Here is a 57,671-nt window from a genome sequence, read left to right on the forward strand (position 1 = left end):
TCTATCTTATTTTCTTCATCTAAAAGAAATACAATATTAATATCGGGTTCTTTATCCATTTTTACTGTGCAGTGATAAAAATGATACCCCTCTCCCGCAGTGCTTGCATCTTCTACCGTAAAACCTTCAAGATTAGGAATTTCATAATCTCCCCATTTATTATCAATCATTGTAATGTTATGATTAATAATTGCAATAAAATCATCTTTATCTATTTGAATTTTCCCGTCTTCAATAGGAACTCCATGTTTTTGATAGTAAGAAATTGAATTTTTGTAATAGCTATTCATAAACATTCCACATGCAAAAACTATAATAACAAGACCGGCTATTAATGCTCTAAATCTTTTATCACTTTTATTTTTGCTTTTTTGAGTTTCCTTTTTAGCATTACTTTCATTAATAAATTGATTTTCTCTTAATTTATTTAAATCTACTTCTCCACTTTCACCGCTTAAATCAATAGACTTACTTAAAGCTTCTTTTTCTATATTTCTCTCTTGTCTTACTTTATTTAAGTCAAGTTCCCCACTTTGAGCATTTAAATCAGTATTTTTTTCAACAATATTTTGTTCTTCATTCTCTTTACTTAATTTATTAATTTTACTACTTTTATTATTCTTTACAGTAAAAATTGCACTTACAACCATAAGTAATGCTCCAATCCATAAAAGAATATAAAAGTCAAAAAACTCCATTATATTAACAAAAAAAATAGGGCCTTTTTTATAATATATATCTATATAAATTAATTCAATAAAATATTTACCCATAAATTGAGCTAAAACTAACAATAAACCAACAATAAACGCCGGTGCAGATAATATTTTCTTTGCCATTTCCCTTTTCTCCCTTATTAATTTTATGTTTATATTTTAACATATTTTTTTATTATCCTCCATTTTTTTATATATTCTAAAGCTACTATATTGTAATTAAATTATTGACTAAAATGCATGAACTATTAAAAAATTATAAAAATAAAATAATTAAAAATAACTACTAAAATCAAATTTTAAAACATATAAAATATTCTTAAAATAATAAAATAAAATGCAAAAAACAAAAAATCAATTATAAAAAACTATATTAGAAATTATTAGAAAAAATTTAAAATATAATACATTTTATAAAATAAATCATAAAAAATATAGTCACAAAAATAAAAAAAAGGGGGCAAAATGCCCCTTTTTTAATTAATCTATTCAAATTCAATCTCTTCTTTTGAATTATCTTCAATTTTTTCATCTGTTAAAAGATTTTCTCTATACTTATCAGCCTCAATAGCCTCTTTTGTAAAAGAGTTGTTTTTCCAAAATGCAAGAACCGCCGAAACAATGGTAGTTATACCTGTTACAACTGTGTAAATTGTGTTTTCGTCAATATTTAACTCAGTAAGTCCAAATATACCACAAGCTCCATTTATTAAACTTACAAATAAAAAAAGCGTCCTTGCAATAGTTCCGCTTGAAACATTTTTTAAATCAATATTTTTCATTATTACCTCCTGTTATATTTTATAATTCATATTAAACTTTAAAACTATCTTTAAACCTCTCCATACGCTGTCATGATGATAATAGGTGAAGTTTAGTAAATCTTAGTTATATATCTTTATCTCTTCACCATGCCCCACTCCCTAACATAAAACCCATTCAAAGTAGTTATTTTCATTTCACTATTCTGTCCAACACCCTAAAATAAAAAGCATTAAAAATATAAATTTAATTTTGCTACCATATCCCACCCCTTATATAAAACCATTAAACACAAAACCTAAATTTCACTATGATGTTCCACCCTACTAAATAAAACTCATTCAAAATAATTATTCTTATTTCACAACAATGTCCCACCCCACTAAATAAAACCAATAATTAAGTTGGGGTGGCGGTAGCATCGGTTCATAAGAAAATCGGGTAGATTTTCCATGAAATCCCGATGCGTCTAAGCCTTCACGGCGATTGAGTGAAAGCATTTTGTCCAGTATTTTTTGCTTTGGAAAAATACTGGTCGCTCTTTAGAGCGAAACCCTAAAACGCCACGCCCAGTAGCGTCCTTTTATGTAAATATTTGGGCGAGCAAATATTTGGTGGGGTTCTTAAGGGGTAACACCCCTTAATATCGGGTTGTTAAGGGCAGACAGCCCTTAAATATGGGGTTAGGGGCAACGCCCCTTATAAACTATACATTTATATGAACGGCATTACCCATATTATCTGTTCCATAGTAACTATATGCTGCCCCCAAAGAATATGCTTTTGATTTTATTTTTGCCTTATCAACTCCGGCAATATAAATATCCGCTGCTTTTCCGTACATATGTTTAGAATTGCTTACTCCTCCAACATTGGCATTATGTTTACTACATCTAAGCCCTGATGTAATTGTTATAGGCTTGCCAAAATATTCTCTTAATTCTTCTAAAATATCAATAAGCTTTGAACTCATCTCTGCGGGGTATCCATTACAATACTTACCTCCGCATTGACATTTAAACTCTGATTTTTTGAAATACTTAACTTTATTCCAATTTACTTTTGAAGATGAAGAACTTGAAGAAGATGTATTCTTCAAAGCCTTAATAGTATTACTTCCTGCAATACCATCCTGAGATAAACCTTTCTTCTTTTGAAATGACTTAATTGCCGAAACGGTCGCATTTCCAATTATTCCATCTACTGTAAGTTTTGCTCCATTTTTATTAAGTAAGGTTTGTAAATTTTTTATATCTGAAATTAATGCACTATCAGTCTTACTTCCGTAAATCCCATCTTGTGTCAGCCCTTTAAACTTTTGATAACTTTTTACTGCAGAAGTCGTCTTACTTCCGACTTTTCCGTCAACACTTCCGGTATAAAATCCATAATAGTATTTTAAATTAGATTGATAATTTTTTATGCTTAACACTAATGTCCCTCCTTATTTTCAAGTTTTATTATTCTTAATTCATGTTCATCAAGTATCTTGTCTTGTTTTTCGTTATGATCCCAAAGTCTTTTTCTCTTCATTGCCATTTCTTCTCTACTTTCTTTAAATTCATTTTTTAAATCTTTTAAAACATCATTTAAGTGATTTAAAGAAGTTTCTATTTTTGTAACCGCTCCTGCAAATCTGCTTATATTGATTATCACGGTTATAATCAGTCCTATAAGAGCAATAATTATTGTTATTTGTGATTCTGTCATCTCATAAAATCACTCCTTTTTAAATTTTCATAATAAAAAAAATTCTCTAAGGGGTTTCACCCCTTATACCCCACCAAATATTTGCTCGCCCAAATATTTGGATAAAAGGGCGCCACTGGGCGTGGAGCCATAACGCACTCGGATTTCATGAAAAATCTACCCGATTTTTCTATAAACGAGTGCTACCGCCCCCCTAACTTATTATTAACTAAAGCAGGATTTTATCACACTCTCATTAAGTTGGGGTGTGGGTAGTGGTCGTTTCAAAAATCTCGGGTAGAGATTTTTAGAAAATCCGACCACGTTATAAGCCTTCACGGCGTTTGAGTGAAAGCCTTTTTCCCATATTTTTGGGCTTCGGCAAAAATATGGTGGGGTTCTTAAGGGGTAACACCCCTTAAATAAGGGTTGTTAAGGGAGAATCCCTTAAAGCGTTACCTCCTCCCAACCAGCAGGATAACCACTCGGTGTCCAAACGTTATTGTCTATCTTTGAACGATAAACCTTGCCATTTTCTATGCAACACTCGTCTTTCATATACATACCGCTTGTTCCAAGAGGTGCAACATATGGTTTTGCTTTTAACGGGTCTTTTGTGTGACATAAACTCCACTGTGCTCTTAAATTTTCGGGGTGGTCTTTGTAAACTGTGCTGTCATAAGGTTGTAATAACTGCCATACTTGTCCGTTATCTTTTACTACCTGCCCCTTTGTCCAGTTTAAATACTGATGTAATTCGGGGTTAAAATCAGGTATACTATATTCTTTGTCAATTATTTGTGTTCCGTCCATTTCCGGTGCTTTTTCTTGAAATAAAGTAGCTGAATTTAATCCTACCTCTCTCATTTTACTTAGTACATATTCCTTAGACTCCATAGCTGTTTACCCCCTCTCTTATTGCTTTTGCCAGCTCATCATAAGTTACATAATCGTTTCCGCTTGGCTCTGGCTCAGGCTCATTTTGTTCTTCTTCCCATTGTTTTTTCTTTTCTTCGTCAAGTGTTAAAATTCCGTTTTCATACTTATATAAAAAGCATGGTAAATCATTAAAATCTTCAACACTTAAATCAGTTTCAATACTGTTTTCTACATCTCCGATAACAGCAAAAGAAATAATATATTTATTTTCATCTAAACTTATTTTCATTTAACGTACCCCCCATATTTCTCTAACGTAATATTCTGTTCCACCGCCAATAGATTGTTCTGTTCTAATAATATTATTATGAATTGGAATATCTGTATTAAGTTGAGTATCTGATTGTTTAGTAAATCTTCCTGTATATATCGTAACTGCGTTTGCGTTATATGTTGTTTTTGGAACTGAGTCGTAACACAATACACTTTGTGTCGACATTTGGTTTTGTTCTAAAACTGGATATATACCAGCACCGAAAGGACCTCCCGAAGTATCTGAACTTATATTAAACACTAAATATCTATAATTATTCATACTTTCATTTAATGTAATAACACCTGTTTTTATTGCCCCTTCAAATAGTAAAGTTCTTGTAATTTTTTTTAGCTCTGTGATATTATTTTGAATATTTAAAACTTCTTCTTTTACACTTGTAATAGTATCATTGATATTTTTCCCTTGTGCAGCACTTAATGCTTTATCTATTTCCGTACTTGTAAGATTATTAATAATTTCTGTATTATTAGCTCCATTTTCAATTCCATTTAATTTAATTTTATCAACAGAACTCATAAGCCCGTCTTTTTCAGTGGTTACAACTTCATAAGTTGTATCGGTAAAAACTGCACCAGCAGGCACTGCTGTTTCTACTGTTAAATTATTTACTTTATCAGCATTATTAGCATTTTCTGCAATATCAACAACACCATCACCGTTAGTATCATATACACTTTTTAACATATCACCGCTTCCTGCAGTAACAAGATGTTCATCAATATAGTTTTGTAACTGACCTTCAATTTGTATTAAGTTTTCTTCAAGGTCGCTTTGTTCAACTTTATCATTAAACTTTTCTACAACGGTTTTATCAAGTGTTTCAAGATTATCAAGTTTTGCTATGTAATCATCATCAACAAGACTTTTCCCTACTTCTTTATCAACCTTTAAATCAAGACTTGCTTCTACATCAGAAAATCTATTATCAAGATGTTCGTCTACTATTTCTTCAAGATGAGTATAATCAAAACTTCCCGTATCTCCTTTATCTCCTTTTTCTCCCTTTAATACGGGAGTATCAACAATTAATTCAATTGCCATATTTTTTCTCCTTTCTAAATGTTATAAGTATTTTTGTTTACAACTTCGCCTATTTCTAAATTTCCTATATCCGTTGAATAACTATCTCCTGTTTTATAAATAAACTTCACATCATATTCCACATCATCGCCTTCTCTAAATCTTGTCATGTCTTCCTGAGAAAAAGGAACGAGAAAACCTCGCTCCTTTTCAAAATAACTTACTTCACCCGGATATTCTTTTATTAACTGTTTTACACCTCTTCCAAAAGAAAAAAGCACCTTAGATATAATGCTTAAATCTAAAATGCTCTCTTCACTTACTTTAAAAAATAAATATCCGCTGTTTGAATATTTTATCTGCATAATTCCTCCTTATTATGCTTGGGATTTTCTGAATTGAAATTCTTCTTTGTTTAAATCCAAATTTCCTTTTCCTAAATACCAATCCTTTAACCCTGAAGCAATACTTAATTTTTTACTAAGCAGAGTATCTAAAGCTTTGTTTCTTGTATTCATTGTGTTATATGCAAGTTCTGCAAGTTTAGAGTTTTTGGTGTTGTAGGCTTGTGCAATTTGATTGTCAAAATTCATTTTTGCCTGTTCTGCCGTTGTTCTTGCCTGTGATATTCTGTTTTGTGCGGTTGTAAAGTTTGCACTTTTACTGCTTTCGGAAAAACCGCTTCCGCCAAGACCGGAACTTGCCTGTTTTTCTGCATTGTATCCATAGGGATTAATGCTTTTTAAGTAATCAGCATTTGCAGCTCTTGCATCACGGAATGCATCTTTGTCTGCTTGTACTTTCTTTTGCTGATATTCTTTTACTTGTTGATTAGTATCATTCGTTATGTTTGTTTTTGCCGAATTATAATAATTATTTACAGCATCATTAGTATTTTTATAATACTTATTCGCATACGAACTTAAACCACTATATGGATTGCTTGCCATAATTTACCTCCTTTTTATATTAACTTTTTACTATACTGCTTGATGAAGTTTTTAAATACGAACTCTTAACTTTGTATATGCTTGAAGGTTTTATATATACCCCTTTTACCTTTGATATATTAGAAGAGCTTACTTTTATATATACTTTAGGTCCCCCATTAAAAGTAAGAGTTCCGCTTTTAGATAAAGAATTACTATTACCAAGAAGTGTAGAACCGCTGTAAGTTTTTAAATAACAAGTAAATGTTATAGTCTTATCTTCCCCTAAAATATCTTCAAGTTTAGTTAATTCACTACTTGTAAAAGATACGGTATTCCCGCTTTTATAATTACTTACGCTCTTTGTAAATGTCTTGCATTTTATAACTAATGTATCACTAAAAGAAGAATTATATTTTGTATAACTCGCCTTAATCCCCTTATATTCATTTACTATACTTAAAGAGTTTAACTTTGATATTCTCTTTATTGTAGGAAGTGTAAAGTTTTTTGAACTTATTGTAGCTGTTCCAATTGCAACACCACTATAATGTTTAGCACTTACACTAAAATCACCTGCACCTGATGAACTATGCTTTATGGTAAAATCAGCCTGTGTTAATAAACACGGATTTTTATAAGTATCAAAATTAGTTTTAGAATTTGTTTTCTTTACTCCGTCTACTGTTATATAGCTTATATGATCGTAAAAGTTCCAATGTCTATAACTGTCATTTCCTCTAAGCCATAATTCACAGTGTATTACAGTTTTATTTGCTTCTTTATCCTGACTTTTTACTTCCCATTCCAAAGATATATAAACATCATCGTTGTTTGAATATTTTCCCGTTACTTTTCCGCTACTTGCCATATCTCACCTCTAATACACAAATACTATTGAGCCAATGGGAAGATTAGCTCCATAATTTGAAGTAGTAGGAACTGTTTTTGAAAATACTATTTTAGGTGATGTATTAACTGCTTCCGATGTACTTTCACCTACATATATTTTAGCAATAGTATTATCCACCCTATTTGTTATACTCTCCATATCGGTTTTTATCTTTTCTATGTTCGTTGTGTTCGTGTCAATATTTTCTATAATTTCATCATTTACTTTAGGAAGCAAAACCGAGTTTAAATACTCTTTTATGTCTACACCGGCTTTATCAAAAGTCTGTCTCAATTCTTCACCTGAAATCATCGGTGTATCTCCAAGAGGCTCTATATTTCTTACATCTTCATCAAATCCAATCAGTTTATCCATCAACCATTCACCTACCTTTTAATATAGTTTCCTTTGTAACCTTCCAATGTGAAAGAGAAAAAGCCGAAAGGTCTCGATTCTTTTTTGTCAATTGTTTCGCCTTTTAGTTTTATTTGAAGTTCGTTAAATTTCTTTTGCTTCGTTTTTATTACTCCATAGTTGTTATCTTGATCTATTAAAAAACTTAATGTCCTAAAATCTAAATCTATAAATGAAAAACCGGCATTTTTATATGTTGTTATATACTTATATTCTTTGCTTTTGTTGGTTCTTATGTATATTCCAACACTGGAATTTCCCATTACTTTAAACTTTGCTATTCCACCTCTTTTGGAAGTTGTCTTTAAATGATTTATGTCAGAAAAGTTATCGGATTTTAATAAAATATAATTTTCCATATTTTCTTCATTATCCTGATATAATGTTTCATCAAATACGCATATATGCCCTCCGTCAGTTGCAAAATAAAGTTTATTGTCAAAAGATTTTAGATATATACCCTTATATTCGTTTCTTTGTTCATCAAATACTCTAAGCCCTTCAAAATAAAACCACTCATACTCATAACCTTTATTTACTTCAAAAGTTTTTCTGCTGTCTGCAAGATACATATTTCCGTTTATAAGAATACATAAATACCCTTTGTATATATCCATAGACGCATCAAGGTATTTATCTTCATTTGTCATTTTAGGATTAACAAGGCTGGACCTTTCGCATACAAAGTCTGCGGCATAAATATCGCTGTTTAAATCGGAATATTTAAGCCCATACATTCCTTCTTTCGTTAAAAAACATACATCATCTTTAAAGTTTATACTGCATCCAAAACTTCCAAAACTGCTTTTACCCTGCTTTACGGGATAAGTTTTATAGTATTTTGTTTCCGATTTACCTTGAATATTTGTTATTGTTATCTGCTCAGTGTCTGGCTTATGATAAAATAAATTATTGCCGCCTTCTTTTGAGTCCTTAAATACCCAAAGAACATTACCTGCAACCGTAATGGAAGTTATATTTTCGTTGTCGCTGCCGTCTTGATAATAGTTAAGGTCTGAAATATATTCAGGGTCGTTTAATTCGCTGTAAAAAAGACCGTTTTTATATGTTTTACTACCACTAAAAAATACTCTGTTATCAAAAACCGCATTAATTTTACAATTATTTATTCTGTCAATATATCCGTCCACTTCTTTATAAAACATTATCACTACATTATCCTGACCGAGAGTTGCAGCCATTGGCGGGGCTACATTAAATGTTATTGTTCCTTTTTTTATGTCAATTCCGTTTTCTGCTAATTTAAACGTATCGGTCTTTGTTGTTACTTCTCCGGTCTCTGAATTTTTAACATCATATGTAAGACTGGTTCCGTTTTTTAAGTCAATATAAGTATCATTTATCCATGCCTTTAGATATTTAATATCGCTATTTGTAAGGTCTGTAGTATCAAGAACATAAACCTTTGTTTTATTATCTCCGCTAAAAGAATTTTTTCTAAAACCCGTTAGAACATTTACGCCTTGATAACTTTCTCCCCCTCCGTCCGGAAGTCTTGAAATTGAAGTTGTAGGAATGAAAGGAATATCAAAACTACTTTCAGAATTTTCACTGTCAATTTTAAGAACCTGTTCGTTTATCCTTTCTTTATTACCTACTTCAATAAGGTTTTCTCCGTCAAATCTGTAATAAATTAAACCGTCATTTATGTATAATTTTTCGTTATACATAAAACTCATTGACTTACATTCGTTCATTTTATCCGAAAGTAAAACAGTGTTTTCTAAATTTATTTGACTAGGAAATTCTTTATATAGATATAAAAATTTTCCTATATGCACTAATGCAAGATTATCCGAAAGAGTGGTATAAATATGTATACCGTAGATTCTCTTGTTTAACTCGTTATCTATTAAAGAAGAAAAATCAGCGATTAACTTATAACCTTCTCTTGTAACCACACACTGAGAATCATCAAGATAATCTTTCCACATATTGACCATCATTGGAGAGCGGTTATCACTAACATTTCTTGCCTCTCTTGAAAAATCCACGCCTTTTATGTTCTTATAGGTTCTTTTTATGGTTTCCGATTTAGCCATTATAAACCTCCGCCGTAGATTTTTACGGGTCTTACTATTCCCATCACACCGTTTTTCGTTATGTCAAGAGCCGATATAACTTTTGCTGCTTTTTGGTCAAAGGCTGTATAATCTGCTCCGACATCTGTTTTTAAAACATCGCTTGCAACATGATAACAAAGAACAATAACCGAATTTACATCAAGGTCAAGTTCCGTTTCGTCAAGTTTATCATTTGGTATATCGCTTAAATCTTCACAGTAAGGCTTGTACTGTGCTTCAATAAGCCCTTCGTAATTATTTTTAATATATAACTTTTTATTTAAGAAATAATAATCTATATCTTTATAATCTGACTTTATTACCCTTATTCCAAGAAACTTGGCACAAAGTGAACCAAGAGAATAAGGCTTATATTCATCTCTTGACATTTCATTATCAATTTCAACTTCGATTTTCTTTGTCTTTATATTTTCGCTTTGATTAAATAACATTTGATAATGAATGTTTATAAGAGGAATAAGTCTTTTGTTTATATCTTCATCATCGGAAGTATACAAATCATTTGTAGAGTATTCTTCAATTATCGCAAGAATATATCTTTTTATCTCTTTTATACTTCTTATACTCATTATTTACCTCCTTTCTCTCTAAGGGGCTTTGCCCCTTAAAAACCCCACGACTTTTTTACACGCCTAAAAAAGTCGAATAAAAGGGCGCCACTCGCCGTGGAGGCTTATAACGTGGTCGGATTTTCTAAAAATCTCTGCCCGAGATTTTTGAAACGACCACTACCGCCACCCTACCTTATTATTGGTCAGGGTAGTATTTAACCATATTCTCATTAATTTTGGTTTGGGGTTATAGTTAAATGGGAGGGGTAGCATTCCAGCTCTAAAAATACGGGTAGTATTTTTAGTAAGCTTTGGAATGCGTTTAAGCCTTCACGGCGTTTGAGTGAAAGCCTTTTTTCCATATTTTTGGGCTTCGGCAAAAATATGGTCGGGTTGTTAAGGGTTGAAAACCCTTAAGACAGGGTTGTTAAGGGAGTATCCCTTAAGTAAAGTCTTATGGAAGTTCAATTACTCCTACAGAAACTGTGCCTGTTACAGTAACTTTAACTTTTCCTTTGTTTACTTTTACGTCTTTGTATTTACCGCTTTCGATTACAAGTGTTCTCATTTCTCCGTTTGGAATATCAAACTCAAATTCTGCCGCTTCTACTCCTTGAATACCATTGCCACTGTGTACTTTTACTTTCGCACCTTCTGATGAAGCCGAAAAAATCATAAGTGTTTTATCATCGCATCCGTCAAAATCAATTAACGCTCCGTCTGTTGTGTCAATTGCTGTTAACTCAGGATATTCTCCAGGAGTGTTTCTTTTTATTTTTACTCTTTCAATATTTGTTACTGACATATTTTATTCTCCCTTCTTACTCTGCTTCGTGAGCTTTTATTGTATATAATTCTTTTGGTCTTACTGTTTTTGTTCCATAAACAAGTAACCCTTTTACAGCGTCCATAAATCTCTTTTCAGGTCTGAATGGTTCAACATTATCAATTTGTTTTCCTGCTGCAATGGCTCTGTTTGTTCTTATCATTAAGTAATCGTCTTTTCCGTCGTTGTATAAGTTGTTACTCATTTTTACGTAAGCATTTTTGTATTTACCAAGAATACCTTCTTCGATTAGTTTGTCGTTTCTTGTTTTTAATTCAATAATCTTGTTTTCAAAGATATCATAAGCCCATGGAGTTAGCTCGATTACTACTCTTTGTGTCATAGGAACTCCGTTATCTCTTAACCATACAAGACCTTTGTCTACTAATTTTTTCATATCATCTTCTGTTGATACAGCTGTTGATGCTGAAAATTTACCTGCATTTTTTGCTTCTAAGGCAATGTCGTATTCATATGCTTCAGTTAGCCCTGCTGTTGCTTCAGCTCTAAGAGATGACATTAAACCCTTTCTTGATTGTGCTTTGTCAATGTCATCAACTCCAAAGTTGAAATATTTTGCCTTGTCGATGTCTAGATAAATGCTTGTATCTTTTACATCTTCAGGATCGTGAATGTCGCTTCCGTCATAATCTCCGATTGTTGGTCTTGCAACTCCAAGAATTTTTACCTTTCCTGCTTGTTTAATGTCTCCGTCAAAATCATGACAACAGTCTTTGTCTAGTACTGCCATTTTTTCCAAATCTCTTAGTATGTTTGCACTCCATACTGTCGCTTTAAAATTGTTATAACTCATATTTTCCTCTCTTTCTTTTATTAAAAAAGAAGTAACTTATGTTACTTCCCTCATTTTTCGATATTTCGATAAATATTTTCCCTTTCCCTCCCTTTATTTCTCTTTATCCTGTATTTATCAAATATATCTTAATTGTTTTTAATAATTTATGTTTTAAATTTTTACTTTTCTTAAACTTAACACCTCATACCTTCATCCCACGCCTAACCTCGTTTATAGAAAAGTAACTTTAATATAATAAAATTTACCCTCAACTAAAAACCATGAAACACAAAACCTGCATTTCATCCCCACACCAACCCCCCTATATAAATCCCATTCAAAATGAAACTTTCCATTTCATCACCATGTCCCACTCCCTACATAAAACACATTCAAAGTATAAATTTGATTTTATTACAATGTCCCATCCTTTAACATAAACATCATTTAACGTAAAACTTAAATTTCACCATGATGTCCCACCCCCTATATAAAAAACAATAAAACTCATACTTTCCATTTCATCACCATGTCCCACACACTTACATAAAACCCATTCAAAGTATAAATTTGATTTTATTACATTGTCCCACCCTTTAACATAAACATCATTTAACGTAAAACCTAAATTTCACCATGATGTCCCACTCCCTACCATAAAACTCATAACTAAACCGTTCGGGACGGCGGTAGCATCGGTTCATGAGAAAATCGGGTAGATTTTCCATGAAATTCCGATGCGTCAAAGGCTCCACGCCCAGTGGCGTCCTTTTATCCAAATATTTGGACGAGCAAATATTTGGTCGGGTTGTTAAGGGTTGAAAACCCTTAAATAAAGGGTTTAAGGGGTGAAACCCCTTAACTGTTACCATCTCTCAATAGACCTATTCACAATATCAAGTAACTTCGGATTTCTCTTAAAGTCCTCAACCGTAAAATCGTCCACTTCATCGGCAGTGTAATAATCCTTAATACCTCCGGGCTTTTTATTATCTTTAAGACTTCCCGCAGGAGAATAAGTGTTTTGCTCCTTATTAAGCACACGGCTTTCATAAACATTGTAGACATCCATTAATGGAACATCATCTCTGAAATATTTGGCAAAGTTTATAAAATCATCACTTCTAAGTACGCTTGGATCTTTACCAATATTTCTAAGTTCATTTTCATTTGTTCTAAGGGATAACTCACTTGAAAGCCTGTTTAAAAGAACTTCCGATGTAGTATCCAAATTATTTGAATGTAGAAGTTCATTTAATACTTCGTTCATATCTTCATCTCCTAAAGATATGATTTCATCAGCATAATAATTTCCAAGCTTTGTCTGGCTTAAAGTGTCGTTGTCAGAATGTGTGATCTCTTCATCCATGAAGTTTTCCATATCAGAAAACTCATCAGCTTTTTGTTCATAATCTTCTTCGTAATCTTCATTAGGCTCTTCATCAAAATAAGTATCTTCCTCTTGTTCCCGCTCTTCATCATAATATTCTTTTTCGGTACTTAAGCCCTCATCATACTCAGATGAATCGTAACCATATGAATCGTCATAACTATTATAGTAATCTTCTTGATTTAAATCATCTTGTGAAAATGATTGTCCTTCGTAATTTTCTTCCATATCATTTCCTCCTTTTCTTTTGTCCGGACTTTTACCTTTAACGTAGGTAAGGCGCATAATTTATAGTCTTATGAAGACTTGACACTTTAAGCATTCCCACCCAAAACCACCCATAAAAAAAAAGACACTTTTTTAAGTGCCTTTAAAGTTTTAAGATAAAATGAAATTACCCTCAAAACATTTTATTTATTTTTCCATAATATATAATAACATAACTTTTCAAAGTTTTAATCCCAACATATTCCCATATTTTTAAACTATATTTATAATTATTTTGTTAGGATATTCTTGTTTAAAATTTATTACAAAATATTCAATATTTTTCTTAATTTATATTATATTTTTACTTTAATACTATTGTTTCTAACATAAATTACAATATAATAAAATTTATTACGTATTATTTAATATTAAGATACATAATATTAATCCTACTACATTATCCCAAACTATAAATATCAAACCATAAAAAGCGAAACATTTCATTTTATTACCATGTTCTTTTTCATAACATAAAACCAATAAACATAAGGGGTAGCAGTAGCATCGGTTCATGAGAAAATCGGGTAGATTTTCCATGAAATCCCGATGCGTTATAAGGCTCCACGCCTAGTGACATACTTTTCTATTCAGGTACATTAACTAAAATTAAGTATTATTAAACTAATAAATAAATGGGATAGCGGTAGTGGTCGTTTCAAAAATCTCGGGTAGAGATTTTTAGAAAATCCGATCACGTTATAAGCCTTTTTTCCAATATATCCATTTTATTTCCAATCAAACTTATAACCTAACTACAAAACAAGCCAGGTCGGGGTAGCTTTTGCCCAGTAAAACCCGGGCAGAGTTTTACTAGACGTTAAAAACATTATAAGGAAATTCACTCAGGGGCACATTTTTTATTCAATTAAATTAACTTTTGTAAAACCAATAAATAGTCGGGGTAGCGGTAGTGGTCGTTTCAAAAATCTCGGGTAGAGATTTTTAGAAAATCCGACCACGTTATAAGCCCTCACGGCGCTTGAGTGAAAGCATTTTGTCCAGTATTTTTTGCTTTGGAAAAATACTGGTCGCTCTTCAGAGCGAAACCCTAAATAATTTTGATTTCACCACCAAAATCACCGCCGCTTTTACCGGGCATTTCGGCTTTAAAGTGGAAAGTTCTCGGTTTAACTATTTTCTTTTTAACCATTTCCTGTTGTTCTCTTATGTGATAAGTAATAGCAAGCCCCATAACCAAATCATCATGAGCCCCAGCTGCAGCCTCAGGTCTTCCTTTTTCATTCCTTACAAACGAAAGCATCTCTTCTAAAGTAGCCTTATCAACTATTTTTTCTCCCTCTTCACGCACTATCTTTATTAGATTTGCTATTATTATCGGTCTTGTTATCCTTGTTGTTACAAAACCAAATGAACTTATCATTCTTCCGGTATAAGTATCTTCCCTTTTCCTTACATAAAGTTTAGGATAATCAAGCCTTTCAAGTTCCTTGTTTGGATAGGTTGAAAAGTTCGTTTCAATCCCTACAAGCGCATCATTATAATACTTTCCAAGACAGTAAACCTGCCTTGCATATAAATCTTCATCAAACTTGTTTTTTAAAACAGCAACTTGATTTCCGGTAATATTATCTATTACATGTGCTGTAAAATTATCGCTGCCTTCTCCTGCCGTATCTCCTCCAAGAACATAAAAAGAGCTTTTATCCACATCTTCGTAAATGTTTATAAAGCCCTTTTCATCTTCTATAAATTCTATGTTTTTTATTTCTTTTCCGTCATAATCATATTTAAAATAACCTGTCTTTATGGGTTTTATATTCTTCTTTAACTGCCTTGTTACTGTGGATACATCAAATACACTATCCCCTAAAACACCCCACATTCCAAGACAGTACACATTGTAATAGTATATATCCGTATCCTTGTAGCTTTCGAGTTCCTTTTTGTATTCATCATCTATAAAATGATTGTCTTTATAGGTAGTATGAAGATAGGTTGCTCTTCCGGTATCAATAAGGGAAGTCTTAATCCAGTGGTTTATGTCTATGGGATTTAAACTCATTACTATCTGCTTCTTTGTTTTACCACCCCTTAAACGAACGTTAAGCTGTTTGTAGTCGTCTTCCTCTGCCTCACTGGCTTCTTCTATCCATACATCCGTTAGTTCACCACTTTCAAAGGTTGTTGATTTTATCTTTTCTACATCATCAAGTCCTTTAAATATAATCTGGTTTAAATTCACCTTACAGGTAATTGTAAAATCGCTTTTGTTTATCAAAAATAAATCCCTAAGGTTCCACTTGTTTATTATCTGTTTAAAAAGTGCAAAGGTGGAAGTTCTGTTTGTATTTCCCGTCTTTCTAACAACAAGTATATTGCAAAGATTGTTTTTTAGTATCTTATAAATATATCTTTGGACTACAAAAACGCTCTTTCCACTCCCCGCTCCACCGTAGAATATAAGTAACCTGTCATCATTATCCAAATATGGTATATAAACCTCGTTAAATACCTTTTTAGATATTTCAATACTGTAACACTCATCATTTACTTTTTCTTTAAATGGACTTTCCATATTTTCAAGTTCACTATTTCTGATTTCTTCTTTTAATTTTTCTATACTGTCCTTTCTTTTTTTATCTTTCAAAATAAACATCTCCTCCTTTATTATTAATTTATACAAAAAAGACACCCCTCGGTGTCTTTTTTATTCTTAATCTATTTATCTATTCTATCTCCATTAACTGCAAAGTCTCTTCAAGGTCAACCCCCTTAGGTAACTTCGTTTTATCCATTTCTTCAACAAGTCCTCCAAGCATTGCGTTTAAGAAATCAAGGTTATCTTTTTGTTCTGGTAATTTTCTTATAACAGTTTTATTTAATCCCCTATTATGTCCATCACCATAAACAACCTCTTCCTTTTTAAAAACATACATAACAGTTTTTTCATTATTTTCTATTATTTTTCCTCCTTCATATTCAAGGCGGTTTGCAAAGTATTTTTCAATTTCATCATTGTTTGCATTTTCATTTTCTTTGATATATTTATTTGTGGATGTAACTGCATTTTTATAAGCGAGAGCATAATTATATGATGTTACTTTTATTTTTACTTTATTATAATATTTGACCTCTTCAAATATTGTACCTTCGTCTACAATCTCTTTTTTTCGTTCTCTTTCAATTATTTCATAATCAATGTTTCTGTTTACATACTTTATCCCAAACGTAGGCTTCGGATACATCATCTTCATTATCATTCTATATTCATCAAAATCATAATCATTATTACCATAAGTTAAATAGTCATAACATTTATCCTTCAAATCTACCATTGAATTTGAATTGTATAAATTTGGAATAACAACGCCAATAATAACTATCAATATAAATAAAAATATACTTAAAAAAATTTTCTTTACAGTTCTTGTCATAGCTTACATTCTCCTTTAAAAACATTATATCATTATTTTTATATTAATTATATTTATTTTTTAATATTTACTTATCTCTATATTTTGGAGCAAGATTATTTTTTATGTTGTTATTTAATATATCAGAAAATAATTCTTTTAAAATTTCATACGAATTAGCATTACTTGGATCTATATCATCTAAAATAGATCCTGTACCAAGAGTTAAAAGATTTGTTAAAAGACTAATTAACATTTTATTATTAGCATTTTTTTCACCTATTTCAGTATTTCCTTTTTCATCTATATTATATTCACCATTCATACTCTTTTTATATGTTGAACCATAATCTGCAGTCGCATCAAGAGGAATTCCAACAACAGGAGAAAATATACTTGCTAATGCAGTTATTATATTATTACCAACCCATTCAGGACCATCAAATAAATATTTATCTACTCCAGTTAATTCACTTCTCTTTTTTTCTATTGCCATACTCCTTCCAGAATCAGGAATAATATTTTCATTTCCTCCTGCCAGACTCATTCCTTGAACAATATCATGCCATTTTTCTCCCATACCATTTGTAAAACCATAATACATAAGTTGTAACGGACCTAAATTTTTCATATTGTTATATTTTTCATCTCTTTCTCTCAGTTCCATTCTATAAGCAATATTCTCTAAATACTTAGCTTGTGCCTTTGCACCATACTTTCCAAGTATATAATTTGCAGTATCTTTTTCTTCTTGAGTCATATAATCATAATTTTTTTTATATCTTGTATCTTTTTCAATCCCTCTATTTAAATACCAGCTGTCATCTTCATAAGCTTTCATAGGGTTTGTGTCGTACATAAATCCTGCATTTGTATTATTTGATTCTATACTTTCACCTTTTTTTATAAACATATCTCTATTTGGATCTTCACTACACTCTTTTTCCATTTCTTTGGCTTCATTTTCTTTTGTTTCAATATCTTTATACTCAGGCACAGCTTTTCCTAAATGTTCTTGTGTGAAGTTCCCACTTGTTGGTTGTCCTGGAACACTGTTATTTGAATACAAAAGATCATTAACATTAGCTTCATTTTGTTTCTCTAACTCTTCTGCTTCTTTTGTTTTATTTTGTTTCTTTAGATTTTCTTTTTCTGTTAAATAACTTTTATAATCAGTCATTTGTTGATTAAATTCATCTTTATTAAATTTGCCATTTGGAACATAATAATAGTTCATAATATCACTTGTGTTAACTGGATTTTGCAACTTTGTATTTTTTGATTTCGATTTAGCTTTTAAATGCTCTTGTGTAAAATTCCTACTAGTTGGTTGTCCTGGTATACTTATATGCTCATAACCATATGCTTTTTCTTTATTTGATTTACTGTCCACATTCTGTCTAAACTCTCCTACATAAGCTGTCTTTTGAACTTTTGTTGTATTTTTTTTTGTCGGCTCTACTTTCAAATACTTTTTGGTAAAGTCCTTGCTAGTTGGTTGTCCTGGTATACTGTTATGCTCATAGCCATATGCTTTTTCTTTATTTGATTTACTGTCCACATTCTGTCTAAAATCACCTACATTAACTGTCTTTTGAACTTTTGTTGTATTTTTTGTTGTTGGCTCTACTTTTAAATACTTTTTGGTAAAGTCCTTGCTAGTTGGTTGTCCTGGTATACTTATATGCTCATAACCATATGCTTTTTCTTTATTTGATTTACTGTCCACATTCTGTCTAAAGTCACCTACATTAGCTGTCTTTTGAACTTTTGTTGTATTTTTTGTTGTTGGCTCTACTTTTAAATACTTTTTGGTAAAGTCCTTACTAGTTGGTTGTCCTGGTATACTGTTATGCTCATAGACATAATTATCCATATTCTTTTCTTTGTGCTCTACATTTTTTCTAAAATATCCAACACTTGTACCCCTGCTTCCGTAACCTGGATAAGCTTGATATAAACTATTATTCTTTGTATTTACAGCACTTCTTTGGTCCATTCCATAAGGTTTAATATTACTTGTTACCTGAGATATTCCTTGATCTGTAATACCCCTTTCATTATCTTCACTTTGATTTTTAAAAACATTATTCTTTCTCTTTTGTATGCTGTTCATAAGACTTTCCACGCTTTCTTTCGCTTTTGCGTCTCTTATGTTTTTCGGTGGTGCGCTATAAGGATTTATGCCTTTTATGTAACTTTCTATTTTCCCTTTGTTTATCTTTTCTCTGTTTTCTTCCGATACGTTATATTGATTTTCCTTTAGAAGTTTAGGCTTATTGTTCTTCTTCATATCAATACCGGAATATGGATTTGCCTTTAAGTAAAAATCATCTCCTATTTTCGTATATGATTTATCCCCAAAAGTTCCACCTCTCTGTCCCATATATTTCTTTACATTATAATCAAGGTTTATGTTGCCTTCAGAGGAATTTCTTGAACCGTCACCATTTGCAAACCTGCTTATTGATGACCCTGCTGAGCTTATTGCTCCTTTTATTCCTGTACTGCTGCTATTTTTTGACGAAGAACTTTTTGAAATGTTTTTACCTACACCTGACATAGAACTTAACATTCCACTTATTGCTCCATTTATACCTGTACTTTCTTTTTTATAAGAACCGCTTTTACCTACAGCTCTTCCTCCTGATACATATGTGCTATAATTTATCTTATATTTATCTTTTTTATTACTCATTTTATCCCTCCTTAAATAAAAAAAGACACCCCTCGGTGTCTTTTCTATTCTTCAAAAAATTCACAAGGATTTTCTTTCATGGTTTCATCCAGGTTGTCAATTATTTGCTTATAAATCTGTTCTCTTATTTCATCATCAATAACAAGCTCATAATAAACATTACCTTTTTCATCTGTTTTTTCTATATAATCAATTTTTATTGCATTTTCACCTAACATCTCTCTAGTTTTATAAAACGTCTCACCAAGCCATTCAATAGCCTTTTCTTTACTATCAATACTATTTATTTCACTACCTTCTCGTTCTTTAACATCTTCAATAAAGTCTTCATAATAATAACTTATACTGTAAGGATGAAAATCAATAACAACTTTATGCTCTTTTTCATCTATTATATATGAAGGTATAATTAAATCGTTTATATCATTAAAATCTTCTTCTTTAAACATATATTTTATTATATCTTTGTATTTATCGTATCTTTCATCTTCCTTAAAATCTTTAACATATTCTTCTAACTGTTTGTCGAACTGTCTGTATATTTTATAATCTTTTTTATCATAATATTTACAAGGTTTTTGTTTAACCTCTTCCAATACTTTCCCTGTAATTTGATTATATATATCCTCTTTTTCTTGATTATTTACAACAAGACTAAAATGACTTTCTCCATTTTCATCTACCTCTTCTTTACAGCCTACCTGTACTATCATTAAATTTCCTTCTTTATCTGATATATCAATTCCATAAGTATCCATTATTTCTTGATATGTTCTTAAACTTCCAAAATATTTTAAATTAAAATAATAATTTTCTTTTCTGTATTCATCAAAATCATAATCATATTTGACCCAATAAAACATATCAAGTCCAGAATCTTCATCATTTTTTTCTTCTTTGTGTATATAATCATCAAGCCTGTAAGCATAATAATATGAATTTGTATTAAAGTTTATCGTTACTTTATCTTTACCTATATCAAAAATAGGATGAATTATATGATATCTGCTACTATCATCAAAACTATATTCTAAATAACCAATTGTATTTATTATATCTCTGCACTGTGTTAAATCATCTCTGTCACTATCCTTTATCTCGTCTACATAACCATAAAGCTCCTTAATTATATCTTCATAAAACTTATATTCACTTTTTAATATAAGATAATCACAAGGATTTTCTTCCATAGCCTCACTTAATCCACCAAGAAGGGCAGAATATATTTTATAATCAGTGTTATCATTTTTATATAAAGTTGACTGGATTTCCAATGAATATGTATACTTTGGTTTTTCTATAAATGTTTCATTGATTTTTTTATTTTTATGTTGTTCATATTCTTTTATTAAATATTTATTTAATATATCATTTTTTTCTTTTTTATTTGTTATATTATTGTTTGCTATTTCTTCATTTGCTTTTTCTAAAGCATTTTTATATATAAAACCAAAATCACATTGTGAAATAGTTATTCTTACAGTATTCCCTTTATCATCTTTACTTAATTCTTTTATCTCTGTACTGCATCCTTTTAAAGCTTTTTTACTTCCTTTTTCACTGTCAAAAATTCTATCAAGTATCTCTCTTTCATAATTAAACTGCGGATATTCTTCATAATTAACAATATTATTGTAAAAAAATTCCCCATAAGCTTTTAAATCTGATGTTTTTGCTTTTATTGGACTAAAAATATCAAATTTAGATAAAAATATTATCCCCGCCAATAATATTATAATCACAACAGCAATTATCCCTAATAAATTTAATTTTCTTTTTCCCATGTTCGTTCCCCTAATTTTACTTTATCGGAAACATTATATCACATTTTTTCTTTTATAGACAAAAAAGACACCCCTCGGTGTCTTTTTTAATCTTATTCCAAATATTTACAAGGCTCATCTTTAATTGTACTATCCAAATTGTCAATTATTTCCTTATAGATTTTTTCCCTGTCTTCATCATTTATAACAAGTTCATAATATACATTGCCTTTTTCATCCGTTTTTTCGATATAATCAAATGTCATAACATTATCTCCATCATCTCTCAAAATATCAGTTACCATAGTTTCAAACTTATCATAAGCATATTCTCTTGGTGTTTTTCCCGTTATATCTTCTGTCATCATATCAACACCAAAGGTATACTCATCTCCTTCCATCATACTTAAAACATTATAGTACTCTATAGAATACACGTAAGGGTGAAAATCAACAATAACTTTGTGTTCTTTTTCATTCACTATATATGAAGGAAGTATCAAGTCATCTATTTCATTAAAATCTTCAACCTCCAGCATATGTATTATTATGTCTTTACTTTCTTCATGCACATTTTCTTTTTTTAAGTCATTTACATATTGGTTTAACTGTTTGTCAAACTGGGCATACATTTTATATTTTTCTTTATCATAATAATTATAAGATGACTTTTTTATCTGAGTAAGAAGGTTTCCTGTTATATTATCATAAACCAAATCCTTTTGGTTATCGGTTAACATAACAGTAAAATGGCTTTCTCCGTTTTTATCTACCTCTTCTTTAAATGTCAAAGTCATATTCATATCTTCTTGATATTCTTCATTTGACCATTCATAATTTATCTTAAAATTTGTATAATCTCTGTTGAGCTCACCTTTTCCATATTCTTTAAGTTTATAATAAAAATATGATTGTCTACATTCTTCCAAACTATATTTTTCTTCAAGTTTACCATATGTATCAATACCAACTTCATTACATGACTTTTCATTTTCAATCATATCTTCATAAAATTCATTATAGTCTTTGCTGTATATATTACTGTTAAAATCTACATACATTTCACCCTTTTCATCATCGATTATTTCGAATTTTGGATGAATTATTTCATATATACTGTCACTGTTAAAATTCTGACCTTTGTAATTAATGGTATTTATTATATCTTTGCACTGAACTAAATCGGCTCTGTCACTTTCTTTTATTTCGTCTATGTAGCCGTCAAATATCTTTTCCATATCTTCCTGAAACTTATATTCTCTTTTTAATATAAGATAATCGCATGGATTTTCTGCCATTGCCTCTCTTAACCCGCCAAGAAATGAAGAATAGATTATGTAATTATTGTTTTCATTTTCTAAAGGAAGTAAATAATAATTTCTACCAATGATAAAATTTATTATATACGAGCTTGCTCTTGTATAATTTCGGCTTTCACTCAAATGTACATTATATTCCTTTATAAAAGTTTTTGTTACTTTTTTGTCTTTGTTTTTTTCATATTCTTCTACTAAATATTTATTTAATATATCATTTTTCTCTTTTTTGTTGGTTACTTTATTTTTCTTTATTTCTTCATTTGCTTTTTCTAAAGCATTTTTATATATTAATCCATAGTTACACTGAGTAACCGTTAGTTTTACTCTGTAATCATCTGTATAATTTGTTACTTTTTCTATTTCAACATCTGCTTTGTTCATTGCCTTTTTTACGGAATTGTCTTTATTTATCATCCTGTCTATTATTTCTCTTTCATAGTTAAACTGAGGATAATCTTCATAGTTTTCCAAATCTTCCGTATATGATAAACAATCTTTTCTACATCCCCTCAACCCCAAACCGTAAAAATGGAAACCATTATCAATATAATATGCTATCGCTACAATAACGATAAGCAAAAATATTATCTTTTTTTGCTTTTTTGTAAGTTTTCTTTTTTCTTTTTCCATTTCTTTTCCCCTTTTTTACTTTATCGAAAATATTATATCACATTTACTCTTTTAAACCCAAAAAAGACACCCCTCGGTGTCTTTTTAACATGTTCTATTCTACCCCCATTAATTCCATTGTCTCTTCAAGGTCAACCCCTTCAGGTAGCTTCGTCCTGTCCATTTCTTCAACAAGTCCGCCAAAAACAGCATTTGCCAAATCGTCATTGTTATTTTGATAAGGTAAGAATGTTACGCAATCAACATATCCACCCCTATAACTTCTTTTATGACATTCCATCCTGTAAATATAAATTGATTTTTTTATATTGTTCTTTTTTACGTATTTCCATTCATATTCAAGGCGATTAGCAAAGTATTTTTCAATTTCTTCTTTACTTGCATTTTCATTTTCTTTAATATATTTATTTGTGACTTTTACTGCATTTTTATAGGCAAAAGAATAATCATATGATTTTACTTCAAGCATTACTTTTGTATCATAATTATATTCACTAGCAACTCCCGTTTTGTCATCTTCATATTCCGGATTTTTATATTTAAACTGCCAATCTTTTATATATTTATATGTTGGCTTATTAAATATTACCATCATATCATAGCTTTTATCAGGACACATTAATTCAATTATTTCTCTTTCTTCTATATATGTATCCTCTTCATTAAATAAAATCTCATACCCAAAGCCATCCAAACTCATTTCATAATTTAATTCAGTATCATATATAAAATCTCTTATACAAAACAAAGAAAAAAATATAATTATTATAGTAATAAAAAGTCCAATATTATTTCTTATCTTTTTTATTATCTTTTTTTCTTTCATGTCATTCTCCAAACATAATTATATATATTATATGATATTTTATCAATATAAATATTTATCATCCTTAGCTCTATTAGTTAATATATTTTCAATAATAGAATCATATCCTCTTTCAATTCTTGCTTTTTTTCTATTTAGATGTTTTTCATTTAATTTTTTTCCATTTAATCCTTTTGATAACATTGTGTCTATTTTATCACCATATTTTTTATTAATTTGTTTTTTTATTGCAGAATTTGGAATATCTATCCCTTTAGAAATAATAATATCTTTTCCAGTATCAAAAAGTGCTGTTTTTTCTGCTTTTTTTGCATCTTCTTTGGTCTGTGAACTATTTCTTAAGGAACTAGTATATGAATCTCCATAATCTGATGCTATATCTATTGCATTCCCAAGAACCGGATTAATTGCATTTGCACCTATTGATACAGTTGAATCTCCAGCTGTATGCCATCTTTTCATTAATTTTTTTGTTTCATCAGAACTTTTTTCATATTTTCTATTTATTGCCGTTTCAAATACGGAAGGCTGAAGTAAATTATTATTACCGCCCATTACGCTTCCTGTTTGAAAAATATCTCTGAATTTTCCTGCAACACCTGCTTTGTAACTTTCCCATCTTAATTTAGCAGGGCTTGCTCCGGATAATTCTCTTTTAATATAATCAGTAGCCTCACGTTCAACCAATCTTCCTTTTAAATTTTTCAAATATTCAGCCTGTGCCTTTGCTCCATATTTTCCAAGTATATATTTTGCTGTTGAAATTTCATTTTTCGTCATATAATCATAACCTGTTTTATCTTCTTCATTCCCTGTTCTATTATATTTACTATTCTTTTGGAATGAAGCATAAGGATTATCATCATAATATGAACCTGCATTTGTATCATTAACGGCAATACTATCAGCCTTATTAATATATTTATCTATATCTTTCTTTGAATCATTTGAATATTCATTTTCTACCGTTTTTAATTCATTATTTATATCATCTTGAGTTTTATACTCAGGCACAGCATCTCCTAAATGCTCTTTTGTAAAATTCTTTGTTGTTGGTTGTCCGGGAACACTATTATATTGGTAAGCATATGTTTTTTCTTTATTTGATTGATTGTCCGCATTCTGTCTAAACTCTCCTACATAAGCCGGCTTTTTATTTTGTTCTTTATTCCCTTGTTGTTTTTGTTTTTCTGCTTCTCTTTTTGCAATCTTTGCATTTCTATTTACAGCATAATTATTTAACGCTGTATTAAATTCTGCCAAATCTTCCTTTGATACTCTGCTTCCATAACTTGGATAAGAGCTAAATAAATTATTCTGTGTTTTTCCTGTGTTTCTTTGGTCTACGCCGTAAGGTCTGAAATTTGACATTACCTGTGATGTGATTTTTTTATTCGCTAAATTTGCTGCTTGTTTCTTTTGTTTTTCTGCTTCTTTTGCTGCAAGATTAGTTTGTCTATTTTTAGCAAACTGATTTAACGCTGTACTATAATCTGCCAAATCTTCCTTTGTCACTCTGCTTCCATAACTTGGATAAGAGCTAAGTAAGTTATTTTGTGTTTTGCCTGTGTTTCTTTGGTCTACGCCATAAGGTCTATAATTAGACATTGCCTGTGATATGCCTTTATGATATTCTTCATTTTCTTTCTTTACTTGTTCATTTTTCCTCTTTTGAATATTATTCATAAGACTTTCCACGCTTTCCTTCGCTTTTGCGTCTCTTATGTTTTTCGGCGGTGCGCTATAAGGATTTATGCCTTTTATGTAACTTTCTATTTTCTCCTTGTTTATCTTTTCTCTGTTTTCTTCTGAAATGTTATATTGATTTTCCTTTAAAAGTTTAGGCTTATTGTTCTTCTTCATATCAACACCTGAATATGGATTTGCCTTTAAATAAAAATCATCTCCTATTTTAGTATATGATTTATCCCCAAAAGTTCCTCCTCTCTGTCCCATATATTTCTTTACATTATAATCAAGGTTTGTGTTGCTTTCAGAGGAATTTCTTGAACCGTCACCATTTGCAAACCTGCTTATTGATGACCCTGCTGAGCTTATTGCTCCTTTTATTCCTGTACTGCTGCTATTTTTTGACGAAGAACTTTTTGAAATGTTTTTACCTACACCTGACATAGAACTTAACATTCCACTTATTGCTCCATTTATACCTGTACTTCCTTTTTTATAAGAACCGCTTTTACCTACAGCTCTCCCTCCTGATACATATGTGCTATAATTTATTTTATATTTATCTTTTTTATTACTCATTTTATCCCTCCTTAAATAAATATTTTTTTAACAAAAAAAAGACACCCCTCGGTGTCTTTTTTGTTCTTAATCTATTCTATCCCCATTAACTGCAAAGTCTCCTCAAGGTCAACCCCTTCAGGCAGCTTCGTCCTGTCCATTTCTTCAACAAGTCCGCCAAGCATTGCGTTTAGAAAATCAAGGTTATCTTTTTGCCCCGGAAGCTCTACTATTTCAAAAGCCACATGACCACCTCTGCTACTATCATAAACAACAGCATCCTCTTTTTTATAAACGTACATTACGGTTTTTTCTTTGTTCTTTATAACTTTTCGCCCTTCGTATTCAAGACGGTTGGCAAAGTATTTTTCTATTTCTTCTTTACTTGCGTTTTTATTCTCTTCTATATATTTATTTGTTGCTTTTACTGCATTTTTATAGGCAAGAGCATAATTATATGAAGTCACTTTTATTTTTACTTTGTCATATTCTTTTTCAATCTCTTTTGTACCTAAATATAAATCTTCAATCTTCTTTTTTTCAATTTCTTTCGTTTTCTCAACTATATCATAATCAACTTTTCTGTTTACATACTTTATCCCAAACGTAGGTTTTGGATACATCATCTGCAGAATATTTTTATAATTTTCCCCACTCCCGTCTTCTGCCGTTAAATATTCATAACATTTATTGTTTAAATCTCCTGTTACTGAATAATCGTAAATTTTAACAAAAAAAATTAATGCAATAAGTAATAATATTGGTGTACACATTGCTAGTTCTTTTAATATACTATTTTTTTTCATAAGAATATCCTCTATTTATTTTAACATAAATATAAAATAATAGAATTTATTTTTTTTACTTAAAACAAAAAAGACACCTCTCGGTGTCTTCCTATTCTACTTTATCTTCATTAACTTCATCGTCTCTTCAAGGTCAACTCCCTCCGGAAGCTTTGTTTTATCCATTTCTTCGACCAACCCTCCAAGCATTGCGTTTAGAAAATCTGAATTACTTTCTTGCTCTGGCAATTTACTTATAACAGTTTTATATAAACGACTTTTATCCCCATACTCAATTTCATCTTCCTTTTTATAAACGTACATAACTGTTTTTTCTTCATTGTCAATAACTTTTTTTCCTTCATATTCTATACGTTCTGCAAAATATGTTTCTATTTCTTCTTTACCTGCATTCTCATTTTCTTTTTTATATTTGTTCGTCGCTTTTACAGCATTCTTATAAGCAATGGCATAATTATATGATGTTACTTTTATCTTTACTTTATTGTAATAATTTTTTTCTTCATATATTGTACCTTCGTCTACAATCTCTTTTTTTTCTTCTCTTTCAAGTATTTCATAATCAACGTTTCTGTTTACATACTTTATCCCAAACGTAGGTTTTGGATACATTATTTTCATTATAAAAATATACTCCTTAAAAGGATCATCCTCACCTGTTAAAGTTAAATAATCATAACATTTGTTCTTTAAATCTACCATTGGATTTGAATTATATCTGTTAGGAATATCAACTGTAAATAAAAATAATAATATTAATAAAATTGTATAAATAAGCGAATATTTTAAAGATTTTTTCATAACTTTAATACCTCTTTTTAAAATTATACCATGATTTTTAATTCTATGTATATAGTTATTTTTTATCTCTGTCTTTATCTTTATCTTTATATTTTGGAGCAATATTATCTTTTACATTTTCATTTAACTTATTTGAAAATATTTCTTTGATAATATTTAAATGTTTGATGTCATTTGGCATTACCGTATCAAAAGCACTTCCTGCTCCTTTTGTTAATACATTTGTTAATCCCTTTACCAACATTTTATTCTTGGCATTTTGTTTTCCTGCTTCTATATCGTTCTTTTCATTTTTTGAATATTCTCCTTCCATGCTTTTCCCATATCCCGAACCATATTCTCCTGTCAAGTCAAATAGTCCACCTACAGCAGGATTTACAGCATAACCAAGTGAGCTTATAATATTGTTACCAACCCACTCAGTCCCATCAAATAATCGTTTATCCATTCCGGTTAACTCTTTTTTCTTTTTCTCTATTGCCATACTTTTGCCTGATTTACGAATAACATTTTCATTTCCTCCTGCCAAACTCATTCCCTGAACAATATCTCGGGCATTATTTTCTATACCGTTTGTAAGTCCGTAATACATAATCTGTAATGGACCTAAATTTTTCATATTACTATATTTTTCATCTCTTTTTCTTTCTTCCATTCTGTTTAATATATTACTTAAATATTCTGCCTGTGCCTTTGCTCCGTATTTCCCAAGTATATAATTGGCTGTATCTTTTTCTTCTTGTGTGATATAATCAAATCCCTTTTTATATCTGGTATCTTGTTCTATTCCTCTTTTTAAATACCAGCTGTTATCTATATGAGCCTTTAAAGGATTTGTATCATGTTTGGGTCCCGCAAGTGTATTGTTTGACGCTGTACTTTCTCCTTTTTTTATATATTTTTCTTTGTTTGGGTCTGCATTACATTCTTTTTCCATTTCCTTTGCTTTTTTTTCTTTCGTCTCAAAACTTTCATACTCAGGCACGGACTTTCCTATATTCTCTTTTGTAAAGTTTTGTTTCGTCGGTTGACCGACTACACTATTAACCGAATAACCGTAATTGTCCGTACCGTCTTTACCGTAAATACTTTGAACAAAATCATTTACGTTTGTTAATTTTTCACTTCGCTCTTCTCTTTCCTTCTGTTTCTCTTTTTCTATCTTTTCTTTTATCTTTGCATTCTCATTCACCCTTTTTACCAAACTATTCATATCACTATTTATGTTTTGAATATCCTGACTCGTTACTTTGCTTCCGTAACTTGGATAATCCTTAAACAAAACATTATTTTCTTTATTCAATGCGCTTTGTTGCTCTGTTCCATACGGTTTATAATACTTACTCATAACCTCCTGCACCGCACTTTTTTTACTTTGATTTTGACTCTTGTTTTTCTCTTCCTCAATCGCTTTCATCTTGGCATTTTTCTTTTTCGCAAATTCATTCAACTTCGCACCATATGGCGATATGTCTTCCTTCGTTACCCTGCTTCCGTATGCGGGATACACTGAATACAAACTTTCGTTTTGTTTTTTCACGTTCCTCTGGTCCGCTCCGTACGGCTTGTAATTATTCATGACCTGCTCTATTCCTTTTTTGTAAGATAAAACTTCACCTTCATTTTGATTCTTTAAAAGTCCTCTCTTTCTCTTTTGCAGTCCGTTCATCAGCTTTTCCACGCTCTCTTTCGCCCTTGCGTCCCTTATCCTCTTCGGCGGCGCACTGTACGGATTTATGTTTTTTATGTACCTGTCTATTCTCCCCTTGTTTATCTTTTGCCTTTTCTCTTCCGATATTCCATACTCGTTTTCCTTCAACAACTTCGGTCTTTCGTTCCTTTCCGTTCCCTTTCCCGAATACGGATTGGACTTTAAATAGTATTCATTTCCTATTTTCGCATATCCTTTCTCTCCAAACGTTCCTCCTCTTTCTCCCATATACCTGGTTACGTTGTATCCTCTGTTGCTTTTCGATGAAAATCCAAACCCCTTATCTTTTTCAGAACTATATCCTCTCTCTTTTCCGCTCTGGACCACACCGCTTTTGATTCTATCGGAAATCCCTCCGATTGAATTCATTTTTGACCTTTCGGAAGTTTTTCCCAAAAATGCCGAACTCAACCCTCCTTTGACTGTGCCCGTTCTTTTCCCGACTGCTCTCCCTCCAGATACGTATGTGCCGAAATTTATATTATTTTTATCTTTCTTATTACTCATTTTATTCCTCCTTAAATAAAAAATGACACGAAATGTGTCAAAATTTTAATAGATTATTCTTTTTTTGTAATATTTTAAAATTTATGTTTTAAACCAATAATTTAAAATGCTCCTCGCTTCAAATCCACGAAAAAGTCGAGGGGGTTTATACCCCCTTAAAAGTTATTTAAATGAATCTTGCTCGGAGATAAGTTTAAATTGCTTTCCGGTTGTTTTTCTTTAATGTTTGAATTTATGTTCCCCATACTTCCAAGATTATTCATGTTTTTGTTCATTCCCTTTAAATTTTCGGACTTTAAAAGTACGTCATTTAAAGCAGAAGACGAAGAAGAATCAGAAATTGCGGAATCGTCTTTGTCCATAACGAAAGTATCAATCATCGCTTTCTTTTCCTCGCCCATCTTTTGAATGTTCATGATTTTTTCTTCTTCTTTCTTCCTTTCTTTTACTATGTTCATTAATGCTTCTTTTGGTATAACACTGTCAACAGGAAGATTTTTCGCATACTCTTCAAAGGTTATATGACCACTGTTAAGCATATTTCCAAGAGCTGTTTCTCTTGCGTATTTATCAAAAGGAGTGTTTGGAGAAATATCTATTTTAATGCTTACTTTTAATTTCTCTATTGTCTCTTTATCTATAATTCTGCTTACATATATTTCCTTGTCTTCTCCCTTTTGATCTTTTTCGTTTTCTTCCATGTTCTCTATGTCGTCATCTCTTCCAACAATGAAATTATTTCTCTTTTCTTCTTTTCTAACTTCACTTAAAGGTTTCTTTATTATTATTCTTTTTCCCTCTTTTGGTGTATATACCTGCCACATCTCGAAAATTATACCTGCAACATCTTCAAGAAAATCCTTAAATCTGATTAACTGTTCAGTTAAGTTTTGTTCACTGTTTTGTTGAACCGCCAAAATAGCTTGACCACTGGCTCTTTCCGGGTTAACATCCCCTGTAACAGAATCTCCTGCACCTGCAAGGTCTTTTGTATTTTGTATAAGCTCATCTTGAAGTGACTTACTGTCAGGACTCATGGTAGCAGGGTTTAAGTATCCCGCTACTTTTCTTACATCATCAACTGTTTGATTGTCTGTAAATATTGCGCTGCCTACTTTTGTAATACTGTCAGGGTTACTGATTTTCTTGCTGTCAACAACAAGTTTCGGATAAGCCCCCATCATTACCGCAAGAGACCTTCTTGTAGCTGTCTTGTTAATCTCGATTTGGTTTGGTATAAGGTTTATTACTTCACCCATTCCTCTGGCACTTCCTTTTAATTCCTCCCAAACAAAATGAGCAATAGGATACTTCTTAAGTCCCAAATCTCTCTCTTCTTCAATAACTGCATTTTCGGTGGATTTCTTAAACCAAATGTGACCGTCTTTTTTGAAGAATTTACTTATTACAAGAACCATGTTGTGTAATTCTTCTTTTGCATAATCCCCGGCTTGTTCTTTTGTTTTATTGTCACTCATTATCTTTTGAATGTCATCTTCCGTTAATTTGTTAAGTCCAAGCTCTTTGTTTTTCCTTGCAAGCCTTTTTACACTGGCAACACTCTGTCTTGTTGTGATTAATATGTACTCTTGGTCGTTAATGTCAGAGTTATTTTCATTTTCATAATAAATATTTGTCTTGTTTACAACTTCCGGAACAATCTCATTTTCCTCTACATCATAGTTTAAATAAAGTATACCCTCTGAGTTAATACAGGCATCTTTTAATATATCCCTTGAAATTGCATTAATTTTCTTGTTCTCCCAAAGAATCGAAGTATATTCGTTTAATTTAGAGCAAAGATCCGACATCTTCACTTGAAATCTCGCATCTTCAAAGTTGTTGGGTGAAAATACAACACCATATCCGTTACCGTTTATTACCCCCGTTTTGTATTTAACAATCGGTTTAATTATGTTGTAAGTTATAGGAGATATAACTCCGCTTTCAACACCTTTCCACTGATCTCCGTTGTAAAAACGATAAACCTTGTCCGTCTCTTCATATACGTTTTTCTTACTTAAAAAATCCTTTCCTTTTTCATATAAGGCCCATTCGCCTGTCTTTCTGTAATTTTCATTTTCATACATAATTCATTCTCCTTTATTTTTTATTCTTAGTATTAATCTCTTATTTTTTGTAATTTCAATAAAATGCTAAAATCTATTTTTATACTTTTCTTTGTTCTACATTTTATAATGTTTCAAATTCTCACCACACACCCCTTACATAAAATCAATTTAAATCCTAACCTTACATCTAACAACCATGTCCCCCCCTATTTACAACCACCAACTCAATTGGGTTTAGGTCGGGGTAGCATTCCAGCACTAAAAATACGGGTAGTATTTTTAGTAAGCTTCGGAATGCGTTATAAGCCTTCACGGCGTTTGAGTGAAAGCCTTTTTCCCATATTTTTGGGCTTCGGCAAAAATATGGTCGCTCTTTAGAGCGAAACCCTAAAACGCCACGCCTAGTGGCGCCCTTTTATTCGACTTTTTTAGGCGAGTAAAAAAGTCGTGGGGTTCTTAAGGGGTAAAACCCCTTAAATATGGGTTGTTAAGGGAGTATCCCTTAAATATATCCCCCTAACATAGTTAAATTAGTCGGGGTAGCGGTAGTGGTCGTTTCAAAAATCTCGGGTAGAGATTTTGAAAAATCCTTAACCTTACATTTCACGAAAATATCCCCCACCTCACATAAACAGCTCGGGGTAGCGGTAGCTTTTCTGACAGTAAAACTCGGGCAGAGTTTTACGCAGTCATCGAAAAGCGTTATAAGGCACTTCGCCTAGAAGTGTCCTTTTTACCTCTTATTGTGACTGTTTACTGTTTCAAAGAAACAGCTGAGTTTTTATAAAAACTCAGGAAGCTGAAAGCTTTAAACAACATGAGCGATTTTTTAAAAAAATTGCGAATGGACAAGCAAAAAAAGAGTGGGGTTCTTAAGGGGTAAAACCCCTTAAATAAAGGTTGTTAAGGGAGTATCCCTTAAATATATCCCCCTAACATAGTTAAATTAGTCGGGGTGGCGGTAGTGGTCGTTTCAAAAATCTCGGATAGAGATTTTGAAAAATCCTTAACCTTACATTTCACGAAAATATCCCCCACCTCTCATAAACAGCTCGGGGTAGCGGTAGCTTTTCTGACAGTAAAACTCGGGCAGAGTTTTACGCAGTCATCGAAAAGCGTAAAAGGCTCCACGCCTAGTGGCGCCCTTTTATTCGACTTTTTTAGGCGAGTAAAAAAGTCGTGGGGTTCTTAAGGGGCAAAGCCCCTTATATTAAACTTTCTTCTGCCCTCTGCTTGTACCGTCATAATTTTCAATATTGCTAAGTGCAATATTCATTTTGTTTAAAGCTTCTTTTTCTTCCTTTGTCATCTTTACCTTTCCAGTTTTTAAAAAAGGTTTAATACTGTTTTTCTTTTCTTCTTTCTTTTCACTAACACTTTTTAAACCAAGATTATAAGCAAAAAGCACCATAGCCATGCTAATAAATCCGTAAACAATTAAACATATAATAATTAAATTCATTTTCTTCCTCCTTTTTTGTTATGTTTAAAATCTGTTTCAAAATTTTTCTACATACCTTACCTCCTTAAAATAAAATAAAAAAAGAGCAAAAAGCTCTTTGTAAACAAAATTTAAAATGAGTAATAAAAAAGGAGCATAACGCTCCTAAAATTAAAATGTATTATTAAATTTAATTGCAAAATTAAATCATATTTTAGCTTTAAAACTAATATGATAAATCATAAAATATTTACTATTTCATAAATAAACAAAACTCGCATAAATACTTTAGTAGTCATAAGTATCATTTCACAAAATTGTTAAACATAGTAACAATAAAACACTTAAAAAACCATAACCTAACATTTAACTACCATGACCTACAAACTAACATAAAATCCATTCAAACCCTACACTCCCTTTTCATTACTATGTCCCTATCTCATAAAACAAAAAAACAGGTCGGCTCGGGGTAGCTTTTCTGTCCGTAAAATGCGGGTAGCATTTTGCGAGACATCGAAAAGCGTCAAAGGCTCCACGCCCAGTGGTGCCCTTTTATTCGACTTTTTTAGGCGAGTAAAAAAGTCGTGGGGTTTAAGGGGCAATGCCCCTTTGTATTCACGGCGTATGAGTGAAAGAATTTTGTCCAGTATTTTTTTCTTTGGAAAAATACTGGTCGCTCTTTAGAGCGAAACCCTAAAACTCCACGCCCTGTGGCGCCCTTTTATTCGACTTTTTTAGGCGAGTAAAAAAGTCGTGGAGATCTTAAGGGGTAACACCCCTTAAATATGAGGATGCCCCTTATTTATTATTCTCCTCTTCTTCCATCATTTCTTTTACAATATCAGGTCCCTTCTTTTTCTCTGGTGGCTTTTCTCTTTCAAAAATCATATAATCAGCTTCACTTCCAACAGCCTTTTCCAAATTTCCAAAGAAATAACTATAAAAATAATCATCTATGTTAATCTTGTAATGACATTCTCCGTTTTCATCATAATAGGTTTCATAAGTTATTGTCGTTTTTTTCTTTGGGTCTACTCTGGTTTTTGTAGACCTATCTACATAGTTTCTATATAGATTTTCAGTAAATATTTCTCCCTTTTCTCCTTCCGTAAGATATTTTTCTTCACTTTCAATATCGTTTATGGTTTCTTCAAGGGCTCTATTATAAATTTTTTCATAATCAGGGCTGTCAAATATAAGTTTTATTTTTTTCTTATCCCTATCTATTTTCTCTATACTAAAGCCTACACTCCTAAAAGCAACTTCAATATCTTTCTCTTTATCACCCGTAGGATCTGCAAAAGTAGACATAACCTCCCTTGCTTCTTCGTAATCACTAGGCATATCCCCTTTTACTATATCGTTTTTTACATCTTCAATAAGCCCCTTTAATTCTTCATAATATTTAAACTCATCACTTACTATAAGATAATCACATGGATTTTTTTCTATCTCATATACTAGCCCACCTGTCAAAGCACTGTATAAATCCATATTATCCTTTTGCCTTTTAAGATGTACTACGGTCATATTTGCTCCAATACCTCTGCTTGAAGACTTATCTGACATATTTTTATATACTACATTTTCTGTAATTTTATCTTTTTCCATTACATTTCTGTATTCTTCTTTTAAATTTTTATTTAACAAATCATTCTTTTCTTTTTTATTTTTTATGTTTCTTTCTTTTATCTGCTTATCGGTTTTTTCTTTTGCGTTTTTATATACTTTTCCGTAATTGTATGAATAAATTTTTAAAGTAACTTCACCATTTTCAAAATCTTCTCCAGGCTCATGTTCACTAATATCATGTTTATTTAAAGTTGGCTCTACTGTTATGTTTTCATGTCCTATTTCAAGCCAATTTTCACCAAATAATCTCTTTAAAATCTCCCTTGATTCGTTAAGCTCAGGATATTCTATTTCATCTTCAAAATCCCAGTACATTGCCTTTGCATTTACTTTTATACTTTTACAATAACTTGCGTCTATATCTCCTCCAAAAAATAAATCTTCTATTATACTTGGATTATTTATAACTATAAATGCAATTAATAATATAAAAAGCAATTTAAAAGATGTTTTCATTAAAAAATTTTTCATACGTTTCCCCCGATTATTTTATAGATTAATTATATCATAATAATAATAATTATTTTTTATTATCTTTCTCTTCATTTTCTATATATTCATTTACTTTATTATTAGCATTTACAACTGCAGACCATAAAGTATCTTTACCAATATCTATTCCATACTGTTTAAAAATAGATTTTAAATCCATATAATCAACTTGATTTAAATATGTAAATATATTTTCAGAAATTTTATATTTACTCCAGGCTTCCGCAACATCAGGCATCATTCCCAGTGCTAAACTTTTATTCGCATCATAAAAAGCTTTATCTTGTGCTTCTTTTATTGATATATCTAAATCATAATAATCATAATTTAATGATTGGCTATAAGATTTTCCCCAAGCAATATTATAAGATTCAAGCTTTCCAACTAATGGAAAAGGTTTATTAACTACATCTATACCAAAATCTGTCATAGTATCTGCAATTCCTTCAAAAGCATATATAATTATTTTTTGTTCTTCTGTTCCCTCATGTTTTAAACGTTCCAAAGCTGCACTTTGCCCTCTTTTATAAAAGGGATTAAAATTTGTCCCCATAACACTGCCCGTTTGAAATCCTCCTTCAAAATTCCTATATAAAGATTCTTCAAGGGTTGTTTTTATAAGATAACCATTGCCATATTTGGCTATATTTTTAAGTGTCTCATTTTCTACCCTGTCAGATACAACCAAAGACATGGCATAAGGTATCTTCTTTCTCATTAATATATCATATTTACCGCTTCCCATATGATCACTCATTGCAACATAAAGCATTTTTCTTTCTTCTACTGTCATATTATCCAAAAGATATCTATCAACATCTTTTAAAACAGGATTTTTCTTTAATGCTTCTGTGTTATTAAAATCTAAGTTCTCCGCACCTTTGTCTTTAAGCATAATATTTACAACGCCGGGATCTCCATAATCTTCTTTCAATAATTCCTTTGTTTCCTCGCTGACTTTACGACTTATATAATCAGGTACGGCTGTTCTATCCTCTGCATAATATTTTCTTCTGCTGAAATCCCCGTATCTTGGTGCATCTTTTGTATATTCAATAGAATTATGAAGATTTTCTTGAAATGCACTTTTTTGCATATTTGCTTCCGATTGTATCTTCGGCTTTATAACATGTTCATAATACATATTTGTAGAATTTTCTTTTGTAAAATCCCCCGGTCTTCTTGGGGCACTATTAATCTCGGAATAAGTTTTGGTGCTGTTCATAGGCTTTGCATTATTCAAAACAGGAGCAAACTGTTCATGTCTTTTATTTCTATCTTCAATTCTTTTTGTATAATATTCACTACCCGGACCAAATTTATTTCTATAAATATCCGTTGTTATATCAGAAGTATAATTCCCATAAGGTCTTACATTATTATTTTTCTTTTCTTCCGGCTCTCTTATGGTTTTTGGGTCATAAGATTTTATATAAGTTTTATTATTATTTTGATTTATAAAATCCATTCCCAATTTTTTATTTTGAGTATATGTATTGTGATAAGTCATAAAATCCTTATTTACATTTGAATTTTGAGTATAGACTTTGGATTTTAAATTGTTATCCCCTTTATATACTATGCTGTCAGTATTGACTTTTTTGTCATTATTTGTCGAATTATACATATTACCATTTAAACCGCTTTTTGAATATATAGGAGCACTCTTTTGTTTTAATATTTTAGCACTATTTTGTAATCCTTTATTTATATAATTATAACTTTGTTTATAAATATCTGCTACACTTTTATTTATCGCTTCTTTTTGTTTTTGTTCCTTTTGTTCTTTTTGTTTTTGCATATTATAATAATTTTCAAAACCCATTTGGTTAAATGGTTTAATATTATTATCTTTAAATTGAGTAGTTCCATTATTTAAACCACTATTTTTAAAATCAGAATTTGCATAATCTTTCGTATTAATACTCAAACCAGAATTACCATTACTAATATTTATATTATTAAAAGCACTCTTAACTCCTGATTTAATTGCACCTGCAACATTGTTTGCACTTTTATATGCCTTATTATTTACATTCCCATTATTATTTCTTCTTGCCTTTTCAAGGCTTTCTTTATTTATTGTTTTTATAGAATTACTAATTGTTCCAGCCGATTTTTTTAATATTTCATCAATAAATTTATTTCTCATTTTTTCCCTCCATTTTTATCATTTTTAAATTAATTTGATTTCTATATTTCTAAAATAAACTTCATTTTTATGTATCTTTCAAAAATTTCCCCTCCTTTAAATACTTAATATTTTTAAACTTAACATTAAAAAAAGAGCATAACGCTCCTAAAATTTAATATTACTAAATCTAAATAAAAACTTGCTTTCCATTTCATTACTATGTCCAACTCCTTACATAAAACATCTCAGGGCAGCGGTAGCACTCGTTCATGGAAAAATCGGGTAGATTTTTCATGAAATCCGAGTGCGTTATAAGCCTTCACGGCGTATGAGTGAAAGCATTTTATCCAGTATTTTTTGCTTCGGGAAAATACTGGTCGCTCTTTAGAGCGAAACCCTAAAACCCCACGCCTAGTGGCGCCCTTTTATTCGACTTTTTTAGGCGAGTAAAAAAGTCGTGGGGTTCTTAAGGGGTAACACCCCTTTGTATTCACTGCGCTTGAGTGAAAGCATTTTGACTGTTTACTGTTTCAAAGAAACAAATGAGTTTTATTCTTATAAAACTCATTAAGCTGAAAGCTTTAAACAACATGAGCGATTTTTTAAGAAAAAATTGCGAATGACATAATTATTACTTTTTCTTCGGAAAAATACTGGTCGCTCTTTAGAGCGAAACCACATACTCACATTTCATTACTATGTCCCACATCTCACATAAAACAACAAACCTAATTAGGATTAGGTCGGGGTAGCTTTTCTGTCCGTAAAATGCGGGTAGCATTTTGCGAGACATCGAAAAGCGTAAAAGGCCCCACGCCTAGTGGTGTCTTTTTATCCAAATATTTGGACAAGCAAATATTTGGTCGGGTTGTTAAGGGCAGACAGCCCTTAAGTAAGGGGTTTAAGGGGCAACGCCCCTTTGTATTCACGGCGTATGAGTGAAAGCATTTTATCCAGTATTTTTTGCTTCGGAAAAATACTGGTCGTTCTTTAGAGCGAAACCCTAAAATTTAATTTTAATCCGTCAGCGTAACCTTAATAGTCTTATTTACTTCCTTATCCTCTTCATCTTTAAATACTCCGTATCTCTTTCCCAGTAACTCCGCAGCCTTCATGGCATAACTAAGCTTTGTTGGAATTTGAACTACTTTAGGTGTTTCTGTCTTTTCTTTTACCTGTTTAAATTCCCCGGGCTCAACTTCTTTGTAGTCAACTTTTTCCTCTTTGTAAGTCACGACAACATCTTCCATCTCTTCTCTTCTCATAACCGATGTTAAATATTCCATTACTTCCTTTATATCTGCCACATCATCTGACTTTGTCTTATTTAAAACCTTGTTCATATATTCTTTTATAAGGGGGTTTTTAAGGTTTCTCGATGCGATACTCCCTGCACATTCCTTGCTGTAACCTGCCTTTAATGCTGCATTATATCCGTTTAAAGATATTAAATATTCATCGGCAAAAGCCTTTTGCCTTTTTGTAAGTTCCTTTTTCTTCTCCATTTTTTCCTCCTAATATAAAAACAGAGCCTAAAGCTCTGTTTCCTGAATTATTTTATTTATTTCTTCTTTTTTTGACTTTATGTAATTTATAACATAAATCAAAAAGTAAAAATATAATTTATAATTTATCTCTTTGTCTTTTATCTTAAAAGTTACAAGTGTAAGGCGATAATTGTAGGTACTAACTTTTAACTTATCTGCTATTTCCCTTTTCAAATCTACATTTGATAATTCCTTTATATCATTATCCAGTAATTTTATTATTACCTCATCTGATAACTTGTTTTTTTCATTTACTAAAAATTTTATTATGTCTTCCTTTAAAGAATTATTTATTATGTCTATTAAAGATTCAATAACTTTACTATTTTTAATTTTTTTTCTTATATCTTGATATTTTTTATATAAATTTTCACCATTAACGTATTTTGATTCCATTGTTCTCTTTGAAAAATAAGGATAAGTTTCAAAATGTAAAAAAGTTTTGCCTTCTTCTACTTCCAAATGTATGTTAAATTCTAATTTTTTTTCTTCTTTATCTTCATTGCTGCCATTATCACCCTTTTTTTCCAATATTAAATCACTTTTAAATTTTAAATCACGAAGTGAAATCTGACAGAATTTTTTCCCATTGTAATTACCAAAACAGGCATAAATATTTTCATCATTTTGAATAAAAGTTGGATAATATCCGTTTATCATTTTTAGCAAATATTCAATATAATCTTCAAATTTATTTTCATCGAAAGAAATTATTTTTTTATGTTCTTTATCCACTTCTTCTGTATTCTTTTTACTAAATAAATCAAAAAAATCTTCTTCTAAAGGTGAATCATCCATTTTTTTAAGCTGCCAATAATAAACTCTTTTAAATTTTTTATTTGTCAGTTCATAAAATGACTTATCTGCTGTAAGATAAATATAATATTTATGCTCATAATCACCATAATTTTTATCTATTAAATCTACATATCTGTCTGTCTGCTTGTTTCCCTCTAAGGAATAGACTTTGTTTTCAATGCAGTAAACAGCATATTTACTTCCATCTTTTTTATTTACCGTTATAAATATATCTACCCTATTTTGTTTATTTTTTTTACCTTTATCATCTATTTTATCACTAAAATCATATTCGGTTTTTACCACTATCCCCTCTAAATCCAATTCTTCATTACCCGCTATTTCTTCATAATCTTCATAAGCCTCTTTTGCAATCATATCAAGAAAACGTATATCTTTTTTTATACAGTTTGCAAAAAATCGACTCATAACGATCTCCTTACTTTCGACCCCCAAAATTTTAAATATGTTAGTTTCTAAATTTCTTATCATCACACATTACCTCACTTATTCATTTACTATAATACCATATTAAAAGTATATTTACGTACCAACATACTCCCAAATTTATATTCTAAATTTAACATATTTTTAAAAACCTATCTACGATTTTTTCTTTATTATTTTTGAGGTAAGGAAATATTTCCCAATTATAAATCTAATGCTTATTACCATAATAAAATTTGTTGTTTATTTTAAAATACTAACTTATAATTTAATTAACGATAAAATGAGGAGAAAAAAATGAATACTTTAATAACAAAGCAAAACAACGATTTTATAATGCCTTTTTCATATGAAATTGTTATTCCTGAAAAAGAAAATGATTTTAACTATGAATATAGCATTCAAGATGAAACAAATCCAAATTTTAATGAAAATTTTAATTTAAAAGACAAAACCGAAAATGATTATATTGATAGTGAATTTTTAGAATATATAGATAACCTTACCAAAACAGATTATATACTATCTGCCGCAAGTGGTCTTTTTTCAGGTGGAATAAGTGCCTTTATTTGTAAAGAACTTTCTTTAGATAATGCTCAAACTATGGGAAAAGAAAAAGCAATAGATATCGTTATTAAAATAGCTAAGTTTAATGGCTTTAAAGGTGATAAAGATGATATCGCCGGAGCAATAAGAACTTTAGAAAAAGCTTATCCATTTGCATCTGACAGCCATACTAATATATACGGTGGAGGCAGACAACATCACTTAAGAGATTTTACGCACCACCCTACAATTACCGGACTTATTTTCTCAATTATTGAGCAGTTTTTTTTATACAGCTTTGGAACCTATAAAGACGGTAATTTAATTTTTAACAAAATTACAAACACCAAATATATTGGTAAAAATATATATGAAAAAATATACTATGCAACTATAAAATGGGCATTCCATTTAATAAGTGATATGGCAGGCTCAAAGAATACACCGGGAGAAGGTACAGGAATTCCGGGACCGATTTTATCTTTTCTAAAAGAAGTATCAACTCTGCCTTTAATACATGAAATAAAAATTAAATATAAAGACGATGAAATAGAATTTTCAAAATTTATATCTAAATTATTTAATGGAACATATTTTGAACATAAATCTAAAGACGATATAATTAAATTTGACCTTAGAACTGAAATGGGAATTGCTTTTCAAATATCAAATCAAGCCATACCGGTAATTATTAATGAATGTATAGTAAGAGGATTTTATTTTATAAAAAGACTTTACATACAAATTAAAATAAACAATATTAAATCACTAAAAGATTTAAAAAAATTAGACCCTAAAACTTTTCTGCCTATAAACAACAGAAACTTAACACATATGATTACTATTTCCTCTGGTGTTTTCTTTACGGTTTCAACTGCAACAGCTGCAGTAAAAGCAGCATATAAAGGAAAAAACAATTTTACAAGACATTTCCTTTTAAATATAAATTATGTTGGAGTAGGACGTTTTACTTTTGCACTTCTTAGTGAAGGAATATATATATTAAAAGATCTAAAAGAAACATACAAAATATATAAACAAAGACAAGATGTACTTTTAAAAGAAACGTTTGATTTTAAAATATATGATTACTTTTCATTAAATGAAAAACAAATGCAAATACTCTTTTCTCTAAAAAAACAAAAAGTTCAATATGATATAAATACAACAAAAGATGATGTAGAAAGAAAAATAAAACAAAAATGGCTTCAACTATGGGAAAAAGATATTAATGAAAATTATAAAAATGAATTAGTTTTACTAAACAAAGACGAAACTTATAATCAAATATCAAATGAAGTTGGAAAAAGTATTGATATTGGCTGGCTTTATCTTATTACAATGGAATTATCTTTGTTTATTCCTTATTATCCAATAAAATCAAAAGAAGAAAAATGGAATAAAGTAATAAAATATAAAAGTAATTTTGAAGAAGAAGAATTTTGCAAATGTCAAATGATTATATCTTATGAAGATTACAAAGCAATATTAAAAGAATATAATAAAAATATTGGAAAGTTAGATAATAAAACAAAAAAAATAATCACAGGAGCAGGTATAACAGCAGTACTAGGAATAGCAACAGGAGGAGTTATTTATTACTTTTCACCTCAAATTGCAGTTTTAATAGCTGGATCATCTTTTGCTAATTTATCTGGAGCAGCATTAACAAATGCAAGTTTGGCATTTATCGGTGGTGGTTCTCTTGCCGCAGGAGGTTTAGGAATGGCAGGAGGAACGACAATACTTACAGGAGGCGGTGTATTTATAGGTTCGTTAAGTGGAGGAATAACTACATTTTCTACATTAAACTCAATTTCCTCAAAAGATTTGGTATTAAGCGAATGTGCAAAATTTTTAACTTATTGCAGTCTAATCTTAGTAAAAAAACAAAATAACATCGCTATGGTAAAAAATATACAAAAAAGTATTCAAGATAGTATAAATGAATTATCTAATCAACTAAAAATTAATGAACTAATATATAAGGATGAAACAATAATACACCAAAGTAAAAAGCAAAAAATGTATATAAAATATTTTGATAGATGCAATAAAATTCTATTAAATACTTTGAAAGATTGATATAAAGAAAGCCCTAAGAATATTCTTAAGGCTTTCTATTTATAAAATACTTATTTTTTCTTTTTCATATAAATTATACTTCCACCAATAACGACAACACATACAATAAGTATTACTACCCACATCACCATATTTGAACTATCTCCAGTCCCAGGAGTATTCACATTTGAAGCATTTTGAGAAGAATCATCTGAAGTTCCTTCATCTGGATTCGGGTTATAATTTGGATCAACTGCCCCGCACACACTGCATTTTCCGTCAACATAGTTGTGCGCTGTTTTTTCTATAACACTGCCCTTTTTAACAACTTCTTTACATACACTGCATACTTCATCTCCGGTGTATCCTTCAGCAGTACATGTAGCTTCTTTTTTGTTTTCTAAAGTAAGAGTATGTTTTTCATCTGTGCTATAAGAACAATTCTTACATGACAATTTATGATATGTATTATCAACATAAACAGCTTCTAAATCATGACTTACACCAAAAGAATCACAATCCCATGTTATAAAATCACCACCAGCTTGTTCTACCCAAGCATTCATAGCTCCTACAAGGGAATCATAAGTCTTACCATCTATTGTAACAGGTGTTTCAAGTTTTCCGTCAATAACTTTGCTTGAATTAGCGATAGTTCCGGGATAAGGACCTTGTCCACCTACAATATCCAATTTATCAGAATAACAATATTGTTTTGTCCCCCCATTTTCATATCCAATTAATCCACCTGAATAATCATGTTTATCTTGAGCGGCTTCTTCCATAAATGTAATATTACTTGAATAACAGTTATTTATAACTGAATTAAATTCATTTATATAACCGATCATACCGCCTCTATATTTCCAATCATTAGTGTTTGCAGACAAGGTAATGTTTGAAACTATAATATTGCTGATTCATATCCAATTAATCCACCTGAATAATCATGTTTATCTTGAGCGGCTTCTTCCATAAATGTAATATTACTTGAATAACAGTTATTTATAACTGAATTAAATTCATTTATATAACCGATCATACCGCCTCTATATTTCCAATCATTAGTGTTTGCAGACAAGGTAATGTTTGAAACTATAATATTGCTGATATTAGAATTATATGATAATGATGTACTACTATATAAACTACCACATAATCCTCCAACAAATACAGAACTACTTCCATTTCCTTTAATAATAGAATTATCTACTGTTATATTTGAAACTTCACTTCCTGCAAAAAATCCTGCAACTGTTCCGACACATATAGAATCAGAAGAATTTCCTATTTCAACATTACTATTTTCAAACTTTAGATTTTTTACACATCCTTTTAACACACCACCAAAAAATCCAAAAGCACTATCATTATCACTAACATTTTCAATATTTATATTCATATTACTTATAGTGTGATTATCACCATTAAAACTTCCTTTAAATACTTTTGTATTAGAATCTATATAGCTTTCAGTATAATGTCCGATAGGATCCCAGTTATGTCCGGATAAGTCAATATCATTTTTAAGTGTTATTGTCCATCCTTCATATGTATTACCATTATTTACTTCATACGCTAAAAGTCCAAGTTCTTTGGCACTTGTAATTTCTATTGTCTTAGCATCCTCATCTTTACTTGTATAAGCAGACGCACGAATACTATCATCACTCCAGTTTAAATCATCAGCCTTAACAAAAGAACTGTTTAAATTTAGTCCACCTAAAACAATAAGGCATGAAACCAATACCGCAAAAATCTTCTTAACCAAAACCTCTTCCTCCAACTAAATTTATAAAATTATTTAATTAAAATATTTTGAAATTCAATGCATTGTTATTTTATCAAAAAACACATTATTTTTTCAAGATTTTTTATAATTTCAATTAAATATTTTACATTCTTCATTATATAAGTTTGATTAGATATTTTTATTGTTTAAAAATCGTGTATTTCTTAGTAATTATGTTTTATGTTCTTACATAAATATCATAAAAACATAACCCCATATTTCACTTCTATGTTTATCTATCTTACAAAAAAACATTAAAACACTAATTTTATATTTAATTACAATGTTCCTATTCCTTACATGAAATAATTAAAACAATAACCCCATATTTCACTTCTATGTTCCACTATCTTACATAAAATCATTAAAAAACTACTACTACATTTCACAACCATGTCCCGCCCCACTACACAAAACCAAATAATTAGTTAGGCTCGTGGTAGCTTTTCCGCCAGTAAAACTCGGGTAGAGTTTTACGTAGGCGTCAAAAGCGTTAAGGCACTTCGCCCAGTGATGTCTTTTTATCCAAATATTTTAACAAAACTTGATTAGTTCTTTAAGAAAAAAATTGAATATTCCCCACCTAACAGGAAATCACAAACTAAATAGGTTTAAGGAGGCGGTAGTGGTCGTTTCAAAAATCTCGGGTAGAGATTTTTAGAAAATCCGACCACGTTATAAGCCTTCACGGCGATTGAGTGAAAGCGTTTTTTTCCATATTTTTGGGCTTTGGCAAAAATATGGTCGGGTTGTTAAGGGCAGACAGCCCTTAAAAATAGGGTTTAAGGGGTTCCCTCCTTTAATGTCGAGTTATTAAGATAGAATCTCTTAAGTTTCCACCACATTACATAAAAACACGAAAAACTATCCCTACATTTCACAACAATGACTCCCTACCTTACATAAACATCATTAAAATACTATCTCACATTAAACTACCATATCCCACCCCACTACATAAAACCAAATAATTAGCTCGGGGTGGCGGTAGCTTTTCTGTCCGTATAAAATGCGGGTAGCATTTTGCGAGACATCGAAAAGCGTTTAAGGCACTTCGCCTAGAAGTGTCCTTTTTGCCTCTTTTTTTGGACAAGCAAAAAAAGAGTGGGGTGTTAGGGGCAAAGCCCCTTAAATTAATTTTAAAAAATTTGAAAAAAGCCGTTAATTTTTTTTGCGTAAAACATTGTAAAATATAGTTAAAGAAAAAATTTAAAGGAGTTGGGATATGGAAGGTGTAAATTATTTTCCGTTGGATGTGCATTTAGAAGACAAAGTAAATTTAATTGAAGCAGAATTTGGACTTACGGGTTTTGCCGTTTTAATAAAACTCTATCAAAAGATTTACGGCGGAAGTGGTTATTTTACCCTTTGGGATAATGAAGTGGAAATGCTTTTTTCTTCTAAAATAAACATTGATATAAAAAGGCTTAAAAGGATAGTTGAAAAGTGCATCGAAAGGGATATTTTCTCAAAAGATATGTACGATAATTTTTCTATTCTTACATCCAAAGGAATTCAAAAGAGATTTTTTACTATTACAAAAAGGCGCAAAGAAAGCGATGTTAAATGGGATTATATCCTGCTTAACAAAAAAGAAATAAAAGAGCTTAATCTAAAAAAACTTATGGAGCCCGATAAAAAAATTGCATGCAAAAATGACAAAAATGCTAACAAAAAGGATAAAAATGTATGCAACAATGAGGAAAATGCATGCAAAAATGAACAAAGTAAAGTAAAGGAAAGTAAAGTAAATAAAAGTAAAGAAAGTAAAGTAAAGGAAGAAAAGAAAAAATACGGTGATTACGGCAATGTTCTTTTAACAGATAATGAGTATAACGCATTAAGAATGAATGTTAATGATTATAAAAATAAAATAAAAGACCTTGATTATTATATAGGAAGTACCGGAAGAGAGTATAAAAGCCATTATATGACCATACTTTCATGGTCAAGGCGGGATAAATTCAAAAACATAAACAAATCATCTAAAATCGAGATTGAGGCCGATAGAGAATATGAAACTTACAGTGATGAATTAATAAAAGAAATGATGATGGGAGATTGATAAATTATGTTTGATTTTAAAAATGTTGAAGGGCTGTTATATGCTTATCCGATAATAAAAAAAAGCATTGACATAGACAGAGAAACACTAAGGATGTTAGAAGATTATGAAGCAGATATTCAAGCCGTTAAGTATGATGGAGTTAAGGTAGATAAAAGTGATATAAGCAATAATACTCAAAGAGAAGCTCTTGATTTAATAAGTGACAAGGCTTACTTAAATAAAAAAATAAAGAAAAACTCTCTTAAAGCTAAGAGAGTTGAAATGGCTCTTGAAGTGTTAAAGGAAGCGGAAAGGGATATAGTTGTAAAGAAATATTTTGACAGGTATTTGGATTATGAGATTTATGATGATTTATGTATTTCAAAGTCTACATATTACCGAATGAAAAATAATGCCGTTAAAAAGATTGGTGATGTTTTATACTAAGGACAAAGGGGCTTTGCCCCTTAAACCCCTTACTTAAGGGCTGTCTGCCCTTAACAACCCGTATTTAAGGGGTGTTACCCCTTAAGAACCCCACGACTTTTTTACTCGCCTAAAAAACTCGAATAAAAGGGCGCCACTGGGCGTGGAGCCTTAACGCTTTTGACGCCTACGTAAAACTCTACCCGAGTTTTACTGGCGAAAAAGCTACCCTAAGCCTGCCTAATTATTTGGTTTTATATAACAATGTGGGACATGGTAGTTTAATGTTAGATAGTATTTTAATTATGTTTATGTAAGGTAGTGGAACATCCTAATTATTTTATTTAAAAGTAAGATATAGTAGTATAATATAAGATAATATTTTAATAATGTTCATGTTAGGTATTAAATATCAATGTGAAAAAAAGGGATATTTTTTTATAATAAACTAAAACATTATAATTAAATTTAACTTTAATGTTTAAATTATTATAAAGCTTATATATAAAAAATAACTAATTAAAATACCATATATAAGATGCTTTTATTTTTTTGTATTAATTATACAATTGTTATTTTATTATTTATTTTATATTACTAATCTTATAAACCCTCAAACCATAATCTAAAACTTACACCACTTTAATATATAAAAATATATCTCATATCCCCACATCAAATCCATTTCTAACAACTTTTTTATAAAAAACAGAAACAAATACATAAAAATAAAAAAGGCTTTATAAGCCTTTTTATACACATAAGAAAATTTGATAAATAAAACAATACTTCTTGATTTATGATAATATAAATTTCTATATTTTTTTTCATTAATCTCCCTTAATTTTATCAAAAAAAGACAAAAATATTTATTGCTTTATAATAGAAAGAAAATGTTTTATAAAATAAAAAATCTTAATATCATAATTAAAAAAAATATATACAGTCTTATAACTATGGAATTTTATATATACAAGAAAAAATAAAAAAAGGCCTTATAAGCCTTTTAATACCGATAAAATATTTTTGATAAAATAAAAAAAAGTATTGATATCAATACTTCTTAAGAAATGGTGGGCCTTCAGGGACTCGAACCCCGGACCGTCCGGTTATGAGCCGGATGCTCTAACCAACTGAGCTAAAGGCCCTTACCAATAAATAAATAAATAAAAAAAAGAAAATTTGTCAGTGTCCTTTAAAAATTAATGGTCGAGGTGAAGGGACTCGAACCCCCGGCCCCATGGTCCCAAACCACGTACGCTACCAACTGCGCTACACCTCGACTGAACACAAGAGATATAATACAGTAAAACCCATAAAATGTCAAGCAAATTTAAAAACTTTTTTTCTTTTTTTTTACCACCCTCTAAAACCCCTTTTATAATGCAGTTTGTAAGGAAAATTTTTTTTGTTTTTTTTCTTATTTTTAACGTTATTTTTATAAAAATTTGAAAAAAAATATATAAAAAATTTTAATTTTTTTTCTTTAATTTTACTTTAAAAGATATTTGCCTTAAAATATTTATTTAATTAATAATAAAAAATTATTTCTATAACAATTTTTTCTATAAAAATTTTTCAAACAAATGAAAACCTAAAATAATTTAATATACAAAATTATATATTAAAAATCAAAAATATAAAATAATATAAAATTATAAATTTATCTAAATAGAATAATGAATAAAATATAACTTAAAGCCTAAAGGTTAAAATATTATACTTATAATTTATTAATCTTTCATTATATTTTCATAATAATATAAGTTTCAACCTATCAAGACTTTTTTATTTTATAAAGTTCACTATTATTACAGTCTAAAACTTAATTAACTAAAAAAATAAACCGTAAATAACGGCTTATTCTTCAAATTTATCTTTATAATTTTTAATTGCTCTTCTTATTACATCTTTTGCATCTGTATCCCCAAGAACTTTTTCAACTGTGGTTTCCTTATGTTCAAGTGTTTTATATACGCTGAAGAAATGCTGTATTTCATCAAAAATATGACTTGGTAGATCATTTACTGTCCTACAGAAGTTATATGTAGGATCATTGAATGGTATTGCAATAATCTTTTCGTCATTTTCTCCGTCATCTATCATATTAAGTACTCCAATAGGATAACATCTTATCAAACTTGTAGGATAAATACTTTCGCTGCAAAGAACTATTACATCAAGAGGGTCTCCGTCATCTCCGTATGTTCTTGGAATAAAACCGTAATTTCCCGGATAATGTGTTGATGTGTATAAAATTCTATCAACAATAATATGACCTGTTTCTTTATCAAGTTCATATTTTACATTACTTCCCTTTGGAATTTCTATATAAGCAATAAAATCGTCGGCACTAATCCTTTTTGGATCGATATTATGCCAAATAGTGTTTTTGTTCATGTCGCACCTCCCTAAAAATGCCCTTTTTATTTAAGTTTACACCAATAAAATAAAATTGCAATAAAAATTTTTTTAATTTTATATTATATGTTATAATTATTTAAAACATTCAACTTGAACTTTAAGGAGAAAAATATGAATTTTTTAAGCGTCGAAAATACTGCAAACATATTTACAAGATTTTCTCTTTTTCATTTTATATGGATAGGGGTATGTATTCTAATTTGTCTTTTTATGTTTCTTAGAAGAAGAACAATAAGAAGAAATTTTTCAGGAAGATGGTATTATATTTTTATGGCATTTTTTGCATTTTTCTTTGAGATGATATATATCGTCTGGGCATATGCCATAAGCGGAGAACAAAACATCATTTATGCAATCCCCTTTGATTTTACATTTATTGCAATGGTGCTTTCTATACTTTTATTCTTTTCAAGAAAACAAATTTTTTACGATTTGTTTTACTTCATATCCTTCTTTTCAATAATAAATCTTATTTTTGCCGATTTTGGAGGATATGGCTATACGCATTTTAGATTTTACCAGTTCTTTATATGTAATATCTTCGTTGTATTCTCACTTATCTATTTTACATTTGTGGATTATCACAATATAAAACATATAAAATCCGTTGTGCATTACGGTGTATTTATTTTCTTTGTACTCCTATTAAACGGATTACTTTCTTTTGTAAGCCAAAAGAACTACATAAACGAAATAATGTGCTATATTCCTGCAAAAATAAATGCCTTTGCGGGTAACTTTGGAAGTGTAGCAATAATTACATTTATATGTATTGCCCTTGCTTTTGTAGCATTCGCACCATGGTATTTGTGGAATAAAGAAAAAGAAAGCGAACATATAGTAAATTAAAAAGACTTGAAAACAAGTCTTTTTTTAATAATATTAAAAATTAAATAAAATAAAACAGTGTATCAACATAATAAAAACTTACATTTCATCATAACACTCAAACTATTTAATATAAAAATGATAAAACACTTACCCCCTATTTCACAACGATATCCCACTCCCTCATATAAAAAGTATCAAAAAGGAAATCCGCATTTCAATTCTATTTTCTCCTAATTATATAAAACATATTAAACAAAGTAATCTAAAATTTCACTTTCCTTCTCCATACTCTTACATAAACTTCATTAAATACCTAAATCAACATTAAACTACAATACCCCACTCATTCAAATAAAAATCATGAAAAAAACTACCCCTCTATTTCACAATAATGTTCCACCATCTCATATAAACATCATTAAAAAACTTCATCCACATTTCACACCTATGTCCCACCTTACTATATAAAAGCATTAAAAATACTGCCCTATATTTCATCACTATGTTCAAATATTTTACATTAAACCATTCAAACAAAGTCATAAATTTAATTTAATTGCTTTGCCCCACCTCACTATATAAAAACATTAAAAAATACTGCCCTCATATTTCACCACTATATTCAAATATTTTACATTAAACCATTCAAACAAAGTCATAACTTCAATTTAACACCCATACCCCACCATATTACATAAAACATCATAAACCACTCCCCCCTACATTTCACACCTATGTCCCACTCTTCTACATAAAAAATAATAAGGTCAGGGTAGCGGTAGTGGTCGTTTCAAAAATCTCGGGTAGAGATTTTTAGAAAATCCGACCACGTTATAAGCCTTCACAGCGTGTGAGTAAAAGCCTTTTTTCCATATTTTTGGGCTTTAGCAAAAATATGGCGGGGTTCTTAAGGGATAGTACACTTTAAATCTGGGTTGTTAAGGGAGAATCCCTTAAAATTCTCCCACACACTAACATAAAACCATAAAAACAAAACTATAATTTTACAGCTTTGTTCCCCACCCTTTAATAAAACGTATAAACAGGTCGGCTCGGGGGTAGCTTTTCTGTCCGTAAAATACGGGCAGTATTTTGCGAGACATCAAAAAGCGTTATAAGGCACTTCGCCGAGAAGTGCCCTTTTATTCGACTTTTTTACTCGCCTAAAAAAGTCGTGGGGTCTAAGGGGCAACGCCCCTTAGTATCGGGTTGTTAAGGGCAGACAGCCCTTAAATACGGAGTTTAAGGGGCAACGCCCCTTGATACATTTGCAATAGCGGAAATCGTATCAGAAATAGTGTTTATTACACCAATTAATTCTTTATTTTCTTCATTTTTCTTAATCTCTTTAAGTCTTACTTTAAACTCTGCCATTTCATATTTTGAAAAGTATTTCGTTAAGTTTTTCGTTTCATCTAAAACACAAATAAGATAAACATCTTCCATATTTATGTTTTCCTTACCTGTAATAACATTTTTAATGTTATTTATAAGATAAGTTTTATAATCATCTTTTGGTATGTAAAGAGTTTTTTTACCAAAGAAACCACCCTTTGTTTTTATGACTTTTTTTTCGCTGTAAAGAGATTCTGACACACAGCTTACAAGTTCCTTAAAGTCGTTTCCGGTGCAAAAATCATTTACTGCTTTTTCGATTTTCCTTGGCTTTTCTTTTAAATAATCATATAAAGGATAAAGATATGTTAATTTCCCGTAAAGAGGATTAATAACGGTAATTTCATTTTTTTCTAACTTTATTATTACCGAAATTAATAAATCAAAAATCCCGGCAGCAACAAAACCCGCATTGGATTCCTTTTGATATAATAAAGGCATATTCCCTTTTTTATCAAGTAAAAGAATAAAATAATCTTTTATAATCGAACTTCTTTCCATAAAAATTCCTCCAAACTCTTTATAAAATTATACCATAAATATGAAATAACTATTCAATCTATAAAATATATTATCAATCATTTAATAACCATTTCATTATATCTTCATCATAAGCAATTAAACCTCCTCCGCCATGTTCGTTATCAAATCCTCTTTCAAGGAAATATTCTCTTTTTTTAATATCCAAAATCAATATTTTATTAATTTCTTCATCACTCAGACCTTTCCTTTTATACATTGAATACAATGTTAAATATGCATCTTTTGTCGGTTCTCTTCCGTAATATTCATCATTTTGTCCTATGACAAAATAAACGGGAACTCCATTTTCTACCGTCATTTCAAAATCCCCGTCCCACTTTGAACTAACCTGTAAATACCTGTCAATCAAATCGGCTCTTTTCTCCATAACCAAAGACATAGTCTCTCCCCCTGCTGAATAACCGCTGGCAAAAACTTTATTGATATTGTAATTTGATTTAAAGTACTCTATCAAAGCTATTGTCTGATTTGCTGAAGTTTCTTCCCAGTCTTCAAGCTGTGGTGCAACGACTATGAGGTCCTTTCTCATTCTTACTGCATTTAAAGCAAAATCATCTGCTTGAAGATTCGCTCCAACTCCCTGAAAATAAAGTCCTTCATATCCGGGAAGAGTGATATATAAATCATATTCTTTGTTTGAATCAAAATCGTCAGGAAAATAAACACCATAATGTATTTCTCCGTCATTTGGAGAGTTGTAAACTTCGTCTGTGATAAACTCACCCAAAGAATTGCCTGTCAAAACTTCCGTTTGTTCTTCTTCGGTTCTTTCATTTTCCAAAAGCGTTAAAAACAAAACCGATGCAATCAAAATTAAAACAACCGATAAAACAATTACATTTTTTTTCATAATATCATCTCCTTTAGCTTATTGTAAAATCCGTGTGTAACACACGGTCAAGTTTTTATTTTTTCTATTGACACGGGAGTTAGTCACGGGTATATCATAATATCGAAAGGAGTGATTAAAATGAGCAATATATTATTTATCAATACAAGTCCGAGAAAAAATCAAAATACTTATTCAATCGGAAAAGACGTTTTAAAAAACATCCCTCACGATGAACTTCAGCTTTCTGATTACAAGATTTCTCAATACGGACAGGTGTACGAAGACGACCAAATAAACGAAGTTTTGGATATAATAAAAAATTATGACACCTTACTTATAGGCTCTCCTGTTTATTGGTACAGCGTGGGAGGCTTGCTAAAAACATTCATAGACAGACTCTATATGCTTCCGAAAGCGGAAAACCTAAAAGGGAAAAAACTTTATTTCTTTGCTCAAGGTTCTGCACCGGATAAAGGAACGGAAGAAACGATAACTTTTCTTATAACCAGACTTGCAAAACTTACGGGAATGAATTTGAAAAAATCTGTCGTAGACAATTCGTCCGCTTCTAAAATAAAAAAAGAACTTATTATAGAAAAATAAACAAATACAATGAAAAAAACATTAAACATAATAGTTTTTTTAATTCTTATTCCGTTTCTTGCAGGATGTGGCAATACAATGAAAAACAATAATAATACAAACGAAGCTTTTAATTTACAGACAAAAGTATACGACGTCATAAACGACAACGCTTTTGAAGGTTTCGGAAACCTTATTTTCCCCGTTGACAGAAACATTCCAAAGGACATGACTCTCGAAAATGCGGGAGATTTATACATTTGGTATAACAACATAAATCCAAACAAAACCGTTGAAATAGTAAATTATATGAAAGACCAAACAACAAAAGGCAATAAAATCTTTTATAATATTTATTCAAAAGAAGAAATGGAAGCCGACCCCGAAAAGAAAAACACGGGACTGTTTTTCTTTAGAGGAAATGAAAACTCAAAGTTTGCCGTTTTAAACGCAGGCGGAGGATTTATGTACGTCGGAGCAATGCACGACAGTTTTCCCCATACACTGGAACTTTCGAAAAAGGGATATAATGCTTTTGCATTAATATACAGACCGGACCCCGAAAAAGCAATGGAAGATTTGTCCAATGCGATATCCTTTATTTTTGACAATGCAGATGAATTGAAAATAGATACTTCTGGATATTCCGTATGGGGAGGTTCCGCAGGAGGAAGAATGGCAGCATGGCTTGGAAGTTACGGCACCGATTACTTTATAAACAAAGATTATCCGAAACCTTCCACGGTAATTATGCAGTATACTTCCTTAAGCGAAGTAACGGGAAACGAACCTGCGACATACTCGGTTGTGGGAACAAATGACGGTATTGCAGACTACAGAATAATGCAGGAAAGAACAAACAGAATAAGAAGAAACGGAACAGATGCAAAAATCGAAATATTCGAAGGTCTTTCCCACGGATTCGGTCTTGGGGAAGGAACAAATGCGCAAGGATGGATAGAAAATGCTGTAAAATTCTGGGAAGAGCATATGTAAAAACAAAATGCATTTCAAAATCGGATTAAATTTTAACAAAAAAAACTTTTATCGGTATAAAAGGAGTAAATTATAATGGAATATTTTAAATTAAACGACCAAAACAAAATCCCTTCTTTGGGACTGGGAACATTTTTATTAAGTCCGCAGGATGCGGAAAGCGCCGTTATCAGCGCATTAAACAACGGCTATAACTTAATAGACACAGCAAACGCTTATCATAACGAAAGAGCCGTGGGAAGAGGAATCAAAAAAAGCGGAATGAAAAGAGAAGAAGTATTTCTCGAGTCAAAATTATGGCCAACCGTTTACACAAAAGAAACAGCCATAGACGAAATGTTAAACAGACTCGACACCGATTACGTCGATCTCCTTCTTCTACATCAACCTGCCGGCGATTATATCAACGGATATAAAATGATGGAAAAAGCGGTTAAAGAAGGTAAGGTAAAATCCATAGGCATATCAAACTTTGAAGGTAAGCCTTTGGAAGAAATTCTTTCGATATGTGAAATAAAACCTGCGGTAATCCAGGTTGAAGCTCACCCTTATTTCCCTCAAAACGAACTTAAGAAAATCCTTAAAGATAACGATATATTAATTCAGGCTTGGTATCCTTTGGGACATGGAGACAAAAAACTTATAAACGAAAAAGTATTTAAAGATTTGGCAGACAAATATCAAAAAAACCCGGCACAAATCATTTTAAGATGGCATGTTCAATCAGGAAACATAGTAATACCGGGAAGTAAAAATCCTGCTCACATCAAAGACAACATAAATATCTTCGACTTTTCTCTTACGGACGAAGAAATCGACCTTATAGACAATTTGAACAAAAACAAACGTTACTACATTCCAAGGGAAGAACAAACAAAAAAATATGCACAAATGGAATTAAACGAAAATTTGGACGTTTAAAACAAATCTCTTAGAATACATCTAATAAAAAAGACAGTCATTAATGGCTGTCTTTTGTTGTATCTATTAAATGACTAAAATATTTTACCTTTCCTTCAAGAACATCTTTATAAAAATTCTGTTTCCAATGTATGTAATTTATGCTCTTTTGAATTTCTTTCTTTTTATTTTCCAATTCTTCAAGTTTAACTTCCAATATAGCTTGCCTTTTCGGAATGGTTTCCTCTCCCTCAAGGCACAACTTAAGATACTCTTTCATTTCCGATATGCTCATACCGCAGTTTTTAAGACATGAAAGCGAATTTATCCATTCCACGTCATTATCGTCGAAAACCCTGTAATTGCTCTTATTCCTTTTTACGTTGGGAACTAACCCCTCATTGCAATAAAATTTTAAAGTATCATATGTAAGTCCTGTTTTAATACATGTTTGCTTCATCGAATATAATTTTTTTTCATTTTCCATATAATTACCTCAAAAAATATTTATATTTTTTATAAAAAAGCTCTTGACCGTGTGTTACTCCCGAGTGTTACTCTTTCATTGTAATAAAAAATTATTTCATTGTCAATGAATAAAACAAAGATTATTTTTAGCAATAATCATAAACGGAACAAAACAAATGAAAGGAATTGATAAAAGTGAAATACAGATATCTCGGCAAAACAGGAATAAAAATATCTCCCATCGGTCTCGGATGTATGGGAATGACTCATGCCTACGGACCGAGCAAAAACAAGAAAGACATGATTTCCCTCATAAGAGAGGCTCTCAATCTTGAATGTAACTTTTTCGATACCGCCGTCGTATACGGAGAGGAAAACGAAAGAATATTGGGAGAAGCTTTAAAACCTTACAGAGAAAAAGCGGTCATTGCCACAAAATTCGGAATTACCGGACAAAAAATGGTGGACAACAAACCCCTCAACCTTTTGGACAGTTCTCCAAAATCAATAAAAAAACAAGCGGAAGAATCTTTAAAAAGACTTAAAACGGATTATATCGACTTATATTATCAACACAGAACAGACCCCGAAGTTTCTCCCGAAGATGTCGCCAATACAATGGCGGAACTTATCAAAGAAGGAAAAATAAAAGCTTGGGGAGTATCAAACGCTTCAATGGATTATATAAAAAGAGCTCACAAAATATGTCCGATTTCCGCCATTGAAAACCAATATTCTTTTGTATGGCAGGGAAACGAAGAAGAATTTGATTTTTGCGATAAAAACCAAGTTACTTTCGTTGCATACAGTCCTTTGGGAAACGGATTCCTTACGGGGAAATTCGACGAAAACACAAAATACGAACAAGGCGATTTCAGAAAGACAATGAAAAGATTTTCCAAAGAAGTTTTAAAAAACAACAAAGACCTTTTAAACTTGGTAAAAGAAATCGCAAAAGAAAAAAATGCGACTCCCGCACAAATAACTCTTGCATGGGAACT

General features: G+C 30.6%; 46 protein-coding genes and 2 tRNA genes (2 of these 48 running past the window's edge). 8 read left to right on the forward strand and 40 right to left on the reverse strand.

Annotated features, from left to right (window positions below; translation table 11 throughout):
• The 32 genes from M6G78_RS00885 to M6G78_RS01040 all read right to left on the reverse strand — a co-directional run.
• On the reverse strand, nt 1-839 hold the 5' portion of the coding sequence (locus M6G78_RS00885; RefSeq protein ID WP_253229324.1) for a hypothetical protein. The gene continues 313 nt to the left of window position 1, outside the view; 839 of the gene's 1,152 nt are visible here — the first part of the coding sequence; it begins with the start codon at nt 837-839; its stop codon lies off the left edge, out of view.
• 362 nt (nt 840-1,201) lie between these two features.
• Nucleotides 1,202-1,498 (reverse strand): phage holin, encoded by a 297-nt coding sequence (locus tag M6G78_RS00890; RefSeq protein WP_253229325.1) that lies wholly within the window; start codon nt 1,496-1,498, stop codon nt 1,202-1,204.
• Between the two features lie 686 nt (nt 1,499-2,184).
• Nucleotides 2,185-2,910, reverse strand: coding sequence for a peptidoglycan-binding protein (locus M6G78_RS10315; protein ID WP_253229326.1), 726 nt, complete (start codon nt 2,908-2,910; stop codon nt 2,185-2,187).
• Nucleotides 2,910-3,188: a hypothetical protein gene (locus M6G78_RS00900; RefSeq protein WP_253229327.1), complete on the reverse strand. Its 279-nt coding sequence runs from the start codon at nt 3,186-3,188 to the stop codon at nt 2,910-2,912. Before M6G78_RS00900 ends, M6G78_RS10315 begins: the two co-directional genes overlap by 1 nt.
• 426 nt (nt 3,189-3,614) lie before the next feature.
• Complete coding sequence (locus M6G78_RS00905; RefSeq protein WP_253229328.1) at nt 3,615-4,064, reverse strand: hypothetical protein; 450 nt, start codon at nt 4,062-4,064, stop codon at nt 3,615-3,617.
• Complete coding sequence (locus tag M6G78_RS00910) at nt 4,054-4,335, reverse strand: DUF2977 domain-containing protein (RefSeq protein ID WP_253229329.1); 282 nt, start codon at nt 4,333-4,335, stop codon at nt 4,054-4,056. Before M6G78_RS00910 ends, M6G78_RS00905 begins: the two co-directional genes overlap by 11 nt.
• Nucleotides 4,336-5,424: a hypothetical protein gene (locus M6G78_RS00915; protein WP_253229330.1), complete on the reverse strand. Its 1,089-nt coding sequence runs from the start codon at nt 5,422-5,424 to the stop codon at nt 4,336-4,338.
• A 14-nt stretch (nt 5,425-5,438) separates the two neighbouring features.
• Complete coding sequence (locus M6G78_RS00920) at nt 5,439-5,768, reverse strand: hypothetical protein (RefSeq protein WP_138268842.1); 330 nt, start codon at nt 5,766-5,768, stop codon at nt 5,439-5,441.
• Between the two features lie 12 nt (nt 5,769-5,780).
• Nucleotides 5,781-6,353, reverse strand: coding sequence for a hypothetical protein (locus M6G78_RS00925; protein WP_253229331.1), 573 nt, complete (start codon nt 6,351-6,353; stop codon nt 5,781-5,783).
• A 19-nt stretch (nt 6,354-6,372) separates the two neighbouring features.
• Complete coding sequence (locus tag M6G78_RS00930) at nt 6,373-7,203, reverse strand: DUF859 domain-containing protein (RefSeq protein WP_253229332.1); 831 nt, start codon at nt 7,201-7,203, stop codon at nt 6,373-6,375.
• A gap of 9 nt (nt 7,204-7,212) precedes the next feature.
• Nucleotides 7,213-7,599: a hypothetical protein gene (locus tag M6G78_RS00935; RefSeq protein ID WP_138268845.1), complete on the reverse strand. Its 387-nt coding sequence runs from the start codon at nt 7,597-7,599 to the stop codon at nt 7,213-7,215.
• A gap of 11 nt (nt 7,600-7,610) precedes the next feature.
• Nucleotides 7,611-9,701, reverse strand: coding sequence for a hypothetical protein (locus M6G78_RS00940; protein ID WP_253229333.1), 2,091 nt, complete (start codon nt 9,699-9,701; stop codon nt 7,611-7,613).
• On the reverse strand, nt 9,701-10,312 hold the full coding sequence (locus M6G78_RS00945) for a hypothetical protein (RefSeq protein ID WP_253229334.1): 612 nt from the start codon (nt 10,310-10,312) through the stop codon (nt 9,701-9,703). Before M6G78_RS00945 ends, M6G78_RS00940 begins: the two co-directional genes overlap by 1 nt.
• 436 nt (nt 10,313-10,748) lie before the next feature.
• Complete coding sequence (locus M6G78_RS00950; RefSeq protein ID WP_253229335.1) at nt 10,749-11,099, reverse strand: hypothetical protein; 351 nt, start codon at nt 11,097-11,099, stop codon at nt 10,749-10,751.
• A gap of 16 nt (nt 11,100-11,115) precedes the next feature.
• Complete coding sequence (locus M6G78_RS00955; protein ID WP_253229336.1) at nt 11,116-11,934, reverse strand: hypothetical protein; 819 nt, start codon at nt 11,932-11,934, stop codon at nt 11,116-11,118.
• An 847-nt stretch (nt 11,935-12,781) separates the two neighbouring features.
• On the reverse strand, nt 12,782-13,534 hold the full coding sequence (locus M6G78_RS00960; protein ID WP_253229337.1) for a hypothetical protein: 753 nt from the start codon (nt 13,532-13,534) through the stop codon (nt 12,782-12,784).
• Between the two features lie 1,090 nt (nt 13,535-14,624).
• Nucleotides 14,625-16,184 (reverse strand): PBSX family phage terminase large subunit, encoded by a 1,560-nt coding sequence (locus tag M6G78_RS00965; RefSeq protein WP_253229338.1) that lies wholly within the window; start codon nt 16,182-16,184, stop codon nt 14,625-14,627.
• Nucleotides 16,185-16,263: 79 nt separating this feature from the next.
• The gene (locus M6G78_RS00970; protein ID WP_253229339.1) at nt 16,264-16,971 is read right to left on the reverse strand and encodes a hypothetical protein; all 708 of its coding nucleotides are present in this window, start codon (nt 16,969-16,971) and stop codon (nt 16,264-16,266) included.
• Nucleotides 16,972-17,038: 67 nt separating this feature from the next.
• The gene (locus M6G78_RS00975; protein ID WP_253229340.1) at nt 17,039-19,648 is read right to left on the reverse strand and encodes a hypothetical protein; all 2,610 of its coding nucleotides are present in this window, start codon (nt 19,646-19,648) and stop codon (nt 17,039-17,041) included.
• A gap of 44 nt (nt 19,649-19,692) precedes the next feature.
• Nucleotides 19,693-21,432 carry a hypothetical protein gene (locus M6G78_RS00980; protein ID WP_253229341.1) on the reverse strand — a complete coding sequence of 580 codons (1,740 nt, stop codon included), beginning with the start codon at nt 21,430-21,432 and terminating at the stop codon, nt 19,693-19,695.
• A 92-nt stretch (nt 21,433-21,524) separates the two neighbouring features.
• Nucleotides 21,525-23,360, reverse strand: a complete 1,836-nt coding sequence (locus tag M6G78_RS00985) for a hypothetical protein (RefSeq protein ID WP_253229342.1) — start codon at nt 23,358-23,360, stop codon at nt 21,525-21,527.
• Nucleotides 23,361-23,454: 94 nt separating this feature from the next.
• A complete protein-coding gene (locus M6G78_RS00990; RefSeq protein ID WP_253229343.1) occupies nt 23,455-24,186 on the reverse strand; it encodes a hypothetical protein in 732 nt (243 codons plus the stop codon).
• A gap of 42 nt (nt 24,187-24,228) precedes the next feature.
• Nucleotides 24,229-26,454, reverse strand: coding sequence for a hypothetical protein (locus M6G78_RS00995; protein ID WP_253229344.1), 2,226 nt, complete (start codon nt 26,452-26,454; stop codon nt 24,229-24,231).
• A gap of 71 nt (nt 26,455-26,525) precedes the next feature.
• Nucleotides 26,526-27,239 carry a hypothetical protein gene (locus M6G78_RS01000; RefSeq protein ID WP_253229345.1) on the reverse strand — a complete coding sequence of 238 codons (714 nt, stop codon included), beginning with the start codon at nt 27,237-27,239 and terminating at the stop codon, nt 26,526-26,528.
• A gap of 96 nt (nt 27,240-27,335) precedes the next feature.
• Nucleotides 27,336-28,040 (reverse strand): hypothetical protein, encoded by a 705-nt coding sequence (locus M6G78_RS01005; RefSeq protein WP_253229346.1) that lies wholly within the window; start codon nt 28,038-28,040, stop codon nt 27,336-27,338.
• Nucleotides 28,041-28,095: 55 nt separating this feature from the next.
• The gene (locus tag M6G78_RS01010) at nt 28,096-30,258 is read right to left on the reverse strand and encodes a hypothetical protein (RefSeq protein ID WP_253229347.1); all 2,163 of its coding nucleotides are present in this window, start codon (nt 30,256-30,258) and stop codon (nt 28,096-28,098) included.
• Nucleotides 30,259-30,413: 155 nt separating this feature from the next.
• Entirely contained in the window at nt 30,414-32,348 is a 1,935-nt protein-coding gene (locus M6G78_RS01015; RefSeq protein WP_253229348.1) for a hypothetical protein, read from the reverse strand.
• Between the two features lie 1,192 nt (nt 32,349-33,540).
• A complete protein-coding gene (locus M6G78_RS01020; protein ID WP_253229349.1) occupies nt 33,541-33,792 on the reverse strand; it encodes a hypothetical protein in 252 nt (83 codons plus the stop codon).
• 780 nt (nt 33,793-34,572) lie between these two features.
• Nucleotides 34,573-35,877, reverse strand: coding sequence for a hypothetical protein (locus tag M6G78_RS01025; RefSeq protein WP_253229350.1), 1,305 nt, complete (start codon nt 35,875-35,877; stop codon nt 34,573-34,575).
• Between the two features lie 49 nt (nt 35,878-35,926).
• Complete coding sequence (locus tag M6G78_RS01030) at nt 35,927-38,050, reverse strand: hypothetical protein (RefSeq protein WP_253229351.1); 2,124 nt, start codon at nt 38,048-38,050, stop codon at nt 35,927-35,929.
• A gap of 998 nt (nt 38,051-39,048) precedes the next feature.
• Nucleotides 39,049-39,537 carry a terminase small subunit gene (locus M6G78_RS01035; protein ID WP_253229352.1) on the reverse strand — a complete coding sequence of 163 codons (489 nt, stop codon included), beginning with the start codon at nt 39,535-39,537 and terminating at the stop codon, nt 39,049-39,051.
• A gap of 27 nt (nt 39,538-39,564) precedes the next feature.
• Entirely contained in the window at nt 39,565-40,869 is a 1,305-nt protein-coding gene (locus M6G78_RS01040; RefSeq protein WP_256476195.1) for a PD-(D/E)XK nuclease family protein, read from the reverse strand.
• Between the two features lie 252 nt (nt 40,870-41,121).
• On the opposite strand from M6G78_RS01040, the gene M6G78_RS01045 reads away from it, so the two are divergent.
• On the forward strand, nt 41,122-43,455 hold the full coding sequence (locus tag M6G78_RS01045; protein WP_253229354.1) for a hypothetical protein: 2,334 nt from the start codon (nt 41,122-41,124) through the stop codon (nt 43,453-43,455).
• Nucleotides 43,456-43,505: 50 nt separating this feature from the next.
• On the opposite strand, the gene M6G78_RS01050 is transcribed toward M6G78_RS01045, so the two are convergent.
• Both M6G78_RS01050 and M6G78_RS01055 read right to left on the reverse strand, forming a co-directional pair.
• On the reverse strand, nt 43,506-44,285 hold the full coding sequence (locus tag M6G78_RS01050) for a hypothetical protein (RefSeq protein WP_253229355.1): 780 nt from the start codon (nt 44,283-44,285) through the stop codon (nt 43,506-43,508).
• Nucleotides 44,286-44,338: 53 nt separating this feature from the next.
• The gene (locus tag M6G78_RS01055) at nt 44,339-45,205 is read right to left on the reverse strand and encodes a hypothetical protein (protein WP_253229356.1); all 867 of its coding nucleotides are present in this window, start codon (nt 45,203-45,205) and stop codon (nt 44,339-44,341) included.
• A gap of 1,246 nt (nt 45,206-46,451) precedes the next feature.
• On the opposite strand from M6G78_RS01055, the gene M6G78_RS01060 reads away from it, so the two are divergent.
• On the forward strand, nt 46,452-47,291 hold the full coding sequence (locus M6G78_RS01060; protein WP_138269412.1) for a DUF4373 domain-containing protein: 840 nt from the start codon (nt 46,452-46,454) through the stop codon (nt 47,289-47,291).
• Nucleotides 47,292-47,297: 6 nt separating this feature from the next.
• Complete coding sequence (locus M6G78_RS01065; RefSeq protein WP_138269413.1) at nt 47,298-47,720, forward strand: DUF1492 domain-containing protein; 423 nt, start codon at nt 47,298-47,300, stop codon at nt 47,718-47,720.
• A 1,050-nt stretch (nt 47,721-48,770) separates the two neighbouring features.
• Here M6G78_RS01065 and M6G78_RS01070 read toward each other — a convergent pair.
• The 3 genes from M6G78_RS01070 to M6G78_RS01080 form a co-directional block, all read right to left on the reverse strand.
• A tRNA-Ile gene (locus tag M6G78_RS01070) sits at nt 48,771-48,847 on the reverse strand.
• A gap of 58 nt (nt 48,848-48,905) precedes the next feature.
• Nucleotides 48,906-48,981 (reverse strand) — tRNA-Pro (locus M6G78_RS01075).
• Between the two features lie 578 nt (nt 48,982-49,559).
• A complete protein-coding gene (locus tag M6G78_RS01080) occupies nt 49,560-50,099 on the reverse strand; it encodes an inorganic diphosphatase (RefSeq protein WP_253229357.1) in 540 nt (179 codons plus the stop codon).
• Between the two features lie 135 nt (nt 50,100-50,234).
• Here M6G78_RS01080 and M6G78_RS01085 point away from each other — a divergent pair, with 135 nt between their 5' ends.
• On the forward strand, nt 50,235-50,972 hold the full coding sequence (locus M6G78_RS01085) for a YwaF family protein (protein WP_253229358.1): 738 nt from the start codon (nt 50,235-50,237) through the stop codon (nt 50,970-50,972).
• A 1,224-nt stretch (nt 50,973-52,196) separates the two neighbouring features.
• Here M6G78_RS01085 and M6G78_RS01090 read toward each other — a convergent pair.
• Complete coding sequence (locus tag M6G78_RS01090; RefSeq protein ID WP_253229359.1) at nt 52,197-52,850, reverse strand: GPP34 family phosphoprotein; 654 nt, start codon at nt 52,848-52,850, stop codon at nt 52,197-52,199.
• Nucleotides 52,851-52,923: 73 nt separating this feature from the next.
• The gene (locus M6G78_RS01095; protein ID WP_253229360.1) at nt 52,924-53,742 is read right to left on the reverse strand and encodes an alpha/beta hydrolase; all 819 of its coding nucleotides are present in this window, start codon (nt 53,740-53,742) and stop codon (nt 52,924-52,926) included.
• A gap of 120 nt (nt 53,743-53,862) precedes the next feature.
• Between M6G78_RS01095 and M6G78_RS01100 the strand changes: the two genes are divergently transcribed.
• The 3 genes from M6G78_RS01100 (at nt 53,863) to M6G78_RS01110 (ending at nt 56,223) form a co-directional block, all read left to right on the forward strand.
• Nucleotides 53,863-54,327 (forward strand): flavodoxin family protein, encoded by a 465-nt coding sequence (locus M6G78_RS01100; RefSeq protein ID WP_138269598.1) that lies wholly within the window; start codon nt 53,863-53,865, stop codon nt 54,325-54,327.
• Between the two features lie 9 nt (nt 54,328-54,336).
• The gene (locus M6G78_RS01105; RefSeq protein WP_253229361.1) at nt 54,337-55,302 is read left to right on the forward strand and encodes an alpha/beta hydrolase; all 966 of its coding nucleotides are present in this window, start codon (nt 54,337-54,339) and stop codon (nt 55,300-55,302) included.
• A gap of 75 nt (nt 55,303-55,377) precedes the next feature.
• Nucleotides 55,378-56,223: an aldo/keto reductase gene (locus M6G78_RS01110; protein ID WP_253229362.1), complete on the forward strand. Its 846-nt coding sequence runs from the start codon at nt 55,378-55,380 to the stop codon at nt 56,221-56,223.
• A 40-nt stretch (nt 56,224-56,263) separates the two neighbouring features.
• Here the strand turns inward: M6G78_RS01110 and M6G78_RS01115 are convergent, their stop codons facing one another.
• Complete coding sequence (locus M6G78_RS01115) at nt 56,264-56,689, reverse strand: MerR family transcriptional regulator (protein ID WP_253229363.1); 426 nt, start codon at nt 56,687-56,689, stop codon at nt 56,264-56,266.
• Between the two features lie 176 nt (nt 56,690-56,865).
• Here M6G78_RS01115 and M6G78_RS01120 point away from each other — a divergent pair, with 176 nt between their 5' ends.
• Nucleotides 56,866-57,671: the 5' portion of an aldo/keto reductase gene (locus M6G78_RS01120; protein WP_253229364.1), read on the forward strand. The gene runs 157 nt beyond the window's last position; only the first 806 of its 963 coding nucleotides appear in the window; the start codon lies at nt 56,866-56,868; its stop codon lies beyond the right edge, outside the window.

This window comes from Anaerofustis sp. NSJ-163 (genome assembly GCF_024135845.1).
In the GTDB taxonomy this organism is placed as follows: domain Bacteria; phylum Bacillota; class Clostridia; order Eubacteriales; family Anaerofustaceae; genus Anaerofustis; species Anaerofustis butyriciformans.

Coding starts and splice junctions, on each gene's coding strand:
- M6G78_RS00920 (WP_138268842.1), bottom strand. CDS start 5,768: ATGCAGATAAAATATTCAAACAGCGGATATTTATTTTTTAAAGTAAGT.
- M6G78_RS00975 (WP_253229340.1), bottom strand. CDS start 19,648: ATGAGTAATAAAAAAGATAAATATAAGATAAATTATAGCACATATGTA.
- M6G78_RS00915 (WP_253229330.1), bottom strand. CDS start 5,424: ATGGCAATTGAATTAATTGTTGATACTCCCGTATTAAAGGGAGAAAAA.
- M6G78_RS00940 (WP_253229333.1), bottom strand. CDS start 9,701: ATGGCTAAATCGGAAACCATAAAAAGAACCTATAAGAACATAAAAGGC.
- M6G78_RS00955 (WP_253229336.1), bottom strand. CDS start 11,934: ATGAGTTATAACAATTTTAAAGCGACAGTATGGAGTGCAAACATACTA.
- M6G78_RS01050 (WP_253229355.1), bottom strand. CDS start 44,285: ATGATCGGTTATATAAATGAATTTAATTCAGTTATAAATAACTGTTAT.
- M6G78_RS00930 (WP_253229332.1), bottom strand. CDS start 7,203: ATGGCAAGTAGCGGAAAAGTAACGGGAAAATATTCAAACAACGATGAT.
- M6G78_RS00935 (WP_138268845.1), bottom strand. CDS start 7,599: ATGGATAAACTGATTGGATTTGATGAAGATGTAAGAAATATAGAGCCT.
- M6G78_RS01015 (WP_253229348.1), bottom strand. CDS start 32,348: ATGTATGAAAATGAAAATTACAGAAAGACAGGCGAATGGGCCTTATAT.
- M6G78_RS01000 (WP_253229345.1), bottom strand. CDS start 27,239: ATGAAAAAAAATAGTATATTAAAAGAACTAGCAATGTGTACACCAATA.
- M6G78_RS00985 (WP_253229342.1), bottom strand. CDS start 23,360: ATGGAAAAAGAAAAAAGAAAACTTACAAAAAAGCAAAAAAAGATAATA.
- M6G78_RS01105 (WP_253229361.1), top strand. CDS start 54,337: ATGAAAAAAACATTAAACATAATAGTTTTTTTAATTCTTATTCCGTTT.
- M6G78_RS01110 (WP_253229362.1), top strand. CDS start 55,378: ATGGAATATTTTAAATTAAACGACCAAAACAAAATCCCTTCTTTGGGA.
- M6G78_RS01100 (WP_138269598.1), top strand. CDS start 53,863: ATGAGCAATATATTATTTATCAATACAAGTCCGAGAAAAAATCAAAAT.
- M6G78_RS00970 (WP_253229339.1), bottom strand. CDS start 16,971: ATGACAAGAACTGTAAAGAAAATTTTTTTAAGTATATTTTTATTTATA.
- M6G78_RS00910 (WP_253229329.1), bottom strand. CDS start 4,335: ATGAAAATAAGTTTAGATGAAAATAAATATATTATTTCTTTTGCTGTT.
- M6G78_RS01030 (WP_253229351.1), bottom strand. CDS start 38,050: ATGAGAAATAAATTTATTGATGAAATATTAAAAAAATCGGCTGGAACA.
- M6G78_RS01045 (WP_253229354.1), top strand. CDS start 41,122: ATGAATACTTTAATAACAAAGCAAAACAACGATTTTATAATGCCTTTT.
- M6G78_RS01095 (WP_253229360.1), bottom strand. CDS start 53,742: ATGAAAAAAAATGTAATTGTTTTATCGGTTGTTTTAATTTTGATTGCA.
- M6G78_RS01010 (WP_253229347.1), bottom strand. CDS start 30,258: ATGAGTAATAAGAAAGATAAAAATAATATAAATTTCGGCACATACGTA.
- M6G78_RS01040 (WP_256476195.1), bottom strand. CDS start 40,869: ATGATAAGAAATTTAGAAACTAACATATTTAAAATTTTGGGGGTCGAA.
- M6G78_RS00890 (WP_253229325.1), bottom strand. CDS start 1,498: ATGAAAAATATTGATTTAAAAAATGTTTCAAGCGGAACTATTGCAAGG.
- M6G78_RS01025 (WP_253229350.1), bottom strand. CDS start 35,877: ATGAAAAATTTTTTAATGAAAACATCTTTTAAATTGCTTTTTATATTA.
- M6G78_RS00905 (WP_253229328.1), bottom strand. CDS start 4,064: ATGGAGTCTAAGGAATATGTACTAAGTAAAATGAGAGAGGTAGGATTA.
- M6G78_RS01035 (WP_253229352.1), bottom strand. CDS start 39,537: ATGGAGAAGAAAAAGGAACTTACAAAAAGGCAAAAGGCTTTTGCCGAT.
- M6G78_RS01080 (WP_253229357.1), bottom strand. CDS start 50,099: ATGAACAAAAACACTATTTGGCATAATATCGATCCAAAAAGGATTAGT.
- M6G78_RS00900 (WP_253229327.1), bottom strand. CDS start 3,188: ATGACAGAATCACAAATAACAATAATTATTGCTCTTATAGGACTGATT.
- M6G78_RS00945 (WP_253229334.1), bottom strand. CDS start 10,312: ATGAGTATAAGAAGTATAAAAGAGATAAAAAGATATATTCTTGCGATA.
- M6G78_RS00950 (WP_253229335.1), bottom strand. CDS start 11,099: ATGTCAGTAACAAATATTGAAAGAGTAAAAATAAAAAGAAACACTCCT.
- M6G78_RS00925 (WP_253229331.1), bottom strand. CDS start 6,353: ATGGCAAGCAATCCATATAGTGGTTTAAGTTCGTATGCGAATAAGTAT.
- M6G78_RS01115 (WP_253229363.1), bottom strand. CDS start 56,689: ATGGAAAATGAAAAAAAATTATATTCGATGAAGCAAACATGTATTAAA.
- M6G78_RS01090 (WP_253229359.1), bottom strand. CDS start 52,850: ATGGAAAGAAGTTCGATTATAAAAGATTATTTTATTCTTTTACTTGAT.
- M6G78_RS00990 (WP_253229343.1), bottom strand. CDS start 24,186: ATGAAAGAAAAAAAGATAATAAAAAAGATAAGAAATAATATTGGACTT.
- M6G78_RS01005 (WP_253229346.1), bottom strand. CDS start 28,040: ATGAAAAAATCTTTAAAATATTCGCTTATTTATACAATTTTATTAATA.
- M6G78_RS01060 (WP_138269412.1), top strand. CDS start 46,452: ATGGAAGGTGTAAATTATTTTCCGTTGGATGTGCATTTAGAAGACAAA.
- M6G78_RS01085 (WP_253229358.1), top strand. CDS start 50,235: ATGAATTTTTTAAGCGTCGAAAATACTGCAAACATATTTACAAGATTT.
- M6G78_RS00980 (WP_253229341.1), bottom strand. CDS start 21,432: ATGGGAAAAAGAAAATTAAATTTATTAGGGATAATTGCTGTTGTGATT.
- M6G78_RS01020 (WP_253229349.1), bottom strand. CDS start 33,792: ATGAATTTAATTATTATATGTTTAATTGTTTACGGATTTATTAGCATG.
- M6G78_RS00960 (WP_253229337.1), bottom strand. CDS start 13,534: ATGGAAGAAAATTACGAAGGACAATCATTTTCACAAGATGATTTAAAT.
- M6G78_RS00995 (WP_253229344.1), bottom strand. CDS start 26,454: ATGAGTAATAAAAAAGATAAATATAAAATAAATTATAGCACATATGTA.
- M6G78_RS01065 (WP_138269413.1), top strand. CDS start 47,298: ATGTTTGATTTTAAAAATGTTGAAGGGCTGTTATATGCTTATCCGATA.